Origin of the sequence: Mycolicibacterium parafortuitum (assembly GCF_010725485.1) — a bacterium.
GTDB lineage: Bacteria > Actinomycetota > Actinomycetes > Mycobacteriales > Mycobacteriaceae > Mycobacterium.
Window position 1 is genome coordinate 1,438,123 of record NZ_AP022598.1, and the last position, 57,671, is coordinate 1,495,793.

The 57,671-nt window shown below is 67.9% G+C and carries 48 protein-coding genes, 3 tRNA genes and 1 pseudogene (2 of these 52 only partly in view); 23 read left to right on the forward strand and 29 right to left on the reverse strand.

The features are described from left to right. The 3 genes from NTM_RS06740 to NTM_RS06750 all read right to left on the reverse strand — a co-directional run. Positions 1–824, reverse strand: the 5' portion of a protein-coding gene (locus NTM_RS06740; RefSeq protein WP_163765851.1) for an FGGY-family carbohydrate kinase. It extends 676 nt beyond the left edge of the window; only the first 824 of its 1,500 coding nucleotides appear in the window; the start codon lies at positions 822–824; the stop codon falls past the left edge of the window. Positions 825–905: 81 nt separating this feature from the next. Next, positions 906–2,198: an HNH endonuclease signature motif containing protein gene (locus tag NTM_RS06745; RefSeq protein ID WP_163765852.1), complete on the reverse strand. Its 1,293-nt coding sequence runs from the start codon at positions 2,196–2,198 to the stop codon at positions 906–908. Between the two features lie 223 nt (positions 2,199–2,421). Further along, positions 2,422–2,504: transfer RNA gene (locus tag NTM_RS06750), tRNA-Leu, on the reverse strand. Between the two features lie 256 nt (positions 2,505–2,760). Between NTM_RS06750 and NTM_RS06755 the strand changes: the two genes are divergently transcribed. The 7 genes and pseudogenes from NTM_RS06755 (at position 2,761) to pknB (ending at position 12,397) form a co-directional block, all read left to right on the forward strand. Beyond that, entirely contained in the window at positions 2,761–4,194 is a 1,434-nt protein-coding gene (locus NTM_RS06755) for an FhaA domain-containing protein (protein WP_163769402.1), read from the forward strand. A gap of 95 nt (positions 4,195–4,289) precedes the next feature. Beyond that, positions 4,290–4,757: an FHA domain-containing protein FhaB/FipA gene (locus tag NTM_RS06760; RefSeq protein WP_083142692.1), complete on the forward strand. Its 468-nt coding sequence runs from the start codon at positions 4,290–4,292 to the stop codon at positions 4,755–4,757. Continuing rightward, positions 4,754–6,319 (forward strand): PP2C family protein-serine/threonine phosphatase, encoded by a 1,566-nt coding sequence (locus NTM_RS06765; RefSeq protein WP_163765853.1) that lies wholly within the window; start codon positions 4,754–4,756, stop codon positions 6,317–6,319. The genes NTM_RS06760 and NTM_RS06765 overlap by 4 nt, the downstream gene beginning before the upstream one ends. Beyond that, a complete protein-coding gene (locus tag NTM_RS06770) occupies positions 6,316–7,728 on the forward strand; it encodes a peptidoglycan glycosyltransferase RodA (protein ID WP_104864420.1) in 1,413 nt (470 codons plus the stop codon). The genes NTM_RS06765 and NTM_RS06770 overlap by 4 nt, the downstream gene beginning before the upstream one ends. Next, complete coding sequence (gene pbpA / locus NTM_RS06775) at positions 7,725–9,200, forward strand: D,D-transpeptidase PbpA (protein WP_163765854.1); 1,476 nt, start codon at positions 7,725–7,727, stop codon at positions 9,198–9,200. The genes NTM_RS06770 and pbpA overlap by 4 nt, the downstream gene beginning before the upstream one ends. 31 nt (positions 9,201–9,231) lie before the next feature. After that, positions 9,232–10,526: pseudogene (locus tag NTM_RS06780) on the forward strand (protein kinase domain-containing protein). Then, a complete protein-coding gene (gene pknB / locus NTM_RS06785) occupies positions 10,523–12,397 on the forward strand; it encodes a Stk1 family PASTA domain-containing Ser/Thr kinase (RefSeq protein ID WP_163765855.1) in 1,875 nt (624 codons plus the stop codon). The pseudogene NTM_RS06780 and the gene pknB overlap by 4 nt, the downstream one beginning before the upstream one ends. Here the strand turns inward: pknB and NTM_RS06790 are convergent. Further along, complete coding sequence (locus NTM_RS06790; RefSeq protein ID WP_163765856.1) at positions 12,375–13,049, reverse strand: aminodeoxychorismate/anthranilate synthase component II; 675 nt, start codon at positions 13,047–13,049, stop codon at positions 12,375–12,377. The genes pknB and NTM_RS06790 overlap by 23 nt on opposite strands. A gap of 30 nt (positions 13,050–13,079) precedes the next feature. Continuing rightward, positions 13,080–13,841 (reverse strand): DUF881 domain-containing protein, encoded by a 762-nt coding sequence (locus tag NTM_RS06795; RefSeq protein ID WP_104864424.1) that lies wholly within the window; start codon positions 13,839–13,841, stop codon positions 13,080–13,082. A 143-nt stretch (positions 13,842–13,984) separates the two neighbouring features. Between NTM_RS06795 and crgA the strand changes: the two genes are divergently transcribed. Then, positions 13,985–14,266: a cell division protein CrgA gene (gene crgA, locus NTM_RS06800; protein WP_104864425.1), complete on the forward strand. Its 282-nt coding sequence runs from the start codon at positions 13,985–13,987 to the stop codon at positions 14,264–14,266. A 156-nt stretch (positions 14,267–14,422) separates the two neighbouring features. Further along, the gene (locus NTM_RS06805) at positions 14,423–14,860 is read left to right on the forward strand and encodes a PH domain-containing protein (RefSeq protein ID WP_163765857.1); all 438 of its coding nucleotides are present in this window, start codon (positions 14,423–14,425) and stop codon (positions 14,858–14,860) included. Between the two features lie 6 nt (positions 14,861–14,866). Here NTM_RS06805 and NTM_RS06810 read toward each other — a convergent pair whose 3' ends face one another. Next, the gene (locus tag NTM_RS06810; RefSeq protein ID WP_179963900.1) at positions 14,867–15,412 is read right to left on the reverse strand and encodes a peptidylprolyl isomerase; all 546 of its coding nucleotides are present in this window, start codon (positions 15,410–15,412) and stop codon (positions 14,867–14,869) included. Positions 15,413–15,500: 88 nt separating this feature from the next. Here NTM_RS06810 and cwsA point away from each other — a divergent pair, with 88 nt between their 5' ends. Together cwsA and NTM_RS06820 are read left to right on the forward strand one after the other, a co-directional pair. Further along, entirely contained in the window at positions 15,501–15,935 is a 435-nt protein-coding gene (gene cwsA / locus NTM_RS06815) for a cell wall synthesis protein CwsA (RefSeq protein ID WP_104864428.1), read from the forward strand. A 17-nt stretch (positions 15,936–15,952) separates the two neighbouring features. Further along, on the forward strand, positions 15,953–17,311 hold the full coding sequence (locus NTM_RS06820; protein WP_163765858.1) for an L-serine ammonia-lyase: 1,359 nt from the start codon (positions 15,953–15,955) through the stop codon (positions 17,309–17,311). 740 nt (positions 17,312–18,051) lie between these two features. Here NTM_RS06820 and glnII read toward each other — a convergent pair. The 3 genes from glnII to NTM_RS06835 form a co-directional block, all read right to left on the reverse strand. Continuing rightward, entirely contained in the window at positions 18,052–19,071 is a 1,020-nt protein-coding gene (glnII, locus tag NTM_RS06825; RefSeq protein ID WP_163765859.1) for a glutamine synthetase, read from the reverse strand. Beyond that, a complete protein-coding gene (glsA, locus tag NTM_RS06830) occupies positions 19,055–20,761 on the reverse strand; it encodes a glutaminase A (protein WP_163765860.1) in 1,707 nt (568 codons plus the stop codon). The genes glnII and glsA overlap by 17 nt, the downstream gene beginning before the upstream one ends. Before the next feature lie 199 nt (positions 20,762–20,960). Then, the gene (locus NTM_RS06835) at positions 20,961–21,812 is read right to left on the reverse strand and encodes a helix-turn-helix domain-containing protein (RefSeq protein WP_163765861.1); all 852 of its coding nucleotides are present in this window, start codon (positions 21,810–21,812) and stop codon (positions 20,961–20,963) included. 258 nt (positions 21,813–22,070) lie between these two features. Between NTM_RS06835 and NTM_RS06840 the strand changes: the two genes are divergently transcribed. Then, positions 22,071–23,750, forward strand: a complete 1,680-nt coding sequence (locus NTM_RS06840; RefSeq protein ID WP_163765862.1) for an AMP-dependent synthetase/ligase — start codon at positions 22,071–22,073, stop codon at positions 23,748–23,750. Positions 23,751–23,859: 109 nt separating this feature from the next. Here the strand turns inward: NTM_RS06840 and NTM_RS06845 are convergent. The 10 genes from NTM_RS06845 to dnaA form a co-directional block, all read right to left on the reverse strand. Continuing rightward, positions 23,860–23,932: transfer RNA gene (locus NTM_RS06845), tRNA-Ala, on the reverse strand. Positions 23,933–24,067: 135 nt separating this feature from the next. Beyond that, positions 24,068–24,141 (reverse strand) — tRNA-Ile (locus NTM_RS06850). Between the two features lie 69 nt (positions 24,142–24,210). Beyond that, positions 24,211–25,164 (reverse strand): DUF3566 domain-containing protein, encoded by a 954-nt coding sequence (locus NTM_RS06855; protein ID WP_163765863.1) that lies wholly within the window; start codon positions 25,162–25,164, stop codon positions 24,211–24,213. After that, positions 25,165–27,687 (reverse strand): DNA gyrase subunit A, encoded by a 2,523-nt coding sequence (gene gyrA, locus NTM_RS06860; RefSeq protein WP_163765864.1) that lies wholly within the window; start codon positions 27,685–27,687, stop codon positions 25,165–25,167. A 30-nt stretch (positions 27,688–27,717) separates the two neighbouring features. Continuing rightward, positions 27,718–29,745, reverse strand: coding sequence for a DNA topoisomerase (ATP-hydrolyzing) subunit B (gene gyrB, locus NTM_RS06865; protein WP_104864435.1), 2,028 nt, complete (start codon positions 29,743–29,745; stop codon positions 27,718–27,720). Between the two features lie 233 nt (positions 29,746–29,978). Further along, positions 29,979–30,563 carry a DUF721 family protein gene (locus NTM_RS06870; RefSeq protein ID WP_163769403.1) on the reverse strand — a complete coding sequence of 195 codons (585 nt, stop codon included), beginning with the start codon at positions 30,561–30,563 and terminating at the stop codon, positions 29,979–29,981. 8 nt (positions 30,564–30,571) lie between these two features. Further along, on the reverse strand, positions 30,572–31,732 hold the full coding sequence (gene recF / locus NTM_RS06875) for a DNA replication/repair protein RecF (protein WP_163765865.1): 1,161 nt from the start codon (positions 31,730–31,732) through the stop codon (positions 30,572–30,574). A gap of 12 nt (positions 31,733–31,744) precedes the next feature. Beyond that, a complete protein-coding gene (gene gnd / locus NTM_RS06880) occupies positions 31,745–32,638 on the reverse strand; it encodes a phosphogluconate dehydrogenase (NAD(+)-dependent, decarboxylating) (protein WP_104864437.1) in 894 nt (297 codons plus the stop codon). Between the two features lie 29 nt (positions 32,639–32,667). Next, positions 32,668–33,864, reverse strand: coding sequence for a DNA polymerase III subunit beta (dnaN, locus tag NTM_RS06885; protein ID WP_083142670.1), 1,197 nt, complete (start codon positions 33,862–33,864; stop codon positions 32,668–32,670). Between the two features lie 601 nt (positions 33,865–34,465). Next, the gene (gene dnaA, locus NTM_RS06890) at positions 34,466–35,947 is read right to left on the reverse strand and encodes a chromosomal replication initiator protein DnaA (RefSeq protein ID WP_104864481.1); all 1,482 of its coding nucleotides are present in this window, start codon (positions 35,945–35,947) and stop codon (positions 34,466–34,468) included. Positions 35,948–36,550: 603 nt separating this feature from the next. On the opposite strand from dnaA, the gene rpmH reads away from it, so the two are divergent. From rpmH to NTM_RS06935, 9 genes are all read left to right on the forward strand, one after another. Beyond that, positions 36,551–36,694, forward strand: coding sequence for a 50S ribosomal protein L34 (rpmH, locus tag NTM_RS06895; protein ID WP_003930923.1), 144 nt, complete (start codon positions 36,551–36,553; stop codon positions 36,692–36,694). A 19-nt stretch (positions 36,695–36,713) separates the two neighbouring features. Then, a complete protein-coding gene (gene rnpA / locus NTM_RS06900; RefSeq protein WP_104864438.1) occupies positions 36,714–37,073 on the forward strand; it encodes a ribonuclease P protein component in 360 nt (119 codons plus the stop codon). Next, positions 37,070–37,396 carry a membrane protein insertion efficiency factor YidD gene (gene yidD, locus NTM_RS06905; protein ID WP_163765866.1) on the forward strand — a complete coding sequence of 109 codons (327 nt, stop codon included), beginning with the start codon at positions 37,070–37,072 and terminating at the stop codon, positions 37,394–37,396. The genes rnpA and yidD overlap by 4 nt, the downstream gene beginning before the upstream one ends. A 43-nt stretch (positions 37,397–37,439) precedes the next feature. Next, positions 37,440–38,492, forward strand: a complete 1,053-nt coding sequence (gene yidC / locus NTM_RS06910; protein WP_232079901.1) for a membrane protein insertase YidC — start codon at positions 37,440–37,442, stop codon at positions 38,490–38,492. Between the two features lie 39 nt (positions 38,493–38,531). Continuing rightward, positions 38,532–39,098, forward strand: coding sequence for a Jag family protein (locus NTM_RS06915; protein ID WP_104864482.1), 567 nt, complete (start codon positions 38,532–38,534; stop codon positions 39,096–39,098). 81 nt (positions 39,099–39,179) lie between these two features. Next, positions 39,180–39,863: a 16S rRNA (guanine(527)-N(7))-methyltransferase RsmG gene (gene rsmG, locus NTM_RS06920; RefSeq protein ID WP_163765868.1), complete on the forward strand. Its 684-nt coding sequence runs from the start codon at positions 39,180–39,182 to the stop codon at positions 39,861–39,863. Next, a complete protein-coding gene (locus NTM_RS06925) occupies positions 39,863–40,840 on the forward strand; it encodes a ParA family protein (RefSeq protein WP_104864441.1) in 978 nt (325 codons plus the stop codon). Before rsmG ends, NTM_RS06925 begins: the two co-directional genes overlap by 1 nt. Beyond that, a complete protein-coding gene (locus NTM_RS06930; RefSeq protein ID WP_163765869.1) occupies positions 40,840–41,844 on the forward strand; it encodes a ParB/RepB/Spo0J family partition protein in 1,005 nt (334 codons plus the stop codon). The genes NTM_RS06925 and NTM_RS06930 overlap by 1 nt, the downstream gene beginning before the upstream one ends. A 217-nt stretch (positions 41,845–42,061) precedes the next feature. Further along, a complete protein-coding gene (locus tag NTM_RS06935; RefSeq protein ID WP_163765870.1) occupies positions 42,062–42,805 on the forward strand; it encodes an acetyltransferase in 744 nt (247 codons plus the stop codon). Between the two features lie 16 nt (positions 42,806–42,821). Here the strand turns inward: NTM_RS06935 and NTM_RS06940 are convergent, their stop codons facing one another. The 8 genes from NTM_RS06940 to NTM_RS06975 all read right to left on the reverse strand — a co-directional run bounded on the left by NTM_RS06940 (position 42,822) and on the right by NTM_RS06975 (position 53,741). After that, a complete protein-coding gene (locus tag NTM_RS06940) occupies positions 42,822–44,009 on the reverse strand; it encodes an N-acetylmuramoyl-L-alanine amidase (RefSeq protein ID WP_104864444.1) in 1,188 nt (395 codons plus the stop codon). Positions 44,010–44,103: 94 nt separating this feature from the next. After that, complete coding sequence (gene trxA / locus NTM_RS06945) at positions 44,104–44,433, reverse strand: thioredoxin (RefSeq protein ID WP_011891742.1); 330 nt, start codon at positions 44,431–44,433, stop codon at positions 44,104–44,106. Next, the gene (gene trxB / locus NTM_RS06950; RefSeq protein ID WP_163765871.1) at positions 44,430–45,425 is read right to left on the reverse strand and encodes a thioredoxin-disulfide reductase; all 996 of its coding nucleotides are present in this window, start codon (positions 45,423–45,425) and stop codon (positions 44,430–44,432) included. Before trxB ends, trxA begins: the two co-directional genes overlap by 4 nt. A gap of 159 nt (positions 45,426–45,584) precedes the next feature. After that, positions 45,585–46,214, reverse strand: coding sequence for an RsmA family anti-sigma factor (locus NTM_RS06955; protein WP_104864446.1), 630 nt, complete (start codon positions 46,212–46,214; stop codon positions 45,585–45,587). Positions 46,215–46,268: 54 nt separating this feature from the next. Then, positions 46,269–46,841, reverse strand: a complete 573-nt coding sequence (gene sigM, locus NTM_RS06960) for an RNA polymerase sigma factor SigM (RefSeq protein WP_104864447.1) — start codon at positions 46,839–46,841, stop codon at positions 46,269–46,271. A 54-nt stretch (positions 46,842–46,895) separates the two neighbouring features. Next, the gene (gene murJ / locus NTM_RS06965) at positions 46,896–50,519 is read right to left on the reverse strand and encodes a murein biosynthesis integral membrane protein MurJ (protein ID WP_163765872.1); all 3,624 of its coding nucleotides are present in this window, start codon (positions 50,517–50,519) and stop codon (positions 46,896–46,898) included. Continuing rightward, positions 50,512–52,923: a DUF6049 family protein gene (locus NTM_RS06970; RefSeq protein WP_163765873.1), complete on the reverse strand. Its 2,412-nt coding sequence runs from the start codon at positions 52,921–52,923 to the stop codon at positions 50,512–50,514. Before NTM_RS06970 ends, murJ begins: the two co-directional genes overlap by 8 nt. Further along, on the reverse strand, positions 52,920–53,741 hold the full coding sequence (locus tag NTM_RS06975) for an NUDIX hydrolase (RefSeq protein ID WP_179963901.1): 822 nt from the start codon (positions 53,739–53,741) through the stop codon (positions 52,920–52,922). The genes NTM_RS06970 and NTM_RS06975 overlap by 4 nt, the downstream gene beginning before the upstream one ends. A gap of 103 nt (positions 53,742–53,844) precedes the next feature. Between NTM_RS06975 and NTM_RS06980 the strand changes: the two genes are divergently transcribed. Beyond that, on the forward strand, positions 53,845–55,302 hold the full coding sequence (locus NTM_RS06980; RefSeq protein ID WP_163765875.1) for a CCA tRNA nucleotidyltransferase: 1,458 nt from the start codon (positions 53,845–53,847) through the stop codon (positions 55,300–55,302). A 6-nt stretch (positions 55,303–55,308) separates the two neighbouring features. Then, a complete protein-coding gene (locus tag NTM_RS06985; protein ID WP_083142654.1) occupies positions 55,309–55,812 on the forward strand; it encodes a pullulanase in 504 nt (167 codons plus the stop codon). 100 nt (positions 55,813–55,912) lie between these two features. Here NTM_RS06985 and NTM_RS06990 read toward each other — a convergent pair whose 3' ends face one another. Together NTM_RS06990 and NTM_RS06995 are read right to left on the reverse strand one after the other, a co-directional pair. Beyond that, positions 55,913–56,686, reverse strand: a complete 774-nt coding sequence (locus tag NTM_RS06990) for a TIGR03084 family metal-binding protein (RefSeq protein ID WP_163765876.1) — start codon at positions 56,684–56,686, stop codon at positions 55,913–55,915. 10 nt (positions 56,687–56,696) lie between these two features. Further along, positions 56,697–57,671 carry the 3' portion of an MFS transporter gene (locus NTM_RS06995; RefSeq protein WP_104864485.1) on the reverse strand. 303 nt of this gene lie beyond the right edge of the window, so only the last 975 of its 1,278 coding nucleotides appear in the window; the start codon falls outside the window, past its right edge; it ends in the stop codon at positions 56,697–56,699.

The window sequence follows — 57,671 nt, forward strand, 5'->3', positions numbered from 1 at the left end:
TAGTACTCGTCGATGACCTGCACGATGAACATGGTCGAGCCGTACATCAGCATCTGATCGCCGGGCGCTCGCACGCCTACCGAGAACGCCTCGGAGTACGCGTCGACCGCGCCCGCCGCGACCGGGGTGCCGACCGGTATCCCGGACGCCTCGGCGGCCTCGGCGGTGACGGTTCCGACCACCTCACTCGGCCACACCAACCGTGGTAACGGGAGATGACCGCTGATGCGCTCGGCCCACTGCCGGTTCCAGTCGAACTCCCGCGTGGCGTACATCGGGTCGCACTGGCTGGCGGTGTGGTGGTCCATCACGTATTCGCCGGTCAGCTTCGCCGCGATGTAGGAGTTGGACCCGTACCAGCCCCTGGCCCGGTCGAACACATCGGGCTCATGCCGGCGCACCCACTCGAGTTTCGGGCCGACCGCCTGGCTCGACAGCAGCGTGCCGGCCTGATCCAGGATGTTCTGCTCGCCGAATTCGGCTGTCAGATCCTCGATTTCGGCGGTCGCGCGGGTGTCGATGCCGTACAGGATCGCGGGGCGCAGCGGCCGCAGATCGGAATCGCACAACACCAGGCACGGACCCACACCGCTGACACACATCGCCCCGAGCCGACTCCCGCTGGGCATCCTGGCTGTCAGCGCGCGGGCGATGGTGCAGACTTCGCGCCACCACACCGCTTCGGCGTCGACTTCGGCCCACCCGGGTCGCGGCAGATCCATCGAGTGCGCGATCGTCTCCGTGGCGATCACCGACCCCGAGGTATCCACGAGGACGCCCTTGGTGCTTCCCGTCCCCATGTCGATTCCGAGCAGCAACTCCACCCGTCGACCCTACGTCGCCGCGATGGGACTCCGATCCGATTCGGGTTCCAAACCGGGATGAGGACGGCCGAGCGGGGCGCCTCAGTTCCGCATCGGCGGCAGGGGTTCGTAGGGGTGGTACCACTTCCATTGGACGCGTTCACCGCACGGCCCGCGGTAGGGCGGGACGCCTGGTGGCGGTGCGGTCGGCGGGTGTGCCAGCGACCCGGGCGTCAGTGGTTTCCCGAGGTGATCGGCGACGAGGAGTCGGTGGGCGGGCCCGGTGATGATGATCACCCCGCGGTGGTGCGCGCGATGGTGATACGGACACACCAGCACCAGATTCTCCAGCTCGGTTTCCCCGCCGTCTTCCCAGTGCACGATGTGGTGAGCGTGCAGCCCCTGGGTGGATCCGCAGCCGGGGACGACGCAGGTGCGGTCGCGGTGTTCCAGTGCGCGCCGGAGCCGCCGGTTGACGGTGCGGGTGGTCCGCCCGGCACCGATGGGCCGGCCGTGGCGTTCGAACCACACCTCGCACGTGGCGTCACAGGACAGGTAGCGGCGCTCCTCGTTGGTCAGCATCGGCCCCCGATGCAGTGCCGCGACTTTGGTGTCGGCGTCGACGTGCACCACCACCGTGGTGTGCTGGCCGTGTGGGCGGCGGAACGCTTCGGCGTCCCAGGCGGAGCGCACCAGCGCTTTGAACGCCGCGACCTTGCCGGGCAGCGGCGGACGCTGCGGCTGCGAGCCGCTGTCAGTCTCGTGGTCGCGTTTCCATTCGGCGATCAGCCCGTCTTTGTGCGATTGCAGTGCCGAGGCGAAGATCGCGGAATTGTCGTGGGTGAGTTTGATGTGCCAATAGGTGTAGTCGGCGTCGCAGGTGGTGGTGATCGCCTCGTCGGGCATCGGCGGCGGGAGCGGATCGTCACCCTCTTCGGTGTGCGGATCGACCTCCGGTTCGGGGTCGGGGCGGGGTTCGAGTTTGACCGCGGTGCGCAGCTGGCTGACCGAGGCGTTCTCGGCCAGCTGGGCGTAGTGGTCGTCGGAACCCTCCCCGGCGCGCTCGGCGATCACCCCGACCTGATCCAGGGAGAAGCGGCCCTCCTTGAGCCCTCCGACACAGACGGGAAATTCACCGAGCCGATCGGCCACAGCGACAATCGTCTCGGCATTGCGCGGTGACGTACCCAGCTTCCAGGCCACCAACGCCGCCAGCGAGCGGGCCCCGGTGGCACCCCAGAGTTGGTCGCCGTCGATCTCGGCGACGATCTCCACGATGCGCCCGTCGATGGCGTTGCGCTGACCAGCCAACTCGGAGAGCTCGTCGAACAACGCCTCCAGCTGAAGCTCCCGAGGCGGGCTCGGGATGAACGACGGTGCGCTGCCGGGACGCATGGACCCATACAACCATCCGGGCCCGACAACTGACGCGCGCGAAAACGACTGCGGCTCAACCGATCACGAGATCTACACCAGGGTCGTGAAATCTGTCAGATCACGACCCTGAGCGCAGTCTCGCGGCGGCGTGGGGCCAGCGTCACCCGCGCCACCGGCGGAAGACGCACCCCGACAACGACGAAGGTCGCGGACTCCGAAGAGTCCGCGACCTTGTCTCGTGTGGGCGAAGGGGGACTTGAACCCCCACGTCCCGAAGGACACTGGCACCTGAAGCCAGCGCGTCTGCCATTCCGCCACTCGCCCGAATGACCGAGGGAGCCTATCACGCACCGCTCCCGGCATCCCAACCGTACTTCGGCACCCCCTTGTTCTCCAAAACGGGTACACACAGATCCGTGACCAGCACCGATGGGTTTCTCAGAGAACTGTTGGTCCCGCGTGCGCACACATGGCCGATAGCATGCATGCAAGCATCGCTGCCGGTCGACGCGCCGGTGGCGGCGTGGTGCGAGCAGAAAACACCCAGTCGATGACGGAGATGACGGAGGCGAACAGGACCATGGGACTCGTCGGCCGCTTCGAGCGCAAGCTCGAGGATTCGGTCGGTGATGCCTTCGCCCGGGTGTTCGGCGGCTCCATCGTCCCCGCGGAAGTCGAGTCGCTTCTGCAGCGGGAAGCCGATGCGGGCGCTCGTAAAGTCCACGGTGGACGCATTTTGGCCCCGAACGACTACGTCATTACCCTCAGTGTGCCTGACTTTCGGAAGGTGAATGCCGATCCGGACATCACCGCGACCACGTTCGCCAAGCACTTGGAGGGATACATCCATGAGCAGGGATGGCAAACGTATGGTGATGTGGTCGTCAGATTCGAGCAGTCACCCACCCTGCACACCGGACAGTTTCGCGCGCGTGGCGTGGTCAATCCCGACGCGGCCACAGATGAACCCGCTCCACCTTCACGAGACGTCACGTCCCAGGCAGAACCAGGAGTACCAGCGATGACCGACAATCCGAGCTACCGCGGCGGCCCAGGACAGGGTCGGCCAGACGAGTACTACAACCGTCCCGAAAACCGTCCCGAGGGCCGCCCCGAAGAAGAGGGCTACCCCCGCCAGGACCCCCGCCCCGAAGACCAGCGCGGCGGCTACCCGCCTGCGGATCAGGGCGGCTACCCGCCTGCGGATCAGGGCTACCCGCCCCGCGGCGGCTACCCGGAGCAGGGCGGTTACCCAGACCAGGGCGGCTACCCACAGGGTGGCTATCCCCCGCCGTCCTACGAGCAGCGCCCCCCGGCCGGCTACGGCCCGCCGTCGGGCGGTTACCCGCCGCATAACTACGAGCAGCGCCCCCCTGCCGGCTACGGCCCGCCCCCCGGCGGACCCGGCTACGGCGCTCCGTCCAACGACTACGACTACGGCCGCCGTCCCGACGAGGGTGGCTACGGTCAGGGCCGTCCGGCCTACCCGGACCAGGGTGGCTACCCCGAGCAGGGCGGCTACCCGGACCAGGGCGGATACGGCCAACAGCCCTACGGACGCCAGGACTACGGCCAGCCCGATTACGGCCGCTACGGCGAGGCCCCGGCCGGCTACGGCGACCAGGGTTACGGCGATCAGGGCTATGGCGACCAGGGCTACGGCGCGCCTGCCGGACAGCAGGGCGGGTACGGCGGCTACGGCGCCGGACAGGGCGATTACCCGGCCGGTGCGACGGTCACGCTGCAGCTCGACGACGGCAGCGGACGCACCTACCAGCTGCGTGAAGGCGCCAATGTGATCGGCCGCGGACAGGACGCGCAGTTCCGTCTCCCCGACACGGGTGTGTCACGACGGCACCTGGAAATCCGTTGGGACGGTCATGTCGCGCTATTGTCAGACCTCAACTCCACCAACGGCACCACGGTGAACAACGCTCCGGTTCAGGAGTGGCAGCTGGCCGACGGCGACGTCATCCGGCTCGGACACTCCGAGATCATCGTCCGCGTTCACTGACGGCGCGCCGCTGAGGGAAGCGGTCGCGTGCACGCCACGTCGATCGACGCCCCACAAGGTGGCGTGCCGACGGGACGGGACGGAGAGGACGTCAGATGCAGGGGCTTGTTCTGCAGCTGACCCGTGTCGGCTTCCTGTTACTGCTGTGGCTGTTCATCTGGTCTGTGCTGCGCATCCTGCGTACCGACATCTACGCGCCGACCGGTGCGGTGATGGTGCGTCGCGGGTTGGCGCTGCGCGGGACGATCCTGCCCAGCAGGGGCCGGCGGACGGTTCCGCGGCAGCTCGTCGTCACCGAGGGCGCCCTGGCCGGCACCCGCATCACGCTGGGCACCCAGCCGGTGCTGATCGGCCGGGCCGATGACTCGACGCTCGTGCTGACCGACGATTACGCCTCTACCCGCCACGCCCGGCTCTCCCCGCGAGGTCCGGAATGGTACGTAGAGGACCTAGGATCAACCAACGGTACATACCTCGACAGGGCGAAGGTGACGACAGCGGTACGAGTTCCGATGGGCACACCGGTGCGGATCGGCAAGACGGTGATCGAGTTGCGCCCGTGACACTGGTTCTTCGATATGCAGCCCGTAGCGACCGGGGGTTGGTGCGCGCCAACAACGAGGATTCCGTCTACGCGGGGGCTCGGCTGCTGGCACTGGCCGACGGCATGGGCGGCCACGCCGCCGGTGAGGTCGCCTCGCAGCTGGTGATCGCCGCACTGGCCCACCTCGACGACGACGAGCCCGGCGGCGACCTGCTCAGCAAGCTCGACGCCGCGGTGCGCGACGGCAACGCCGCGATCGCCGCGCACGTCGAGGAGGACCCCGAGCTCGAGGGCATGGGCACCACGCTGACGGCGATCCTGTTCGCCGGCAATCGGCTCGGGCTGGTGCACATCGGCGACTCCCGCGGCTACCTGCTGCGCGACGGCGAACTCACCCAGATCACCAAAGACGACACGTTCGTCCAGACACTGGTCGACGAGGGCCGGATCACCGCCGAGGAGGCCCACAGCCACCCGCAGCGGTCGCTGATCATGCGCGCGCTGACCGGCCACGAGGTCGAGCCGACGCTGATCATGCGCGAAGCCCGCGCCGGCGACCGCTACCTGTTGTGCTCGGACGGGCTGTCGGACCCGGTCAGCCAGGACACCATCGCCGAGGCGCTGCAGATCCCCGATGTCGCCGAGAGCGCCGACCGCCTCATCGAGCTGGCCCTGCGCGGCGGCGGTCCCGACAACGTCACCGTGGTGGTGGCCGATGTCGTCGACTACGACTACGGGCAGACCCAGCCGATCCTGGCGGGGGCGGTGTCCGGCGACGACGACCAGACCGCCCCGCCGAACACCGCGGCAGGCCGCGCGTCGGCGTTCAATCCGAAACGCAACGCAGCCAAACGTGTTGTGCCGCAACCCGAGGAACCCCCGCCGCGCCCTGCGTCGCGTCGGCGCATGATCATCGCCGCGACCGTGCTGGTCCTTGTGGTGCTGGCGGGCCTGGCAGTCGGACGCGAGATCGTGCGGAACAACTACTACGTCAGCGAGCACGATGGCACCGTCTCCATCATGCGGGGTGTTCAGGGCTCCTTTCTCGGAGTGTCCTTGCAGGAGCCATATCTCCTCGGATGTCTGAACAACCGCAACGAACTCTCCCTCATCAGCGCCGACCAGTCCGGTGACCCCCGGGACTGCACGCTCCTCGCCGTCGGTGATATCCGTCCCTCCGAGCGCGCCCAGGTGATCGCCGGGCTGCCGTCCGGCTCGTTGGACGAGGCCATCGGCCAGATCGAGGAACTGTCCCGCAGCTCCGTGTTGCCGGTGTGCGCGACCCCGACGCCCACCTCGACACCCAAGCCGTCCCCCACCCCGGCTCCGTCTCCCGCGCCGGCGTCCGCGTCACCGCGGCCCGCCCCGACGTCGACCTCCGGCGCGCCGGAATCGCCTGCGCCGTCGGCGAATCCGCGTCCGAGCAGCCCCGCGCCCACGACACCTCGCGCGTCGGCCCCGCCGTCCCCGTCGGGATCGGCGACCCCCGCTCCCCCGCCCACCCCGTCCCCCTCCCCGACGGTCACCGCGCTGCCGCCACCGCCGCCTGAACCGGGAACGAACTGCCGGGAAGTCGCATGACGACCCAGCCGCAGCCCGTCGTCTCGGTCGCGCCGCCGCTACCGAACCGCCGCAACGCCGAGCTCGCGTTGCTCGCATTCGCGGCGGCGATCACGACCCTCGCGCTGCTGCTGGTCGAGGCCAACCAGGAACAGGGCCTGCGCTGGGACCTCGCCCAGTACACCGTCGCGTATCTGGCGCTGTTCACCGGCGCGCATCTGGCCGTGCGCCGCTTCGCCCCGTACGCCGATCCGCTGCTGCTGCCGGTGGTGGCGCTGCTCAACGGTCTCGGCCTGGTGATGATCCACCGCCTGGACCTGCCCGAGGGCCAGGCCACCGCACAGGGTCTCGGCGGTACCGCGAACCAGCAGATGCTGTGGACGCTGGCCGGGGTGCTCGGATTCTCCGCGCTGGTGATCTTCCTGCGCGACCACCGCATGCTGTCGCGCTACGGCTACGTGTGCGGACTGGCCGGCCTGATCCTGCTCGCGATCCCGGCGGTGCTGCCCCGGTCGATGTCGGAGCAGAACGGCGCCAAGATCTGGATCCAGTTCGAGGGCTTCTCGATTCAGCCGGCCGAGTTCTCCAAGATCCTGCTGCTGATCTTCTTCGCATCGGTGCTGGTGTCCAAGCGCAGCCTGTTCACCAGCGCCGGCAAGCACGTCCTGGGCATGGATCTGCCGCGCCCGCGTGACCTCGCGCCGCTGCTGGCGGCATGGATCGCGTCGATCGGCGTGATGATCTTCGAGAAGGACCTCGGAACATCGCTGCTGCTGTACGCGTCGTTTTTGGTCATGGTCTACATCGCGACCGAGCGGTTCAGCTGGGTGGTGCTGGGCCTGGGGCTGTTCGCCGCGGGCAGCGTGGTCGCCTACTACATGTTCGACCACGTGCGGGTGCGGGTGCAGACGTGGCGCGACCCGTTCGCCGATCCCGACGGGGCCGGCTACCAGATGGTGCAGTCGCTGTTCAGCTTCGCCACCGGTGGCATCTTCGGCACCGGTCTCGGCAACGGACAGCCCGGCACCGTACCGGCGGCGTCCACCGACTTCATCATCGCCGCGATCGGGGAAGAGCTTGGGCTGGTTGGCCTTTCGGCTGTGCTGATGCTCTACACCATCGTCATCATCCGCGGTCTGCGGACGGCGATCGCGGTGCGCGACAGCTTCGGCAAGCTACTGGCCGCCGGCCTGTCCGCGACGCTGGCGATCCAGTTGTTCATCGTCGTCGGCGGTGTCACGAAGCTGATCCCGCTGACCGGCCTGACCACGCCGTGGATGTCCTACGGCGGCTCGTCTCTGGTCGCGAACTATCTGCTGCTGGCCATCCTGGTGCGCATCTCCCACAACGCCCGTAAGCCGATCTCGACCAAGGCCCTGCCCCCGGGCAACATCGCGGGCGCCAGCACCGAGGTGATCCAGAAAGTATGAACACCTCGCTTCGCCGTATCTCGGTCATGATCATGGCGCTGATCGTGCTGCTCCTGGCCAACGCGACCCTGACGCAGGTCTTCACCGCCGACGGGCTCCGCGCCGACCCGCGCAACCAGCGGGTGCTGCTCGACGAGTACTCCCGCCAGCGCGGCCAGATCTCCGCGGGCGGCCAGCTGCTCGCCTATTCGGTGAAGACCGAAGGCCGCTTCCGCTTCCTGCGCGTCTACCCGGATCCGCAGGCCTACGCGCCGGTCACCGGCTTCTACTCGCTGAGCTACTCGAGCTCCGGTCTGGAGCGCGCCGAGGACACCGTCCTCAACGGCTCCGACGAGCGGCTGTTCGGGCGTCGGCTCGCCGATTTCTTCACCGGCCGCGATCCGCGCGGCGGCAACGTGTCGACCACCATCAACCCCGAGGTCCAACAGGCCGCGTGGGACGCGATGGAGGACGGCTGCAACGGCCCGTGCAAGGGTTCCGTGGTCGCTCTGGAGCCGTCGACCGGGAAGATCCTGGCGCTGGTGTCGGCACCGTCTTACGACCCGAATCTGCTAGCCACCCACGACATCACCGAGCAGGCCGCCGCATGGGAGGCGCTGCGCGACGACCCCGACTCGCCGCTGCTGAACCGCGCGATCTCCGAGACCTACCCGCCCGGATCGACGTTCAAGGTCGTCACCACCGCCGCCGCGCTGCAGTCCGGCGCCACCGCGCAGACGCAGCTGACCGCGGCGCCGCAGATACCGTTGCCGAACAGCACCGCGACGCTGGAGAACTTCGGCGGCATGTCCTGCGGTGGCGGGCCGACCGCCACGCTGGAGTACGCCTTCGCCCATTCCTGCAACACCGCGTTCGTCCAGCTCGGTGTCGATACCGGCGCCGACGCGCTGCGCTCGACCGCAGCCGATTTCGGGGTGGACACCCCGGCCCCGGCGATCCCGCTTCAGGTCGCCGAATCCACAGTCGGCCCGATCGCCGACGACGCGGCGCTCGGCATGTCCAGCATCGGACAGAAGGACGTCGCAGTGACGCCACTGCAGAACGCGATGATCGCCGCGACCGTCGCCAACAAGGGTGTGACCATGACGCCGTACCTGGTGGACAGCCTCAAGGGCCCCGACCTGGCGACGATCGCCACCACGGCGCCCACCGAACAGCGGCGAGCGGTACCCGAGCAGGTCGCAGATACACTTACGGACCTGATGGTCGCCGCCGAGCAGGTGACGCAGCAGAAGGGAGCCATCGCCGGCGTGCAGATCGCATCCAAGACCGGCACTGCGGAGCACGGCACGGACCCGCGCAACACGCCGCCGCATGCCTGGTACATCGCCTTCGCGCCCGCTCAGGCACCCAAAGTCGCGGTCGCGGTACTCGTCGAGAACGGCGGCGACCGCCTCGGGGCCACCGGCGGTGCGCTGGCCGCACCGATCGGGCGCGCGACGATCGCGGCGGCGCTGAGGGAGGCGTCATGAGGCACCCGAGCCGAGCGAAGCGAGGCGAGAAATGAGCCCCCGCGTGGGAGTCACGCTGTCCGGCCGATACCGCCTCCAGCGGCTGATCGCGACCGGCGGCATGGGCCAGGTCTGGGAAGGCGTCGACTCGCGGCTGGGACGCCGCGTCGCGATCAAGGTCCTCAAGGCCGAGTACTCGACCGACCCGGAGTTCGTCGAACGCTTCCGTGCCGAGGCGCGCACGGTCGCGATGCTCAACCACCCCGGCATCGCCGGCGTGTACGACTATGGCGAGACCGACATCGACGGCGAGGGCCGCACCGCGTACCTGGTGATGGAACTCGTCAACGGTGAGCCGCTGAACTCGGTCATCAAGCGGACCGGTCGGCTGTCGCTGCGGCACGCCCTGGACATGCTCGAGCAGACCGGCCGCGCGCTGCAGGTCGCGCACAGCGCCGGCCTGGTGCACCGCGACGTCAAGCCCGGAAACATCCTGATCACGCCGACCGGCCAGGTGAAGCTCACCGACTTCGGCATCGCCAAGGCCGTCGACGCCGCCCCGGTCACGCAAACCGGCATGGTGATGGGCACCGCCCAGTACATCGCTCCCGAGCAGGCGCTCGGGCACGACGCGACCGCGGCCAGCGACGTGTACTCGCTTGGTGTCGTCGGCTACGAGGCCGTCTCCGGCAAGCGCCCGTTCACCGGCGACGGTGCGCTGACGGTCGCGATGAAACACATCAAGGAGACACCCCGCCGCTGCCCGCCGATCTGCCGCCGAACGTCCGCGAGCTGATCGAGATCACGCTGGTGAAGAACCCCAGCCAGCGCTACAAGTCGGGTGGACCGTTCGCCGATGCGGTGGCCGCCGTACGCGCCGGCCGCAGGCCGCCACGGCCCAACGCGGCGCCGTCGATCGGCCGTGCCGCCCCGGCCGCGGTGCCGCCGGCGATCCAGAACCGTCCGGATCCGACCGGGCGCGCCCCGGCCGCGACCGCACGTACCCGCACGACCGGCAGCCATCACCGCTCGGCGCCCCCGGCGCGGCGCACGTTCTCGTCGGGTCAGCGCGCCCTGCTGTGGGCCGCCGGCGTGCTCGGTGCGCTGGCGATCGTGATCGCGATCCTGATCGTGCTGAACCACCAGGACAAACAGAACAGTCCGACCCGCAGCACGGTCACCGAGACGCCGAGCAGTGAGACGACCCCTGAGTCGCCGGTGGAGGAGACTCCGGGAGCCGCGCCGCCGATCGAAGGCCATGGCCCGGGGGAAAACTGGGTATCCCCACCCGTTAATAACGCGTCACCGCCGGTGACGCTGTACGCCCTGGAACAGATACCGCGATGACGACCCCACAGCACCTTTCCGACCGGTACGAAGTCGGCGAGATCCTGGGCTTCGGAGGCATGTCCGAGGTCCACCTGGCCCGCGACCTTCGCCTGCACCGCGACGTCGCGATCAAGGTGCTGCGCGCCGACCTGGCCCGCGATCCGAGCTTCTACCTGCGCTTCCGCCGGGAGGCGCAGAACGCCGCAGCGCTGAACCATCCCGCGATCGTCGCCGTGTACGACACCGGCGAGGCCGAGACACCGACCGGCCCGCTGCCCTACATCGTGATGGAGTACGTCGACGGCGTGACGCTGCGCGACATCGTGCACAACGAGGGCCCGATGCCGCCCAAGCGCGCGATCGAGGTCATCGCCGATGCGTGCCAGGCCCTGAACTTCAGCCACCAGCACGGCATCATCCACCGCGACGTCAAGCCCGCCAACATCATGATCAGCAAGAGCGGTGCGGTGAAGGTGATGGACTTCGGCATCGCCCGCGCGCTCGCCGATGCCGGCAACCCGGTCACCCAAACCGCCGCGGTGATCGGCACCGCGCAGTACCTGTCCCCCGAGCAGGCGCGCGGCGTCAAGGTCGACGCCCGGTCGGATGTGTACTCGCTCGGGTGCGTCCTCTACGAGCTGCTGACCGGCGAGCCGCCGTTCGTCGGCGACTCCCCCGTCGCGGTCGCCTATCAGCACGTGCGCGAGGATCCGGTGCCGCCGTCGGCGCGGCACGAGGGCATCTCCCCCGAACTCGACGCGGTGGTGCTCAAGGCGCTGGCGAAGAATCCGGACAACCGCTACCAGACGGCCGCCGAGATGCGCACCGACCTGGTCAAGGTGCACAGCGGCGAGACTCCGGACGCGCCGAAGGTGCTCACCGACGCCGAGCGCACCTCGCTGCTGTCGGCGACCCCGTCGCACCGCAACGAGCCTGTCGAACCCGCAGGTCCGCACCAGCCCCGCTACGACGACCGCAGCAGCGGCGGATCGCTGGGCCGATGGCTGATCGCCGTCGCGGTGCTGGCGGTGCTCACAGTGCTGGTCACGATCGGCATCAACGCGTTCGGCGGCGACACGCGCGATGTGCAGGTGCCCGATGTGCACGGGCTGACGTCGGCCGACGCGATCGCGACCCTGCAGAACCGGGGATTCTCGATCCGCACGCAGCAGAAGCCGGATTCCGAGGTACCGCCGGATCACGTCATCGACACCGACCCGGACGCGAACGCGTCGGTCGCGGCCGGCGACGAGATCACCCTGAACGTGTCGACCGGCCCCGAGCAGCGTGAGGTGCCCGACGTGTCGGGTCTGAGCTACTCCGATGCGGTGCGCAGGCTGACCGCGGCCGGGTTCGAGAAGTTCCGTCAGACCGCTTCGACCTCACTGCCCGAGCAGAAGGACCGCGTGCTGTCCACGGTGCCGCCGGCCAACCAGACGTCGGCGATCACCAACGAGATCACCGTCGTGGTCGGAAAGGGCCCGGCGACGGCGCCCGTCCCCGAATGCGTCGCCCAGAGTGTGGACGTCTGCCAGCAGATCCTGGCGGCATCGGGCTTCACGAAGGCCGTTCCGGTCGAAGTGGACAGCACCGTGGCGGCCGGTCAGGTCGTCGGGCTGGAACCGGCTGCCGGACAGACCGTGCCGCAGGACACCGTCATCCAGATCCAGGTGTCGCGCGGCAACCAGTTCGTGATGCCGGACCTGACCGGGCAGTTCTGGACCGACGCGGAGCCGCGGCTGCGCGCGCTGGGTTGGACGGGTGTGCTCGACAAGGGCGGCGACGTGCAGAACAGCGGTCAGCGCACCAACGCGGTGGTCCGGCAGAGCCCGCCGGCGGGCAGCGGCGTGAACTACGGCGCGACGATCACGCTGAACTTCGCGTCGTAGCGGCCGCGACGGCGCCGGCGACCTCGTCCTCGAGCTGACGGACCAGGGTCTCGGCCGGGGCCGCGCCGCAGTACCCGAGCCAGTTGGCCAGCATCCGGTGCCCGCCCTGGGTCAGGATCGACTCGGGATGGAACTGCACGCCGTGTACGGGCAGTTCGCGGTGCTGGACGCCCATGATGACGCCCCCCTCGGTGCGGGCGATCACCTCGAGCTCGTCGGGCACCGTCTCCGGCAGGATCGTCAGCGAGTGGTACCGCGTCGCGGTGAACGGGTCGGGCAGTCCTCTGAGCACGCCGGCATCGGCGTGGTAGACGGTGCTGGTCTTGCCGTGCAGCAGCTCAGGGGCCCGATCGACGGTGCCGCCGAAGGCCACCCCGATCGCCTGATGCCCCAGGCACACGCCGAGCAGCGGAGTGCGTGCCGCCGCGCACGCGTGCACCATCGGGATCGTCGCGCCGGCCCGCTCCGGGGTGCCCGGCCCGGGGCTCAGCAGCACGCCGTCGAACTCGGCGGCCGCGCGGGCGATGCCGGCATCGGAGGACAGCCGGTCGTCGTCGTTGCGCCACACCTGAGCCTCGACGCCGAGCTGGCCGAGGTACTGGACCAGGTTGAACACGAAGCTGTCGTAGTTGTCGACGACCAAGACCTGCATCAGCTCAGGTTACCGGCGCGGCGGCGCGGTTCAGTAGCCGAGCGGGCCGATCGGCTGGGCGTACTTCATGCGGACCGCCTCGGTGTGCCCGACCAGTTCCACGTCGCGGACCTCCTCGGTATAGCCGAGCCCGAACCGGACCGCGTAGCGCTTGTACAGCGTCACGAGCGGCGACGCGGCCAGCGCTTCCTGCATCGCCGCGGAATCGCCGACGGCGGAGATGACGTACGGCGGGCTGTAGGTGCGGCCGTTGAGCAGCAGTGTGTTGCCGACGCACCGCGGGGCCGACGTCGCGATGATGCGCTGGTCCTGCACCTGGATGCCCTCGGCGCCCGCGCTCCACATCGCGTTGATGACGCCCTGGATGTCCTGCTGGTGCACGACGAGGTCGTCGGGGGACGCGTCACGGGGGAACCGGCCGTGCGCGTCGCGTTGCGCGTCGTTCAGCGTGACGACCAGGCCGGGCCCGCGCAGGGGTGTCAGGCCCGCAGCCCCGGCGAGCGCGTCACCGCGGTTGGTGATGGCCGTCAGCGCGGCCTCGGCGCCGGGGGAGCCTCCGTGATGGTTGTCGATGCTCGACGCCAGCGCACTCTGCTCGGCACTGAGCCGGTCCACCGACTGCTGGGATTCGCGGACCAGGTCGACCAGGCGGGGGGCGTCGCTGCTGCGGATCTCGTCGCCGCCGGACACTCCGTGGGTCGCGCCGAGGAGCAGACCCGCGGCCACGCACACCACCGGGACCCCGATGCGCCACGCGGAGCGCTTGCGCGCGGGGGTGTCCTTGTCGGTCATCGTCGTCCTGGCTTCTGTGGATGGTGCGGTGAGGTCCGGAAGTGCGCGGATCGCCTGCGTTAGGCTCTCCCTAAACATCGTCGCACTGACCGGCCACATGTGGCACCGGAGACAGACGCGGCGCCGATCGTTCGAAGGTACGCATGCCCAAGTCCAAGGTCCGTAAGAAGAACGACTTCACCATCAACCCGGTGAGCCGGACTCCGGTCAAGGTCAAGGCCGGGCCGTCGAGTACGTGGTTCGTGGTGCTGTTCGTGAGCCTGATGCTGATCGGTCTGGTGTGGCTGATCGTCTTCCAGCTCGCCGGCAGCGGCCCCGACGTTCCGAGCTTCCTGCAGTGGATGGCCGATCTGAATGTGTGGAACTACGCCATCGCGTTCGCTTTCATGATCACAGGTTTGCTGCTGACGATGCGCTGGCGATGACGGGCGCGGGCGGCCAGATGAACTCATCTCGGTCGCCTGTTGTTCGTCCGCCGGCAACCCGGACGTCACCGGATCACACGGATGTGATTCATCCCCATTGGGGATAGCACTTGTGGATAACCGCCATTCCTCGCGGTAGAAGGGTGTGAAGTACCGGTGCAGCAAACACAGTGGCAACCGCAGAGCGCGGCCATCGTGGTGCAGGGAATCCTGGGCATCCTGCTCGCAGTTTTCGCTGTGACCCTGGTCACAGACGCGCCAGGGCGCGTGCTGATCGGCCTGGCGGCGGTCGGCCTGATCGTGTTTGCGCTCATGTCGTGGCGCGCCCGGCCCAAGCTAGCAATCACCGAGGACGGCCTGGTCCACCGCGGCTGGTTCACGACGCGCCAACTGACGCGCGCGGACATCAAACGGATCCGGATCACCGAGTTCCGCCGGATAGGCCGAAAAGTCCGGCTTCTGGAGATCGACACCGTGGACGACCGACTGCTGGTGATGAGTCGGTGGGATCTGGGCACCGACCCGCTGACGGTGCTCGACGCACTCACCGACGCCGGGTACGCACCCGGCGCCGGTGCGGGGGAGACCCCGTAGCAGCGTCTAGGAGATGGTGATCGACTCGATCACGACCGGATCGATGGGACGGTCGCTGCGGTCGGTCGGCGTCGTGGCGATCGCATCGACGACCTTCTTCGACTCCTCGTCGACGACTTCACCGAAGATGGTGTGGCGGCGGTTCAGGTGCGGGGTCTCGGTCACGGTGATGAAGAACTGCGAGCCGTTGGTCCCCGGCCCGGCATTGGCCATCGCCAGCAGGTAGGGCTTGTCGAACTGCAGCTCCGGGTGGAACTCGTCGGCGAATTTGTAACCCGCGTCGCCGCGGCCGGTGCCGGTCGGGTCGCCGCCCTGGATCATGAAGCCGTCGATGACGCGGTGGAAGATCACGCCGTCATAGAACGGCCCCGACGAGCCGCCCGACGCGTTCTCCGTGCTGTATTCCTTGGTTCCCTGGGCCAGTCCGACGAAATTGGACACGGTCTTGGGGGCGTGGTTTCCGAAGAGTGCGATCTTGATGTCGCCGCGGTTGGTGTGCAGGGTCGCGGTCGCGGTCTGAATGGGACTCGTCACGGGAATCCAGTCTGCCACGCGCCCTCGCGGGCCAACCGGGCACCGTGCGCTCGGCGGGATGGCAGGCTGAAGGTGCGACATCCGTCCATCGAGAAAGGGGTGGGAAATGAGCTCCACGACCCGCGAACACCTGACACACGGCCAGCGCCTCGGGCGCGGCCTGAAGTACTCGACCGTCGGCCCGGTCGATGTGACCAGGGGAGCGGTGGGGCTCAGCGTCGACTCGGTGCGCTCATCGGCCGCGTGGGTCGGTGACCGCTACCGCCGCAGCAAGGTCGCCCGCCAGCTGCGCGAGGAGCTGGCGTCCGCACAGCAGGTGATCGCGGCCGAGGTCGCCGCCGCCCAGGAGGTCGTGGCGAACCTGCCCGAGGTACTGCAGAAAGCCCGCAAGCCACGGCGACGGGTGCGCCCGTGGCTGCTCGCCGGGGTCGGCGTCGCATTGCTGGCCGGGGGAGCGGTGACGTTCTCCATCCTGCGCCGGTCGGCACAACCGGATCCGTCGCCGCTGCCGCCGAGCGTCGATGTGACGCCCAAGCCCTAGCGAAAGCTGCTCGCGCCGTGGCTGTCTCGGTATTCGATCTGTTCTCGATCGGTATCGGCCCGTCGAGCTCACACACCGTGGGCCCGATGCGGGCGGCCCGGCGCTTCGTCGAGCGCCTCGCCGGCGCCGGAGGTCTGTCCGGCGTCGCCGGGGTGCGCGTCGAACTGTACGGTTCGCTCGGCGCGACCGGGGCGGGGCACGGGACACCGGGCGCGGTGGTGCTCGGTCTGGAGGGCGCCGACCCCGAGACCGTCGACCCCGACGCGGCCCGTGCCCGGGTTGCGGAGGTGGGGGAGCAGCGCAGGCTCCGGCTCCCCGGCGAACACGAAATCGGGTTCGACATCGCCTCCGACATCGTCCTGTCGTTGCGGGCCATGGACTTTCACAGCAACGGCATGGTGTTCATCGCCCGCGACGCCGACGGGGGTGAGCTCGATCGGCACGTCTACTACTCGGTCGGCGGAGGGTTCGTCGTCGACGAGGACGAGGCCACCGGCGGTGCGCGAAACGAGATCGCGGTGCCGTACCCGTTCCACACCGGAGCGGACATGATGGCGCTCGCGGTCGAAAACGACTGCCGAATATCGGATCTCGTCGCCGCCAACGAAGAGGCGCTCGGAAACGGCGCGCGGCTGAGGGACGGTCTGCTGCGGATCTGGGCAGCGATGCGGGAGTGCGTCGACCGCGGGCTGGCCGCCGACGGCACGCTACCGGGCAGTCTGCAGGTGCAGCGTCGAGCCCGGGTGCTCGCCGCGGCGCTGGAGGCCAACCGCGCGGAGCCGCTGTACGCGATGGACTGGGTCGGGGTGTTCGCGCTGGCGGTCAACGAGGAGAACGCGGCGGGCGGACGGGTCGTCACCGCCCCGACCAACGGCGCGGCCGGGATCATCCCCGCGGTGCTGCACTACTACTGGCGGTTCGTGCCGGGCGCCGACGAGGACGGTGTGGTCGAGTTCCTGCTGACCGCCGGCGCGATCGGTCAGCTGTTCAAGACGAACGCGTCGATCTCCGGCGCGGAGGTCGGCTGCCAGGGCGAGGTGGGCTCGGCCTGCTCGATGGCGGCCGGGGCGCTGGCGGCGGTGATGGGCGGGACGCCGGCGCAGGTGGAGAACGCCGCGGAGATCGGGATCGAGCACAACCTCGGGCTGACCTGTGACCCCGTCGGGGGACTGGTGCAGATCCCGTGTATCGAACGCAATGCGATCGCGGCGGTGAAGGCGATCGCGGCGGCACGAATGGCGATGTTCGGCGACGGCACACACCGGGTGAGCTTGGACACCGCGATCAAGACGATGCGCGACACCGGAGCCGATATGGCGGACAAGTACAAGGAGACCTCCCGCGGGGGACTGGCCCTCAACGTGGTCGAGTGCTGAGATCCTTGTGGAGCCTGGACGACGCGGCATCTGAGCGATACCTGGTCCTGATACAGCCTGGATAGCAGGTGATCTCGCCGCAAAGCTGGCCGGGTGCAACACCCGGATCCATATTCTCCCGGCGATTCACTGAGACGCACGGTGTTCGCCGTTGTCGCGACCTTCGTCCTGATCGGGATTCTTGCGGGCGTGATGGTTGGTCTACTGTGACACCGCCATCTCCCGGCAGACCACGCGGCAGCGCCAACTGAGCCGAAAGGCTCTGGCCGGTAGTCGAATACGTCATCCTATGAAGGATTCACCTAGTAGGAGTACAGCCTCGACAGCCTCGCGTCATCAGCTGAGCATTGGTGTGGTGATGCCCTACATGAGAATGCGACCTTCTACGGCGGCTGCGCTGTCTGATGGTGCCAAATCTCTTACCCCAGTGAATAACTCGCCGTCGTTGATCGGTTCCTCGTCACCGCGGGCACGAAGCAGATGGATTGTGCGACTCTGGCAGCTCGTCAGGACGCCCGCCAGAACCGCAGGCGGCGAGGTGAGGACCAGGCGTTCGAAGGTGCGCCGCCCCGACTACATGGAAGAGGCCGCGATGCGGCGCGAGATGTTCCGGCTTTGAGGCTGCCGGAATATCGGCGGCACCATGATGCGCTGTACCGCAACATGTTCGGCGCGATCCCCACAGTGAAGTCCGGCCCATCCCGCAGTTGCGGGATGGGCCGGATGCGTGGGGGAGTACGTCAGGCCAGGCCGGCCTTCTCCAACGCTGTCGCGCAGGTGTCCACGATGAGCCGCGTCACCACGTAGGGGTCGACGTTCGCATTCGGGCGGCGATCCTCGATGTAACCCTTCTGCTCGACCTCCACCTGCCAGGGGATGCGCACGGACGCACCCCTGTCGGCGACGCCGTAGCTGTAACGGTCCCACGGGGCGGTTTCGTGGGCCCCGGTCAGGCGGGATTCAATGCCGACGCCGTAGTGCTCGATGTGCTCGGCCGGCTTGTCGTCACGGCCCAGAGCTTCTGCCGCTTCGATGACCGCCTCGTAGCTTTCCCGCATCCTCCTGGTGGAGAAGTTGGTGTGCGCACCCGCTCCGTTCCAGTCACCTTTGGCAGGCTTCGGGTCCAGTGTCGCCGAGATTCCCGCGTCCTCGGCGGTGCGGTAGAGGAGCCAACGCGCCACCCACAACTGGTCGGCGACATCCAGTGGGCCGAGCGGACCTACCTGGAACTCCCACTGCCCTGGCATGACCTCGGCGTTGATACCGGAGATGGCGAGGCCGGCGGACAGACAGTTCTCCAGATGCTTCTCGACGATCGCACGACCACTGATCTCGTCCGCGCCGACGCCGCAGTAATAACCGCCCTGCGGAGCGGGGAATCCGCCGTCGGGGAAGCCCATCGGCCGCGAGCCACGGAAGAAGGTGTATTCCTGCTCGATGCCGAACAGCGGCTCTTGCGCTTCGTGGCGTGCCGCGACCTCCCGCAAGGCAGCCCGCGTATTGGACGCATGCGGGGTGCGATCGGTGTTGAGCACCTCACAGAGCACCAGCAGGTCGTCACCACCGCGGATCGGATCCGGGAACGTCGCGACCGGTTCGAGCACCCGATCCGAGGCGTGTCCCTCCGCCTGATTCGTGCTGGAGCCGTCGAAACCCCAGATCGGCGGCTCTTCGCCTGCGGCAAGGATCTTCGTCTTCGATCTCAGCTTCGCGGTTGGCCGCGTCCCGTCAATCCAGATGTACTCAGCTTTGTAAGGCATAGCCCTTCCTCTCCTTTGTTCGTTTCGTGGGGCTTTTCGCAGGTTGTCCATTGGCGTCCCCGGTGTCTGCGGAGGGATCTGCAACGCCGTTGCGCCGCAACAGATCGGCCGCTTCGGTGTGCTTGCCGCGCAGCGCGTCGGTCAGCGGCGTACCTCCCCAGCGGTCGGTGACGTCCGGGCGGGAACCCGACGCGAGGAGATAACGCACCGCGGCGACGTGACCTTCGGACGCCGCGAGGTGCAGCGCGGTACGACCGTCGTAGTCCGCGGCGTTGGGGTCGGCCTCCGCGGCGAGAACTGCCCGCAGCTCATCGAGGTCGCCCTGGCTAGCCGCGTAGAGGAGGCGCATCGTCACGCTGATCTCGGCTTCGTTCTTCTTCCGGCGAGGATCGCGCTTGTCGGTGTCCTCACCCATGGTTAGGGAATCGAAGGCATGAAAGTTGTAGCGGTTGATGAGTTCCCTGCAGAACGCGACTCCGCGTACCGAGTTGCCGTGCGAGTCCAGGCGCGGCGACCATACACACACCCCCATCACTCCCGGGACGACAAGCATCAGTCCACCGGACACACCGCTCTTGGCCGGCAGTCCGATCGTGAACGCGAACTCACCGGAGTAGTCGTACATCCCGCATGAAGACATCAACGACAGGCAGTGACGAACCGTGTTCGGGTGAAATACCCGGTCATTGGTCAGCGGGTTGATACCGGCGTTGGCGAGGGTCGCGGCGACAACGGCCAACGCTGCGGTGTCCAGCTCGATCGAGCAACACTGAAAGTAGAACTCCAGCGTTTCGACGAGGTCTGTGCCCTCGGGAAACGCCCCGCGTTCACGCATGAAGTAGCCGAGGGAGAAGTTGCGGTCCGCCGTTCGTCGCTCAGACAGGTAGACAGAGTTGTTGAAACCGACCCTGTCGGACCCGCAGAGCCGGCGCCAGGTCTCCGCGACATAGTCGAAGCGGTCGGCAAGCTCGTCGTGCGCCCGTAGCATCGAGCAGGCCATGATGGCACCGGAGTTGATCATCGGGTTGTGGGGCAGGCCGTCAGCGGTCAGCGAAAGCTCGTTGAATCCCCGGCCGCTGGGTTCGCGCCCGATATGACGGTGCACGACCTCCACACCGTGTTCCTCCAGCGCCAGGCTGTAGTTCACCGGCTTGCACAGGGATTGCACGCAGAAGAGGTCGTTCGTGTCACCGACGCTGAAGCGTTGGCCGTCGATCGTGCAGACGGCGATGCCGAACTTCTCTGGATCGACGCGCTTGAGCTGCGGGATGTAGTCGGCCGTCGCCCCCCTGGTGTCCCCTCGGACGCGGTCGTAGGTCTCCCGGAGCTCGTTTTCGAGGCGTGCGAAGTCGGGGATGACAAGGTCACCACGCAACGCCCGGGCAACCAGACCGCCGCTTGCCTCGCAGATGGAGCCGAACTGCTCCAACGTCAGGCCGGCGCCGTCATCACCGTCGGCCGCCAGTAGCTGTGAGATGCCCTGCCGTACCCGGAGGTCATCTGGCGCGATGCCGGCGACCTGGATTCTTGTCCGCAATTCCATCAGTGAGATTCGTTGCTGTGGCGACAGTTTGAACGTCCTCGCCAGTGCGCTGATCCCATACGAGTCCCGCCCGTCGGACGACCCGGGGACTACGGCACCATCCGCCAGCGCACTCGGCGGCACTGCAGAACCTTCGGCCACGAACATTTCTTTCGGTACTCCTACTGCGTCGGCTCGCGGAGATTCGCGATCGTTGACCGACAGATCTCGGCCTTCTGCCGAACTCGTCGGCGCGCCGCAGAACCTGTGCGTCTCAGCAAGGATCACCCGGGGGGTACCGCGACAGCCAGACCCCGCTGCTACTAGGAGAAGTTCTCATATCCCCGAGGTGCAGGCGGAAGCCTTCTTACGTCCCCCCGAACAGCGCCTGGTGTGAAACCCGCTGCGCGGTAGTGATTTCCACGAGCTTCTGCAACCCGCGCGCCGACGGCGACCCCGGCTCCGCCCAATAGGTGACCATGATGTGCTCGCCCGTGCGCACGTTCAGATGCTGGAAATGCAGGTCCAACGGCCCGACTACCGGATGGTCGATGAGAAGCAGACCCCTGCTGTGGCCTTTGACATCGTAGGAAGCCCACAGACTGCGGAACCGAGCACTTTCGCTGAGCAGCTCGTCGATCACGACCTGCAACCCGGGATCAGGGTGGCGGCCGACGTAGGCACGAAGCCATCGCACCGCCCATGCCGTCAGCCCTTCCCAGTTCCGGTAGAACCGGTCCATCCCCTCGTCCAAGAACAGGCTTCGCATCGGGTTTTCGCCCTGCGCGAAGGTCGGCGTCAGCGTTGCCGCCAGGGGATTGGCCATCACGATCGTCGCTGTGACGTCGTGGATATGCGCCGGCGTTGCGGGCCAGCTGTCGATCAGGTGCTGCAGTGCCGGGTTCAGGGGCTGGGTGAATTCGCGCTCCCGAGGCCAACGCTTGGGCGCATGCACGAGGTCGCGCATGTGCGCCGCGGCGTCTGGACTGAGACGGAAGGCGTCCGCCAGGGCGTTGAGGACTTGTTCGGAAGGCTTTTCGCGTCCCTGTTCGATGCGGTGATAATAGTCGGTGCTGATGCCGGCCAGGATCGCCACTTCTTCGCGCCGTAGGCCCACAACTCGACGACGATTGCCGGTCGGCAATCCGACGTCGCTGGGCTGGATCTTTGCTCGTTGCGTGCGCAAGAATTCGGCAAGTGGATCATTCTTCCGGACCACGGCTGCATCCTAGGGTCGCCTTCGGCCGTGAGCCAGGACGAGAAGCGTTCAGAGGAGTCCTCCGACCTGGGACCCTGACAGATTCGGGCAGGTGAGGGGTCAGATCCGCCGAAGGTGGGCGTGATCTTCCTAGGAAACTCTCTGCCTTTCGCCCGTGTCCTCTCCCATGTTGACTCTGAGGCAAATGCGGTTGTCGGAATGCCTTGGCGTATCGAGAGATTCGGCGCTACCCGAGGCTCCCGCTGGAGAGGATTGCACATGTTGACGTCCAATGCCGCCCCTAATCCGAATGGGCGTCCGTTTGCATATCGCGGTCCGCATCTGGCGGCCAGACATCTGACTGTCGCAGAGGCATTTCTCTCCCAAGTCGCGCGCGGCGGCACATATCCCGCAATTCTGGACGAGCAACTCGGCGTTGCGTTGACGTGGCGCGGATACGGTAAAGCCGCGCAAAATGTTTCGGCAGGGTTGCGGGCGGCCGGCCTGGGCCGTGGCGATACGGTGGGGCTGCTTCTCAGCAATCGACCCGAGTTCCACATCGCTGACATCGCGGTTCTTTTGGCCGGGAGCACGCCGATTTCCCTCTATCCAACCGCGGCTGCCGAGCAGCTGGCCGAGATCCTGGACAATGCGGGATGCCGCTTCATCATCACCGAACCCGCGTACGAGGACAAGCTGGAAGCAGCGCTGGGATTGATGGATTGTGGGGCGCCGCAGATCGTCGTCGTCGGACGCGACTCGTGGATGATGCTGTTGACCAACCGATCCGCCCAGCCCACCCTCGCGGCAATCTCGATGCCGGAGCAGTCCGATACCGCCACGGTGATCTACACCTCCGGCACCACCGGCGCGCCGAAGGGGGTGGAACTCACCCATCGAAACATCATGACGACGATCACCGAGATCACCCGGCGGATCCCGCTTCGGCGCGATATGCGATCCATTTCCTTCCTGCCGATGGCTCATATCGCAGAGCGGATATCGACGCACTACATCCCGCTGATCACCGGCGCGACCATCGTGTGTTGCGGCGATATGGCCCATCTCGTGCCACTACTTCAGCAGGTGCAACCGGAGATCCTGTTCTCGCCGCCTCGGCTCTGGGAGAAGTTGATGGCAGCCACCGCTCCGGCCTATCAGAGAGGCGCCGACCCGGACACATTGCGACGAAACATCGGCTGCAGCCGGGTGGAGATCGCGCTCACCGGCGCTGCACCCTGCCCGCCCCGCGTCCTCGACTACTTCCGCACACTGGGCGTGCCGCTGCGCGAAACCTACGGAATGTCAGAGAATGCGGGCGCCGTATCGATCGCCGATCTCGACGGCGCCGGGTGTGTCGGTAAACCTCTTCCGCACAATGAAGTTCGGGTGGACGAGGACGGCGAGCTGCTCGTACGCGGTCCGTCGGTGATGGCCAGGTACCGCCGCCGACCGGACGCGACGTCCGCGGTGATCGATGACCAGGGCTGGCTACGGACGGGCGATATCGCGCGGATCGACAACACCGGAAGGATCTGGATCGTCGACCGCAAGAAGGACCTCATCATCAACAGCAGCGGGAAGAATATGTCGCCGGCGAACATCGAGGCGCGTCTGCGGGAAGCGGGTCCACTGATCGAGCATGCGTGCGTCATCGGCGACGGCCGTCCCTACAACGTCGCTCTGATCGCCGTCGACGACAGTGTGCGACAGGCCCTCGGCCACGACACTGCGGACAGTCTCCACGCGGCGGTGCAGGAACATGTCGATCAGGCCAACTCGCGGCTGTCGCGGGTGGAGACCATTCGACGCTTCGCGGTGGTGCCGTGTTCCTGGACGCCGGATTCCGACGAACTCACCCCGACGTTCAAACTCAAGCGCAGATCCATCCAGAAGAAGTACGCGGACGTGATCGAGGCGCTCTATTCCGCCGGTCCTGCTGATTCGATGCCTCGCTGAGCGGACGAGGCTGACCGCGCGTGGCCGTCGGGGACCGCGCAGGCACGACGTGTGCCCGAACGCAGAACAGGTCAGACCATATGCGGTCTGGACCTGTCTTCGTGAAGTGTGGAGCCTAGGAGATTCGAACTCCTGACATCTGCCTTGCAAAGGCAGCGCTCTACCAACTGAGCTAAGGCCCCTCGCCGTCAGGAAGGTGTCTCGCTGAGACTGTGCCAGACCTCCGGCCCGTGCTGGGTTCGCCACACGATGACCGAGGCGACGGCCGCAGCAGCGGCTGCGAGGAGAAGCACCAGCTTCATCGACGTACCTTTCCGTGGGGCTAGGAGGACTCGAACCTCCGACCTCTTCGTTATCAGCGAAGCGCTCTAACCGCCTGAGCTATAGCCCCGTCAACCACACGGGCCGAGCGACGAGATTACCGTACGAGTATCCCGACTCCCAAACCGGAAGGTCGCGGTCAGTCCCGGTCTGCCAGGGTGACCTCCACACCGCCAACGAGGTCGGTGGTCAGGTTGTAGATGAACGCCCCGATCGTGGCCCCCGCGGTCAGCAGAACGATGTTCACCAGGCCGATGAGCGTCGCGCCGCCGAAGATGGTGCCGCTGGACACCAGTTCGCCGCCGGAGCTACCGCTGGCACTGGTCAGCAGGTCGCCGACGTTGCTGTTCAGCTTGCTCCAGACGCCCATCCCACCGAGCACCAGATACAGGATCGCCACCGCGATCATCCACACGAAGAACAGCACCACCGACAGCAGCAGCGACACCTTCAGCGTGCTCCACGGGTCGACCCGGCGGATCTGCATGCTGGCGCGTACGGGGCCCTTGTGCTGGCGCGCACCCACCTGCAGACGGCCTGCGGGCGCCGCGGTGCCCTTGGCCGCCGCGGGCTTGTCCGCCGGACGATCGGCCGGGAGGCGCTGCGGCGGCCGCGGCGGCCGCGGCCCGGACAGGTCCGGCAGCTCGCTGGCGTACGCGGCACCGGGCTCCGGTCGCCCCTCGGGACGGCCGCCCTCGGGACGGGGTCCTTCCGGGCGTACGACGTCGGTGCGGTCCCCGCGGGGCCCGGGCTCGGGCCGCGGCTCCTTCCGTGGGATCTGCTCTGTCTCGGGCCGTCCTGCCGGGGCGGACCCGCCGGCCATGAACCGGTTCAGCCGCGCGTCGAGCCCACCGGGCTGACCCGGCTGCCCGGTGCGGGGCGCGTCCTGGCGCGGTGCGTCCTGGCCCTGGGGCTCCTGCCGGGCCCGCGCGGCCGGCCCCCGCTGCCACGGCGGCAGCTCGGTGGTGTCGGCCGTGTGCGCCGGTCGTGAGCCACTGTCCTGGCCTGGAGCCGGTGCGCCGGCGCCCGACCCGTTGGCCGGGCCGGAACCCTCACCCGTCGGCGCGGATCCCGGCTCTTTCGGTGAGCTCACCTACGACTCCTCATCCGTCGCGTCGGGGTCCGTGTTGACCTCGTCCGTGCTGTCGCCGGCCTCAGCGTTCCGCGCGATCGCGATAAGTGTGTCGCCCTCGCCCAGGTTCATCAAGCGAACGCCCTTGGTCTGACGTCCCGCCTTGCGGACCTGCCGGGCCGCCGTGCGGATGACGCCACCACCGGAGGTGATCGCGTACAGCTCGGTGTCGTCGTCGACGATCAGCGCGCCGACGAGGGTGCCGCGACGACGGTCGTACTGGATCGTCAGGATGCCCTTGCCGCCGCGGCCCTGCGGTGAGTACTCCTCGATCGCGGTGCGCTTCGCGTAACCACCCGAGGTCGCCACCAGAAGGTAGGTGTCGGCCCGAACCACGTTGAGCGACAGCAGCTGATCCTCTTCGTTGAACCGCATACCCTGCACGCCCGAGGTCGCGCGGCCCATCGGCCGCAGCACCTCGTCGTTGGCCGAGAACCGGATCGACTGGCCCTTCGCGGACACCAGCAGCAGATCGTCGTCCGACGAACACAGCACGGCCCCGACCAGCTCGTCACCGTCGCGCAGGTTGATCGCGACGATGCCGCCGGAACGGTTCGAATCGAAGTCGACCAGGCGGGACTTCTTCACCAGACCGTTGCGGGTCGCGAGCACCAGGTACGGCGCGTCCTCGTAGGTCTTGAGCTGGATGACCTGAGCGATGCGCTCCTCCGGCTGGAACGCCAGCAGGTTCGCCACATGCTGGCCGCGCGCTGTGCGCGACGCCTCGGGCAGCTCGTAGGCCTTCGCCCGGTACACCCGGCCCTGGGTGGTGAAGAACAGGATCCAGTCGTGGGTCGAGCAGACGAAGAAGTGGTTGACGATGTCGTCCTGCTTGAGCCCGGCACCCTGGACACCCTTGCCGCCACGCTTCTGACTGCGGTACAGGTCGGTCTTGGTGCGCTTGGCGTAGCCGGTCTCGGTGATCGTGACGACCACGTCCTCGCGGGCGATCAGATCCTCGTCGGCGACGTCGCCGTCGGCCGGGACGATCCTGGTGCGGCGATCATCGCCGTACTTGTCGACGATCTCCTTGAGCTCGTCGTGCACGATGGCACGCTGGCGTTCCGGCTTGGCGAGGATGTCCTCGAGGTCGGCGATCTCGGCCTCGATCTTGGCCAGATCGTCGACGATGCGCTGACGCTCGAGGGCGGCCAGCCGGCGCAGCTGCATGTCGAGGATCGCCTGGGCCTGGATCTCGTCGATGTCGAGCAACTCGATCAGGCCGGTGCGGGCGATCTCGACCGTCTGCGACGCTCGGATCAACGCGATCACTTCGTCGAGCGCGTCGAGCGCCTTGACCAGACCGCGCAGGATGTGGGCGCGTTCGTTCGCCTTGCGCAGCCGGTAGCGGGTGCGCCGGACGATGACGTCCAACTGGTGGTTGACGTAATGGCGGATCAGCTGGTCCAGGCGCAGCGTGCGCGGCACCCCGTCGACGATCGACAGCATGTTGGCGCCGAAGCTGGTCTGCAGCTGGGTGTGCTTGTAGAGGTTGTTCAGCACCACCTTGGCCACGGCGTCGCGCTTGATCTCGACGACGATCCGTAGACCCACCCGGTCGCTGGACTGGTCCTCGATGTTGGAGATGCCCGAGAGCTTCCCGTCGCGGACCTGCTCGGCGATCGAGGTGATGAAGTTGTCGTGGTTGACCTGGTACGGCAACTCGGTGATCACCAGGGAGGTACGCCCGCGGGAGTCCTCTTCGATCTCCACGACACCGCGCATCCGGATCGATCCGCGACCCGTCTTGTAGGTGTCCTCGATGCCCTGGGTGCCGACGATCAGACCGTAGGTCGGGAAGTCGGGCCCCTTGACCCGCTCCATCACGGCCTCGCAGGTGGCTTCCTCGTCGGCCTCGTGGTTCTCCAAACACCAGTACACGGCCTCGGCCAGCTCCCGCAGATTGTGCGGAGGCATGTTGGTGGCCATACCGACGGCGATACCGCCGGAGCCGTTGGCGAGCAGGTTCGGGAACCGGCTCGGCAGAACCGTCGGCTCCTGCACCCGGCCGTCGTAGTTCGGAATGAAATCGACTGTCTCCTCGTCGATTTCACGCAGCATCTCCATCGCCAGCGGAGTCAGCCGGGCCTCGGTGTAGCGCATCGCCGCTGGCGGATCGTTACCGGGCGAACCGAAGTTGCCCTGACCGTCGACCAGCGGGTAGCGCAGCGACCACGGCTGGGCCATGCGGACCAGGGTGTCGTAGATCGACGAGTCGCCGTGCGGATGGTAGTTACCCATCGTCTCGGCAACGGAGCGTGCGGATTTCGCGTGACCGCGGTCCGGGCGGAAGCCGGAGTCGAACATCGCGTACAGCACGCGGCGGTGCACCGGCTTGAGACCGTCGCGCACCTCGGGCAGCGCACGCCCGACGATGACGCTCATCGCGTAGTCGATGTAGCTGCGCTGCATCTCCTGCTGGATGTCGACCGGCTCGATCCGGTCGCCGGCGTCCCCGGTCGGGGGCAGGGTGGTGTCAGTCATGAAGTTGTCCTATGCATTTGGCTGACGTCATCAAACATCAAGGAATCGAACGTCTTTGGCGTTTCGGGTGATGAAGCTGCGCCGTGCCTCCACGTCTTCGCCCATCAGGATCGAGAACAGTTCGTCGGCGGCCGCGGCGTCGTCGAGGGTGACCTGCCGCAGCACGCGCACCGACGGATCCATGGTGGTCTCCCACAGTTCCTTGGCGTCCATCTCGCCAAGACCCTTGTAGCGCTGGATGCCGTCCTCGACGTTGATCTTCTTGCCGGCGGCGCGGCCGGCCTCGAGCAGCCCGTCGCGCTCACGGTCGGAGTAGGCGAACTCCGGCTCGGTGCGCTGCCACTTGAGCTTGTACAGGGGCGGCTGCGCCAGGAAGATATGGCCGTTCTCCACAAGCGGTTTCATGAACCGGAACAACAGCGTCAGCAGCAGCGTCGAGATGTGCTGGCCGTCGACGTCGGCGTCGGCCATCAGCACGATCTTGTGATAGCGCAGCTTGCTGATGTCGAACTCGTCGTGGATACCGGTGCCCAGCGCAGTGATGATCGCCTGGACTTCGGTGTTCTTGAGCACCCGGTCGATGCGGGCCTTCTCGACGTTGATGATCTTGCCGCGCAACGGCAGGATCGCCTGGAACATCGAATCGCGACCGCTCTTGGCCGAGCCACCGGCCGAATCACCCTCCACCACATACAGTTCCGACTTGGTCGGGTCCGTGGAACGGCAGTCGGCCAGCTTGCCGGGCAGTCCGCCGATGTCGGTGGCGCTCTTGCGCCGTACCAGCTCGCGCGCCTTGCGGGCCGCGATCCGGGCCTGCGCCGACGACACCGCCTTGTTGATCACGGTTTTCGCCTCGGCCGGATTCGACTCGAACCAGTGGGTGAGCTGCTCGTTGCAGATCTTCTGCACGAACGACTTCACCTCGGTGTTGCCGAGCTTGGTCTTGGTCTGGCCCTCGAACTGCGGTTGGGAGACCTTCACCGAGATGACCGCCGCGAGACCCTCGCGGATGTCGTCGCCGGTCAGGTTCGGGTCCTTGTCCTTGAGGAGCTTCTTGTCCTTGGCGTACTTGTTGACCACCGTCGTCAGCGCCGCGCGGAACCCCTCTTCGTGGGTGCCGCCCTCGTGGGTGTTGATGGTGTTGGCGAACGTGTGCACCGACTCCGAGTAGCCGGCGTTCCACTGCATCGCGATCTCGACCTCGTGGCCCTCGCCCTTGCCGTCGAAGTCGATGACGCTGGGCTGGATCGGGGTCTTGGTCCGGTTGATGTGCTTGACGAAATCGACCAGGCCGCCGGGGTAGTGGAAAACTCGGTGCTTGACCTTGTGTGGGGCGCTGGCCTCCGCGGCCTTCTCCTCCGCGGACTTCGGCGCCTCGGCCTGATCGCTGACCACATCGTCGACGACGTCCTCGGAGCTGACCCGTTCGTCGGTCAACTCGATGGTCAGGCCTTTGTTCAGGAAGGCCATCTCCTGCAGGCGGCGCGCGATGGTCTCGAAGTCGTAGGTGGTGGTCTCGAAGATGTCCGGGTCGGCCCAGAACCGGATCGTGGTCCCGGTCTTGTCGGTGGGCTCACCCTTGCGCAGCTGTCCCGGTACCGACTTGTCGTAGGTCTGGAACCACTGGTGACCATCCTTGTAGATGTCGGCTTCAAGGCGTGTCGAGAGCGCGTTGACCACGGACACACCGACACCGTGCAGACCGCCGGACACCTGGTAGGCGCCTTCTTCGAACTTGCCGCCGGCGTGCAGCACGGTCATCACGACGTCGACGGTCGGGATGCCGGTGGCGTGCATCGCGACCGGGATGCCGCGGCCGTCGTCGGTGACCTGGACACCGCCGTCGGCGAGAAGACGCACGTCGACCTTGGTGGCGAAACCCGCCATCGCCTCGTCGACGGCGTTGTCCACTACCTCCCAGATAAGGTGGTGTAGGCCGCGTTCGCCGGTGGAGCCGATGTACATGCCCGGGCGTTTGCGTACCGCTTCGAGACCTTCGAGAACTTTGATGGAATCGGCGCCGTACTCACTCGGAGCATTCTTTTTCTGGGCAGCCACGTTGGACGCGTCTCCTTGGTTCTTTGGCAGGGATCGCCTGCTGAGCGGAGGACCACCGCTCGCGGATCACCGAACCAGTCTACCTTTAACTACCGTCAGGACCGATCCTGCGGGGGCGTTTCTGCACACCTGATCAAGCCGTGCGCTGAATTTTTCGGCCGAAGTTAGGTCTTGACGCCGTGGAAACTGTGATGTTGTGTTCTGGCGGCTCTGAGACGATCGCCGGCGGACGACTAACCGTACGTGTCGCGGGGCCCGCGACCGGGCACGTTGTAGCGGCCCTTTCGCCAGGACGGACCGACCGGGCCAACGATCTTCAGCGAGGTCACCACCCCGTCGCCGACCGCCGCGGCGATCTTGGCCAGGATCTGGGACTGCACCATCCGCAACTGGGTGGCCCATGCCGTCGATTCGGCCGAGACGGTCAGCACACCGTCCTGCAGATTGGTGGGGGAGGCGTGCTCGGCGATCTGCTCACCGACGACGGCGCGCCATCTGCCGAACACCGCACCCTCGGCGACGCGGGACGACCAGCCGCGGCTGCGCGCGACGTCTTTGGTGACCGAGCCGAACAACTGCGGATCACGGCTGTCCGGGCCCGGACCCGACCAGCGCCGGCGTGCGTTGCCCGCGGTCCGGCGCGGAGCCGGATTCGTCCTGCCGTTCCCGACGTTCTTGCCTTGCCGACGCGCGGCGCCACGGGCCTCCTCCAGTGCGCGGCGCACCAGATCCATGCCCTTGAGTCCCTCGAGGTGCGCGGGGGGCCCGAGTTCCTTGTCCTCGCCGTCGTCGTTGTTGTCGTCGTTGTTGTTGTCGATGTTGTCGGTCACGGCCGCACCACCGAGATCCGGCCCGAGTCGCTGTCGGTCATGGTGATCTCGACAAGCCGGGCGTCCCAGTCCGTCGGGATGTCCTCGTATACCGCCGCGGTCACCAACACCTGTTCGGCCGACGCGGCGACCTGCGCCAGCGCCTGGCGGCGGGCGGTGTCCAGCTCGGCGAACACATCGTCGAGAAGCAACACCGGATCACTGCCCTCGCCGCGCAACAGCTCATACGCGGCCAATCGCAGAGCCAACGCCATCGACCACGATTCTCCGTGGCTGGCAAAGCCTTTCGCGGGCTGATCCCCGAGGCGGAGTTCCAGGTCGTCTCGATGCGGGCCGACCAGGCAGACCCCGCGCTCGAGCTCGGCGTCGCGGCGGCGGCTCAGCGCGTCGAGCAATGCGGCCTCGAACACCTCCACATCGCTGTTACCCGCCGCGGCCTCGGCCTCCACCACCTCGACGCCGGAGCGGTACCGCACCGCCGCGGGCCGCGACGCCGGAGCCAGCAGCTGGTAGGCCTTCTCCACCTCCGGTGCCAGTTCGTGGACGAGCGCCACCCGCGCGGCGATCAACTGGGCGCCGTGATGCGCGAGATGCCCGTCCCACACGTCGAGCGTCTCGAGCGCGCCGCGGTCGCCTCGGAATCGCGCCCCGGATGCGGTCTTGAGCAGCGCGGTGCGCTGGCGCACCACCTTGTCGTAGTCCACGCGCACCGCGGCGATGCGCGGACGCCGCGTGGTGGCGAGTTCGTCGAGATAACGGCGACGCTCACCCGGGTCGCCGCGGACCAGCGCGAGGTCTTCGGGGGCGAACAGCACGGCGCGCAGCACTCCGAGGATCTCGCGCGCCGAGCGCACCGGGGAACGGTTCAGCCGGGCCTTGTTGGCACGCCCGGACGTGATGTCCAGATCCACCGCGAGCTCGCGACCGTCGTTGACCACGATCGTCGACACCACGGCCCGCTCGGCGCCTGCGCGGATCAACGGTGCGTCCGAAGCCACCCGGTGCGATCCCAGCGTCGCCGAATACCACAGAGCTTCAACAAGATTCGTCTTCCCGAAGCCATTGGAGCCGACGAACACCGTGCGACCGGGTTCCAGCTCGAGCTCGACTCGAGCCCAGGACCGGAAGTCGGTCAGCGCGAGGTGACGGACGTACACAGGTTCACCTTGTCAGCCCGATTCGCTGACCCGTTTGACGGCATGACCGCCGAACTGGTTGCGCAGCGCCGCGACGGCACGCATGGTCGGGGATTCGTCCTGGCGTGACAGGAACCGCGCGAACAGCGATGCCGCGATACTCGGAACCGGCACCCGCAACCGGATGGCCTCTTCGACGGTCCATCGGCCCTCACCGGAATCTTCTGTGTAACCGCTGATCTCGGACAGATTGGGATCTTCCTTGAGCGCCTTGGCCAGCAGCTGCTGCAACCAGGACCGCACCACGGTGCCGTTGGTCCACGCCTGGTAGACCGCCTGCGGATTCTGCACGAGGTCCTCGGCGGCGAGCATCTCGTAGCCTTCGGCGTAGGCCGTCATCAACGCGTACTCGACGCCGTTGTGCACCATCTTGGCGAAATGACCCGCACCGACCGGTCCGACGTGGACGAAGCCGTCCTCCTTCGGTCCCGGCGGGCGCAAGGTGTCGAAGATCGGCATCGCGCGCTCGACATCGGCCTCACTGCCGCCGACCATCAGCCCGTAACCCTCGGTCAGACCCCAGATGCCGCCGGAGACACCGGCGTCGACAAACGCAATGCCCTTGGCGCCCAACAGCTTTGCGTGCGGGCCGTCCTCGGTGTAGCGCGAGTTTCCGCCGTCGATCACCAGATCGCCTTCCGACAGCACATCGGCCAGCGCCGTGATGGTGCTGTCGGTGACCGTGCCGGACGGGACCATCACCCACACCACCCGTGGCGACTCCAGGCGCTCGGCGAGTTCCTCGAGCGAGGCGACGTCGGAGACCTCGGGCCGCGGGTCGTAACCGATGACCTCGTGGCCACCGTCGCGCAACCGCGCGCGCATGTTGAAACCCATCTTGCCGAGGCCGATCAGACCCAGTTGCATGGTGAGCGCCCCCTCTCGTGGCAGACAGGTCAGCCGGGCAGGCGCACCGGCATCAGCAGATACACGTAGTCGGTCTGCGCGGCGGGGAACGGACCGTTGCCCTCGGCGGCGGCGTCGTCCTCACCGGCGGGCCGCAGCACCGCCGGACGGCTGGGGGTGGTGAATCCGAAGGTGACGCGGTCGGAGTGCAGTGAGCCGAGCCCGTCGGTCAGGTAGTTCGGGTTGAACGCGATGGTCAGCGGGTCGCCGGCGAACTGCACCGCCAGGTCCTCCTCGGCGCGGCCCACATCGTCGGCGCCGGCGGACAGCCGCAGCACGTCGTCGGCGAACTCCATCCGGACCTGTGCGCCGCGGTCGGCGACCAGGGCCACACGCTTGATGGCCTCGGTCAGCTCGGCGACACCGATCGTCGCGATCGCGGTGTGTTCGGTCGGCAGCAACTGACGGAACTTCGGGAACTCGGCGTCGAGCAGGCGGGTGGTGCTGCGCTTACCCTTGCTGCGGATACCGAGCAGGCCTTCCTTGCCGACAGTCGGCCCCTGGCCGAGCGACAGGTGAACCTCGGTGCCGTCGGTCCCGGCCTTGGCCGCCTCGGCGAGCGTCTTCGCCGGCACCAGAACCGCGGCCTCGACACCGGCGGCGCCCGCCGACCAGGTCAATTCACGAACCGCGAGACGGAATCGATCGGTCGCGGCCAAAACCACCTTCTCGCCGGAGATCTCGACCCGGATGCCGGTCAGCATCGGCAGGGTGTCGTCACGGCCGGCGGCGACGGCGACCTGGCCGATCGCCTCGGAGAACAGTTCGGAGGAGACCACGCCGGTCTCGTCGGGCAGCGTCGGCAGCGTCGGGTAGTCCTCGACGGCCATGGTGGGCAGCGAGAACCGGGACGAACCGCAGGTCAGCGATACCCGGGTGCCCTCCACGCTGACGTCCACCGGCTTGGCCGGCAACGCGCGCACGATGTCGGACAGCAGCCGTCCCGAGACCAGAACGCTTCCCGGAGAAGCGATTTCGGCCGGAATCTGAACCTCGGCGGAGACCTCGTAGTCGAAACCCGAAACCGTGAGGCCTTCGTCGGAGCCCGTGAGCAGCACGCCGGCCAGCACCGGCACCGTGGGCCTCGACGGCAGGTTGCGAGCTACCCACGCAACCGCGTCGGCGAAGTCCTCGCGGGTCAGCCGGAATTTCAGGTCCGACAGACCAGCCGTTGTCGCCACGTTCATAGCGTCCCTTCGATGCACACCCAGTCAAGCTTCACCAGCGGTTTCGGCGAATGACGCGACGCTCCGGGAGGGCTGCGCCGCGACGACCGGAACGGCTGTCGCTGAACCACCGTAGAGCTTTCGGCTCCAACTTGAAAGCTAAACGATCGCGCTGACATGCGCCGAAGGAGCCACCACGGCGGAGCCGGTGAATGACAGGTTTCCCCAGCCGCCTTCTTCTAGAAGATATTGAGAGATAGATACAAGTATCAGTAATAGGCCCTGTGCAGATTGGGGATTACCGGGCTTTCGCGCAGGCCAGCCGGTGCCTCGAGCTGTGAGCAGACTGGGGATGGCCGTGGCACGGTTGCGGACGGTTTGGGGATGGTTCGTGGTTTGGGGATCGCGGGGGATGCTGTCGGCAGGTTGACCTCAGGTTGTACACACCGTTGTGCACAGCTCTTGACGTGGCTGCTGTGGCAGCAGTGACAGAAGATTTTGTGATTTGGCCGGCCGGAAACGGTGCGACACGCGGCACGACACGCGCAGCGTTCATTCGCCCGGCGGCAGGTCGGTCGAGGCAGCACTTCGGGTGGGGAGAGGTGAATGCGGTGCGGTCGGCTCAGCGCTTCGCGCGCTGGCGGATCCTGGTGGTGAGTTCCTTGACGTGGTCGAAAACCTCACGGCGCTCGGCCATCTCGGCGCGGATCTTCTTCTCCGCATACATCACCGTGGTGTGATCGCGACCGAACGCCTGACCGATCTTGGGCAGTGACAGATCGGTGAGTTCGCGGCACAGATACATCGCGATCTGCCGCGACTGCGCCAGCGCCCTGGTCTTACCCGGCCCCCGCAGCTCGTCGACGCTGGTCTCGAAGTATTCGGCAGTGGCAGCCATGATGGCCGCGGTGCTGATCTGCATGGTGCCGGGATCGGAGATCAGATCCCGCAGCACGATCTCGGCCAGCGACTTGTCGATCGAGGTCTTGTTCAGCGACGCGAACGCCGTGACCCGGATCAGCGCGCCCTCGAGCTCGCGGATGTTGCGCTCGATCCGGCTGGCGATCAGCTCGAGCACGTCGTCGGGCACGTCCAGACGATCCATCTGGGCCTTCTTGCGCAGGATCGCGATCCGGGTTTCGAGTTCCGGGGGCTGGACGTCGGTGATCAGACCCCACTCGAACCGGGTGCGCAGCCGGTCCTCGAGGGTGGCCAGCTGTTTGGGCGGGCGGTCCGACGAGATGACGATCTGCTTGTTCGCGTTGTGCAGCGTGTTGAAGGTGTGGAAGAACTCTTCCTGGATGCCGTCCTTGCCCTCGATGAACTGGATGTCGTCGACCAGCAGCACGTCGATGTCGCGGTACGTGCGCTTGAAGGATGCTCGGCGGTCGTCGCGCAGGGAGTTGATGAAGTCGTTGGTGAATTCCTCGGTGGAGACGTACTTGACCCGCATGCCGGGGAACAGGCGCTGGGCGTAGTTTCCGGCGGCGTGCAACAGATGGGTCTTGCCCAGCCCGGACTCACCCCAGATGAACAGCGGGTTGTATGCCCGCGCCGGGGCCTCGGCGATCGCCAGGGACGCCGCGTGGGCGAACCGGTTCGACGCACCGATCACGAACGTCTCGAAGGTGTAGCGCCGGTTCAGGTTGATCGAGACGGAGTCGTCCTCGGTCAGGTTCCTGGCACGGTTGTAGTACGTCGGCCAGCTCTCCTCGGCGCTGGCCCGCGCGGCGAGGTCGTCGTCGACGTCGTCGTCGTCGGATTCCACCGGCGCAACAGGGGTCGGGTCCGGACTCGGCTCACCGATGTCCTCGGTCGCCGGATCGGCGATCCGCACGCCGAGCTCGACACGCTGACCGAGCTGGCGGCTGAGCGCGGACACGATCGGCTCACGGAGATGACGTTCGATCTCGTTCTGGACGAACGGGGTCGGCACCGACAGCAGCGCGAAACCCTCGGTGATGACGAGCGGCCGGACGAGTTTGAGCCAGGCGCGCTGCTGCGGGGTCAGTGACGACCCGTTCCCGGTGCCGCCGGCGCCGTTGAGTTCGGTGACGACGTTGTTCCAGATGGATACGAAGGGAGGATCGGGGTCAGCGGTCAACGACACTTACCCCCTCGCGGTCCCGTCCGAGACGGCCAAAAAATACGGTGACGAACTGTCCACAAGGTTATCCACAAGCTGTGGAAAAAGGACACTCGCCGCCGTGCGGTTGTCTACCGGCGTGAACACCTCGGTGCCGGAGCTCATCACGATGGGATCAGTGGGCTCGCGACGGAGTCTGGGCGCCCCCGCTTCGTTGTCTTGCGCCGATCCGGCGTGGAATCGGCATTGCCAGAAGCTAACAGTTTTCTCTCCGAGTGCCAACAGTTCTGCAACATTCCCGGGATGCGAAATCCGGGGCGGCCCAATAGAACCAGACGGACGTGACGGTTGAGACTTTTGTGATGTTCCTGACGTGCGGCGCAGTGGTGTGAGCCGGGGTTTTTGCGCCGGTGGGAGCAGGTTTGACCCAGGGAATTCTCGTCAGTACCCTCGAACAGTCGCCCGCACGTGGCGATACGGCTGCGACCGGCCCCGGCCGGGGACCGCGCCGGCTAGGAATGCAAGACCGATCGAGCTTAACAACGGCCGACAGCTTTGCGCCTGCATGAGAAGTCATGAGGGTGTCGAGTCGGGGGCCAGATTCAACAAGGAGTGACTGCCGTGGCCAAGGGCAAGCGGACCTTTCAGCCGAACAACCGTCGCCGCGCCAAGGTGCACGGCTTCCGGCTGCGGATGCGCACCCGCGCGGGGCGTGCGATCGTCACGGCTCGGCGCGCTAAGGGCCGTCGTTCACTGACTGCGTGACGCGGTCAGGTCTGACGCGGTGCTTCCGGCCCAGTACCGGATGACGCGGTCGGCCGAGTTCGGTGCCACAGTCAGCCGAGGGACCAAGGCTTCACAGCCTGACCTTGTTCTGTATGCACTTCATTCCGATGAGACGGGTGACCCCGGACCGAGAATCGGCCTGATCGTCTCGAAGGCCGTCGGCAATGCTGTCGTACGGCATCGGGTGTCCCGTCGGCTGCGGCATGCCGCTCGGACGATTCTTCCGGATCTCGATCCCGCCGAGCGTGTGGTGATCCGCGCGTTGCCGCGTAGCCGCGACGCGATCTCGGCTCGCCTCGAGCAGGAACTCCACGCTGCGCTGCACCGGATTCGGGTCCGCAGTGGAGCACCCTCATGACCGGGCGCTCGGCCGTCGTGCGGGCCGCGGTGTTCCTCATTCAGCTCTACCGCCACACCATCTCGCCGCTGCGGCTGCCGACGTGCCGGTTCACTCCGACCTGCAGCCAGTACGCCGTCGATGCGCTCACCGAGTACGGCTTCGTCAAAGGCAGCTGGCTGGCCGCGGTGCGGCTGCTCAAATGCGGTCCGTGGCACCCGGGCGGATGGGACCCGATCCCGGACCGCGATGGTCACGTCGATGTCCCCGTGGATTTCTGTGACAGAGCCGAACACCGGGATGCCCCGGTAAACCAAGGGAAGAGTCAAACGAGTGTCGTTTAACTGGTTCAGCCTCGACATCATCTATTACCCGGTGTCGGCCATCATGTGGATCTGGTACAAGGCATTCGCCTTCCTGCTGGGTCCGTCGAACTTCTTCGCCTGGGCCCTGTCGGTGATGTTCCTGGTGTTCACGCTGCGAGTCATCCTCTACAAGCCGTTCGTCAAGCAGATCCGGACCACCCGGCAGATGCAGGAGCTGCAGCCCCAGATCAAGGCGCTGCAGAAGAAGTACGGCAAGGACCGCCAGCGGATGGCGCTGGAGATGCAGAAGCTGCAACGAGAGCACGGTTTCAATCCGATACTGGGCTGCCTGCCGATGCTCGCGCAGATCCCGGTCTTCCTCGGCCTGTTCCACGTGTTGCGCTCGTTCAACCGGACCCAGGGTGGCTTCGGTCAGGTGCATCTGACCGTCGAGCAGAACCGGGCGACCGGTAACTACGTCTTCAGCCCGGCAGACGTCGCGCACTTCCTGGACGCCAACCTGTTCGGTGCGCCGCTGGGCGCGACCATGATCCAGACGACCGGTCTGGACGCGTTCACCGAATTCAACCGGATGGCGGTGATCGGTGTCGGTGTCCCGATCATGATCCTGGCCGGCATCGCGACCTACTTCAACAGCCGCGCCTCGATCTCCCGGCAGAGCCCCGATGCGGCGGCGAACCCGCAGACCGCGATGATGAACAAGCTGGCGCTGTACGTGTTCCCGCTCGGCGTCGTCGTCGGTGGCCCGTTCCTGCCGCTGGCGATCATCATGTACTGGCTTGCGAACAACATCTGGACCTTCGGTCAGCAGCACTACGTGTTCGGCAAGATCGAGAAGGAAGAGGAGCAGAAGCGGCTGGAGGCGCTCGAGCGGCGCTCGGCCAATGCTCCGGCTCCCGGCGCAAAGCCGACCCGCAAGAAGAAGTCGGCGGTTGACCGCGATGCATCCGGATCCGACGACGGCCAGTCGGTGGCCAAGGATGCCGACGGGCAGGGCGACGACAGCGCCACCGTAAAACCGACAACCCAGAGCACCAACCAATCCGCTGCGCAGAACGGGGCGCCCAGTCGTACCCCGAAACCTGGCGCGCGGCCCAAGAAGAAGAAACGTTGACGCGCGGGCGACCGCGAACAAGGAGAGGTGGTTCATCCCATGACTGACATCGAGAACGGCGCCGACGGCGCGGGCGTGACCGACGTGCTGCCGACAGCAGACGACGCGGATACGACGATCCCTGCCGACGAGCCGGACGACCTGGAGGACAAGCTGGTCGCCGAGGGCGAGATCGCCGGCGATTATCTCGAGGAACTGCTCGACCTGCTCGACTTTGATGGCGACATCGATCTGGACGTCGAGGGCGATCGCGCGGTCGTGAGCATCGACGGCGGAACGGATCTGAACAAGTTGGTGGGCCGTAAGGGCGAGGTGCTCGACGCGCTGCAGGAGCTGACCCGGTTGGCGGTGCATCAGAAGACCGGCGAGCGCAGCCGGCTGATGCTCGACATCGCGCAGTGGCGGCAGCGTCGTCGGGACGAGCTGGCCGCGCTGGGGGAGAAGGTGGCTCGCCGCGTGCTGGAGACCGGCGAGCGCGAAGAGCTGTCGCCGATGACTCCGTTCGAGCGCAAGATCGTCCATGACGCGGTCGCCGGGATCGACGGGGTGCACAGCGAGAGCGAGGGCGTCGAGCCGTCGCGGCGAGTAGTCATCCTCGCCGACTAAGAGTTACATCGATGTAGTTCTACGTCGATCAGAGGGGTGTCGGTAGGTGGTAGGGCCGCGCAAGGTCGGAGGATGTTTCACGTGAAACACGCGGAGGTGCCACCGCCGCCCCCCTCGGTACACGAAGTGTTCGGGGATGCCGCAGAGGCGGCGCAGCGGTACGCGGCAATCTTGGCTGGAGCCGGCGTCGAGCGGGGACTGCTCGGCCCCCGGGAAGTCGACCGTCTGTGGGATCGACACATACTCAACTGCGCGGTCGTCGGCGAACTGTTGAACCCCGACGAGACCGTCGCAGACATCGGTAGTGGTGCCGGACTACCCGGGATACCGTTGGCATTGGCCCGGCCGGACGTGAAGGTGGTCCTGATCGAACCCCTGCTCCGTCGCAGCGATTTCCTTCGCGAGACGATCGAGCAGCTCGGTATCACGTGTGCGGTTGTCCGAGGGCGAGCGGAAGATCGACAGGTGCGCGAGGAAGTGGGGGAGACGGACGTCGTGGTCTCGCGGGCCGTCGCTTCCCTCGACAAACTGACCAAGTGGAGCAGCCCGCTGCTGCGACCCGGCGGCCGGATGTTGGCGATCAAGGGCGAGCGTGCGGAAGACGAAGTCGAGCAGCACCGCCGCGCGATGTCCGCGTTGGGAGTGACCGAGGTGAAGGTGGAAAGATGTGGCGGCCAATACGTGGCTCCGCCCGCGACAGTCGTCGTAGGGTTTCGGGCAACGGCGCCGGGGAAGCAGCCACGGTCCGGAAGGAGACATCGCTGATGACGGGCGCCGACAGTTCTGGAGCCGCGAAGGAATCCATCCCGAACGGGGATGTTCCCGGTGATGTTTCACGTGAAACGTGGACGACCCCGGATGTCGACACGCCGATCGGTGCCGAGGCCGCTCGTGCCGTCCGCCTGATGCAGGCCGCCGTCCAGGGGCAGCTGCCCCGGCCCAGTCGCCAGCGGGTGTTCACCATCGCAAACCAGAAGGGCGGCGTCGGCAAGACGACGACCGCCGTCAACCTCGCCGCAGCGCTGGCGCTGCAGGGGTTGAAGGTGCTCGTCATCGACCTCGATCCGCAGGGCAATGCGAGCACCGCGCTCGGCATCGAGCACCGTCCCGGTACCCCGTCCTCCTATGAGGTACTCATCGGTGAGATCCGTGTCGAGGACGCCCTGCAGCGCAGCCCCCACAACGAGCGGCTGTACTGCATTCCGGCCACCATCGATCTGGCCGGTGCCGAGATCGAGTTGGTCAGCATGGTCGCGCGGGAAGGCCGGCTCCGGACCGCGCTGGCTGAGCTCAAGGACTACGACTTCGATTACGTATTCATCGACTGCCCGCCGTCCCTCGGCCTGCTGACCATCAACGCACTCGTCGCCGCCCCCGAGGTGCTGATCCCGATCCAGTGCGAGTACTACGCCCTCGAAGGGGTGGGGCAGCTGCTGCGCAACATCGAAATGGTGAAGGCACATCTGAACCCGGAGCTCGATGTCAGCACGGTGGTCCTGACGATGCACGACGGCCGCACCAAGCTGGCCGACCAGGTCGCGATGGACGTCCGGGAGCACTTCGGTGACAAGGTATTGCGGACGGTGATCCCCCGCAGCGTCAAGGTGTCCGAGGCGCCGGGCTACGGGATGACGATCATCAACTACGACCCGGGTTCACGTGGAGCGATGAGCTATCTCGACGCCAGCCGCGAGTTGGCGCTTCGTGGGGGGACCAGGCAGGACGAAGGAGGACAGGGTTGATGAGCAAGCAGGCCGGCAAGCGCAGCGGGCTGGGTCGAGGACTCGCCTCCCTGATCCCGACGGGACCCGTGGAAGGGTCGGAGCCGGCGACGCTCGGCCCGAAGATGGGTGGTGCCGCGGCCGACGTCCTGCTCGGTGGAGCACCGGCACCCGCAGCGACGGGCACGGCGGAGACCAACCCGGTCGGTGCGGTGTACCGCGAGATCGCACCGTCGCAGATCGATCCGAACCCCAAGCAGCCGCGCCAGGTGTTCGACGAGGAAGCCCTCAACGAACTGGTGCATTCGATCCGCGAGTTCGGCCTGATGCAGCCGATCGTGGTGCGCGCGACCCCGGTGGAGCCGGGTACGGCGCCTCGCTACCAGCTGGTCATGGGGGAGCGTCGGTGGCGGGCCGCTCAACAGGCCGGCGTCGCGACCATCCCGGCGATCGTCCGCGAGACCACCGACGACAACCTGCTGCGGGACGCTCTGCTGGAGAACATCCACCGCGTGCAGCTGAATCCGTTGGAAGAGGCCGCGGCGTACCAGCAGCTGCTCGAGGAGTTCGGGGTCACCCACGAGGAACTGGCGTCGCGGATCGGTCGGTCCAGGCCGTTGATCACCAACATGATCCGGCTGCTGCGCCTGCCGATCGCGGTCCAGCGGCGAGTCGCGGCCGGCGTGCTCTCGGCCGGACACGCCCGTGCGCTGCTCTCGCTCGAGGGCGGCCCCGAGGTCCAGGAGGAGCTCGCAGCGCGCATCGTCGCCGAGGGTCTGTCGGTGCGCGCGACCGAAGAGGCGGTGACACTGGCCAACCGCAACGGCCCGACACCGCCGGCGGCACCGCGCCGCAAGCCGATTCAGATGCCCGGTCTGCAGGATGTGGCCGAGCAGCTGTCGACGGCGTTCGACACCCGTGTCACGGTCAGCCTCGGGAAGCGGAAGGGCAAGATCGTCGTCGAATTCGGTTCGGTGGACGATTTGCAGCGCATTGTGGAGTTGATGAACGCGTCACAGCAATGACCCATCGCACCGGCGAATTACGTCACTGTGACACACCCTCGGACCGCTTCGGTGGGGGCGGGGAACGGTGTTGGAAACGTGATGTGGCGCAGGTGAATTGGATTCGCTGCACCGGCAATGCCGGTTTTGGTGCCCACGCTGGCCCGGTTCGGCGCCGGGCTTCTATCCTGGATGGGCAGTCGTACGTTTCGGCGCGACGAAGAGACCGGGATTTTCAGTGGCTACACGGATAACGCCCCTGCGGCTCGAGGCTTTCGAGCAGCTACCCAAGCATGCGCGGCGATGCGTGTACTGGGAGGTCGACCCGGACATCGTCGGCGGCGGTGACAGCCTCTCCGATCCCGAATTCGAGAAGGAAGCCTGGCTGTCCATGGTCATGCTCGAGTGGGGATCGTGCGGGCAGCTCGTCGTCGAATGCCGCGACACCTCCGATGACGAACCCCCGGCTCTCTCGGATGACGACCCCTGCCTCGGATACGTGTTCTACGCACCCCCGCGGTCGGTACCCCGCGCGATCCGGTTCCCGACGGGACCGGTCAGCGCGGACGCGGTACTGCTGACCACCCTCGGGATCGAGGCTGGGCAGAACAGCGACGAGCTGTCCCACGCGTTGATCGGCGCCGTGGTCGCGGATCTGGTCCGCCGCGGTGTGCGGGCGCTGGAGGCCTACGGCCGCACCGACCGCGTCGGCGAATTGGCGCAACGCGATACCGTTCCGCCGGACTGCCGGCCGGTGACCGACGCGCTCGGGGACTGTTCGGTGGAACAGTGTGTACTCGACGCGGACCTGCTGCTCGATGCCGGGTTCGTCGTGGTATCGCATCACACGTATTTCCCACGGCTACGGCTCGAGCTCGAGCAGGGACTCGGCTGGAAGGCCGGGGTCGAAGCCGCCCTGGAGCGTCTGCTGGAAAGTGCGCAGTTGCAGCAACCCGTGGGTGCGGGCGCGAGCTGCGTCTGAGCTGAAGGGCCGCGACTCAGCCGCGGCGGGCCTGCTCCACGGCGAGTTCGTGGGCGAGCAGTTCGGCGAAGGTGAACGTGCCGGTCGGACGGTCGTTCTTGCCGAGCAGGTACAGCCGCTTCACGGCGGCGAGGATCCCCTCGGCGATCGCATCGCGGGCAGTGGGGGACACCAGCGTCGCGCGGTCGTTCGGGTTGGTGATGTAGCCGACGTCCACCTGCACGGTCGGCATCCGGGTCAGGCGCAGCAGGTCCCAGGTGCGTCCGTGTACGCGGCAGTCCCGTAATCCGGTTCGCGCCACCACTTCTCGCTGGATGAAGTCGGCGAGATTGCGTCCGATGGTGGACACCGAACCATGCGAGTTACCGAAGTGGAACGACGCGACGCCATTCGGCGCCGACGAGGCCTGGGTGGCGCACCGGAGACTGATCATCATGTCCGCGCCGACGGTATTCGCCGTCGCCGCGCGCTCGGCGTCGGTGGGGGAGTTGGTCGCCGACCGCGACAGGAACGTCTCGATGCCGATCGCGGTCATCCGGCCCTCGAGGCGACTGGCCAAGTCCCACAGGATGTCTGCTTCGCTGATCGGTCCCGACGGACCGTTGACGATCACACCGTGGTCGGTGCCGCCGCGGCCCGGGTCGAGGATGATCCGCTTGCCGGACAGCCGCGGGCCGGAGCTGCGGACCAGTTCCTCCTCGCGGATCGCGTGCGGTGAGCCGCCGGTGACGCGGGCGCCGAGAAAATACAACGAGCGCAACGTTTCCGGACCACAGATGCCGTCGGGGTAGAGGCCGTACTCGCGCTGGTACGACGACAACGCGTTGTGGGTCTGCAATCCGAAGTGACCGTCGACCAGACCGGTGTAGAAACCGAGATCCTGCAGGCGCGCCTGCAGTGTCGCGACGTCGTCGCCGTACATCGGTGCACCGAATTGGTGGTTCAGGGTGCGGGCGCCGAGCCGGTAGGAGGCTTCTTTGAGCGCCCGGTAGGTGGCCTCGCCGACGACGCCGTCGACGAGCAGCCCGCGGTGCTGCTGGAAGGCGCGCACAGCGCGGTCGAGTTCCTCGTCGAACAGATCCAGGGCGACGTGCTTGCCGGTGGTCAGGTCGTCGTCGGGGTTCTCGAGCATGCCGAGCGCCGCGAGAGCGGCTCTGATCTCGGTGACCGCACCCCCGCGGTCACCGCGACGCAGACTCGACATAGGCCGATTCTCTCAGACGGATTCCCGATTCGAGAAAACCCCAGGAGCGAACCGCACCCGCGATTCGCACATCTTCGGGGTGATCAGACAGGGATCAGACGACGTCGGCGATCTCGCGCAGCAGCGCTGCCTTGCCCTTCGCACCGACGATGCGCTTGACCGGCTGCCCGTCCTTGAACAGGATCATCGTCGGGATCGAGACCACCTGGAAGTCGCGGGCGGTGGCCGGGTTCTCGTCGACGTCGAGCTTTGCGACGGTCAGGGAGCCGGCCTTCTCGGACGCGATCTCCTCGAGAACCGGGGCGACCATCTTGCACGGTCCGCACCAGGTGGCCCAGAAGTCCACCAGGACGGGGGTTCCGCTTGACAGGACGTCGTCGGAGAACGAGTCGTCGGTCACGGTGACCGTGCTGGAATCGCTCATTGTTGTGCTCCTATCAGGTCGGTGTCGTCCGTTGTGGTGGAGGTACGTTCGCCGGGCTCGGCGTGCTCGGCCAGCCACCGCTCGGCGTCAATGGCTGCGGCACAACCACTTCCGGCCGCGGTGATGGCCTGGCGGTAGGTGTGGTCGACCAGATCGCCCGCGGCGAAGACACCGTCGAGCGAGGTGTAGGTGGTGCGGCCCTTGACCTGCACGTAACCCTCGTCGTCGACGTCGACCTGGTCGCGCACCAGTGCCGAGCGGGGGTCGTGACCGATCGCGACGAACACACCGGTGACGGCGAGCTCGGAGTCCTCACCGGTTACGGTGTTGCGCAACTTGATTCCCGTCACCTTCGGGTCGCCGACGATTCCGGTGACCTGGGTGTTGGTCAGGAATGTGATCTTCTCGTTCTGCTCGGCGCGCTCCAGCATGATCTTGGAGGCGCGGAACTCTTCGCGACGATGGATCAGGGTGACGCTGCGGGCGAAGCGGGTCAGGAACGTCGCCTCCTCCATCGCGGAGTCGCCGCCGCCGACCACAACGATGTCCTGGTCGCGGAAGAAGAAGCCGTCACAGGTCGCACACGTGCTGACGCCCATCCCGGTCAGTTCCTTCTCGCCGGGGACGCCGAGCTGACGGGCCGCGGCGCCCATCGCCAGGATCACCGCGCGGGCGCGGTGGGTCTCGTCACCGACGGTGACGGTCTTGACCGCGCCGGCCAGATCCACCGAGTCGACGTCCTCCATGCGCAGGTCCGCGCCGAAGCGCAGCGCCTGCTCCCGCATCTCGTCCATCAATTCCGGACCCTGGATCCCGTTGCGGAAGCCGGGGTAGTTCTCGACCTCGGTGGTGGTCATCAGCGCACCGCCGAACTGGCTGCCCTCGAACACCAGCGGCTTGAGCTGGGCGCGGGCAGCGTAGACCGCGGCGGTATAGCCGGCGGGTCCCGATCCGACGATGATGACGTCGTGAATGGTCTCTGAGGAGGTCATGCGAACCTTTCTGCCTGAGGCAAGAGTTCTCCAGATCGCTGAGGGGTAAACAGCCGCAGGCTGTCTGCTCACCCCAGTCGCTCTGAACACCGCGTTCTATAAACAACAGGGTATGCCGGGGTGTTCCCGCGTTCGCAGCGGGCGCGGCCGGTGGCGGGTTCACCGCCCGAAGGTGGTCTGCGCGAGCATTCCGCTGTCCACCGCGGAGCATCCCCGTTCCACCGCCACCGCGGTCACCTCACCCGGCCTGGCACCCGCGATCAGGATCACCACCGCCGGCCGGCCCAGGACTTCCAGCTGGGTGCCGCCCAGCACGTCGGTGCCGGCGGGGTAGCCGAGAGCCCCGAGGCACGCGGTGCGTCGGCGTGCGTCGGCCAGCGGGCCGAGATCGGCGGGTACCTCCAGCCTGGTGCGCAGCTCGGCCTCGGACAGCGGGAACGTCGGCCGGTGTCCGGTGCCGACGGTGATCTGCGATGCGGTCGGTCCCGGCGGGAACACCGGGGCGGGGTCGTGGGTGAGCATCCGCGCACCGATCACGGTGGCCACGGCGGCGGCGATGATCCCCAGCGCCAGCGCGATGCGCTGGGTCCGGGTCAGCGCCGGCCGGGTCACGGTGTGTGTACCACCGGCGGCGCGCAGCGCCGCACCGATGCGGGCGGACACCTCGGGGGGAATGTCGGGTCCCGCGCCGGGATCGCCGGTGTCGTTCCCCAACTCGGCGAGCTCGCGCCGCACACGGGCGTCGGTGGCGGAGTCGAACTCCGGCGCCTCACCGGTGCCGCTGCTCATGTGGTGCCCCCGCCGGTCGAACCCCTGACAGATCGCTCGAGGCTAACCGACGGGTCAGTCGACGACGGAGGCGAAGCAGCCCAGTGCTTCGGCGAGTTTGGCGCGGGCGCGGGAGCACCGTGATTTCACCGTGCCTTCGGCGACCCCGAGGATGTGGGCGGTCTCGGCCACCGAGAAGCCCTGCATGTCTACGGCCACCACGGCGGCGCGTTGGTCGACGGGCAGGCGCATCAGCGCCCGTTCGATCACGATCGCGGTGTCGACCCTGCCGGTCGGATCGAACGCGCCACCGGTGTCGTCATCGAGCACGTCGCAGGCCCGGTTCTTGTTGCGCCGCAATCGATCAAGGCAGGCATTGACGACGATCCGGTACAGCCAGCTGCTCACCGCGCTGTCATGCCGGAACCGCGGTGCGGTGCGGTGGGCGGCCAGCATCGCATCCTGGAGGGCGTCGGCGGCATCGTCGGGATCACGACTGGTCAGGTACGCCAGCCGGTAGAGCCTGCGCTGGTGGCGGTAGAACAGCTCCTCGAACGCGTATCGGTCGCCGGCGACGTGGGCGGCCAGCAGCTCGGCATCCGTGCGCACCCGCCGCGGTGGCTGTGGACCGTCTGCGAATATCCCCACAGCCGAACACTAATCGGCGTCCGGGGAGGGGTCGGGCACCAGTTTTTCGGAGCCTCAGGAGGCGGCGTTGAGCGTGATCTCGGCGATGTCCGAACGACTCTGGCCGTTCACCTGGCCGAGGGTGGACACCCACACGAGCACATTGGAGGTGGGTTCGGCGTCCTCGACCTCGATGGTGTTGGAGCCGGGCTTGACCGGGGTCGGCTCCGTCAGCGCGGTGGTCGCGTCCAGCGAGGACGGGCTCGGCGACGACGAGGACCGGATCTGCACCTCGGTGCCGGTGCTGTTCAGGTTGATGGTGACCGAGCCGATCTTCGTCGGCTCCGACAGCTGGAGCATCAACCCGACACCGTTCTTGAAGTTCGGGAACGGCACCGGGTCGCTGTAGGTGTCGATCGGCCACACCGTCGAGGAGTCACCGTCGATGGCCAGCCCGGCGGACTCCGGGGCGTCGGCCTCGCCTTCGGGCGAGAACACCGTTGCGCGAACGGGTTTGATCTCGGTGCCGGGCACGGACGGGCTGGACGAGGACCGCGATGAGCTCGGACCGCTGAGACCGAGTTCGTCGCCGCCGAGGCCGCTGCCGACGTCGCCGAAGATCCGGCTGAGAACGGTCGCCAGCAGCACGATCGCGATGACCGCGATGGCGCCGGCCACCGACAGACCGACGATCAGGCCTTTGCGGCGCCGGGCGGCGGCCTCGGGGTCGGGCTCGTCGTTCCAAGGTGCTGCGGCGGGGGCGGGGGAGGGGTCGTCGACCGGCGCGATGTGATCGGTGCGGTCGGCGACCGCGGTCGCCTGCTGCAGCAGGTTCAGCAGCGTCGGGGCGCTGCGGATGCCGCCGCCCTCCTGCACCGCACGTGCCGCGGCTGCCGAGATCTGGAACGGGATGTCGCGATCGAGGGTGCGCGGCTCGGTCGGCTGGCCGGCGGCGTCGAGCTCGGCCGGAGCCAACCCGCTGGGCTCACCGGTCTCCGGCAGTGGCCACTTGTCGACCAGCAGCGCATACAGCGCCGCGCCGATCCCGCGGATGTCGTCGTCGGGGGTCGCGTCGGGCAGGGTGGCCGGGAACGCCAGCGCGACGTCGCCGTCGATGCTGACCCGGATTCTGCTGGGATGGTCGATCGACAGGGCGACCCCGTTGCGGTGGGCCACCTCGGCGGCCGCGGCCAGCGACTGGATCGCGCGGGCGCCGCCGATCGGGGACGGGTGGGTGTCGGCGACCTCGGCCAGCGACCCGCCCCGGATCCACTCGGAGACCACGAGGCCGCCGGTGCCGGTCCTGAGCACGTCGAGCACGCGTGCGACGCCGGGCATGTCGATCTGGCTGAGCCGCTGCGTGCGATCCAGGATGGCCTGCACCTGATGCTCGGGCATCGACCCGTCGGGGTCGACGAACGTCAGTGCCACCTGCCGGTCCAGTGCGGTGTCGGTGGCCTGCCAGAACTTCAGGTGGGTGGGCCCGCCGTGCGAGACGAGCAGCCGGTAGCGGCCACCCGCGATGGTCGCGCCGGGGATCAGATGGGTGTCCTCGGCGGCGGTGGCGGTCTCGATCGCCGGTTCGCGGGGCGGGTCGAATGCGAGCGCCTCGCGGGTGGGGTCGTTGGAGTAATCGGCACGAGGGCGCGATACGACCTCGGTGGGCTGGGACGGTGAGGCGGGCAACACCGTCGTCGCCGAGTCGAGCCCGGAATCGGGCTCCCGGTCCGCGGGTTCCTCGCCGACGCCCTCAGCGACGTCGGGGGTCTCGGGGACGTCGGGCTGGAAGTCGTCGGGGGACGGGCCGGACGGCCGAGCGGTCGAGTCTTGGGCCGACTCGGACGGCACCGAGAACCGGGTCGTCGGCGCAGCGTCGACGTCGGGTGAAGAATCGCTGGTGGGTTTGTCGCTCACCGCTGATCCCTTCCGCCTCCCGTCGTCGGCAACCCGGGCCGAGGACTGATTTCTGGCATCAGCGTACGTCAGCGCGCGAGGGGCCAGCGGTGGGACCGCAGCCCCACCGCGGCGCCCCGGCAGGCGGCGGCGAACCGCGGCCAGCGCGGCCAGTGCGTCGGGGACCTTGGCGCCGATCAGCACCGCCCCGATGATCGGGACCATCACCAGCCCGATGACCGTCAGCCGGATCAGCGAGCCGCCGCCGCCCCAGTGCTCGGTCAGCTGCTCCAGCCCCAGCAACTGGTCGACGACGTGGGCCGTCAGCCCCGCGGCCAACGATGCGGTGATGGTCACCAGGATCGTGCGCAGCACGTCACGGCTGAGCAGATGGCCGCCCGGCGGATCCAGGCGGTTGCGTAGCAGCAGGTGGCCGAGGGTGGCCCCGGCCAGGAAGCCGAGACCGTTGGCCAGGCCCAGATACCCGGCGACGAGGTGCGGGTCGTCGGTGACGTGCGGCGCGGCCAGCGATGCGGCGACCTTGACGATCGTGATGACGACGATCAGCGCGATCGGCGTCCACGGTTCCTCCCGCGCGTAGAACACCCGCAGCTGCAGCAGCACCATCGTGTACGGGATCAGCGTGAACGCCGACAGGGTGATCGCCATGCCCAGGTAGCCGGCGTCCACGGAACCGAAGTTGCCGTAGGAGAACAGCGCGCTGCCGATCGCCGGACCGCCGACGGTCATCAGCGCCACCACCGGAATCAGCACCAGCATCGTCAGCCGGGTCGCCAGCGACAGGTCCGCCAGCACGGCGGGGCCGTCGTTCGCGGCAGCATTGCGGGACAGCCGCGGCATCACCACGGTCAGCACGGTGACCCCGACGATGCCGAACGGCAGCTGCAGGATCAGCCAGGTGTAGTTGTAGATCGCCGGCCCGGACGCGGCAGCGCCGCTGGCGACCTGGTTGCCGACGATGAAACCGACCTGGCTGATGAGCACGTACAGCACCATCGCCAGCGCCATCATCCCGAACTTCTTCAGCCGGGCGTCGATACCCCACAGCGGGCGCAGGCTGACCCGTTCGCGGCGGATCGCGACGAACAGCACCGCCGCTTGGGCCACCACGCCCAGCGTGGTACCGACTCCGAGCACCAGCAGCTTGGTGTCGCCCATCCGGACCGGATCGAGCGAGAGTTCGCCCGGCACAAGGACATAGACCACCAGCGTGGCGATGGCGACCACGTTGTTGACCACCGGGGCCCAGGCGGGTGGCCCGAAGATGTTGCGGGTGTTCAGGATTGCCATGAACACCGAGGACAGACCGTAGAAGATGATCTGCGGTAACAGCAGGTATGCGAACGCGGTGGTCAGCGAGCGGTCCACCATCGGGTCGGAGCCGAGCATCAGGTCGACCAGCAGCGGAGCGCCGACCGTCGAGACGATGGTGACCGCCAGCAGCAGCGCGGTGGCGAGCGTCAAAAGCCTTCGGATGAACGCGGATCCGCCGTCGGGGTCGTCGCGTTCGGCGCGTGCCAGCACGGGCACGAAGATCGCGGTGAAGGTCGCCTCGAGGACCAGCGCCGCGATCATGTTCGGCAGCTGGTTGGCCACGGTGAACGCACTCGACAGCGCGGCGCCGAGGATCGCGGCGAGCAGCACGATGCGGGCGAATCCGGTCAGCCGGCTGACCAGCGTGGCTACCGCCATCCCCCAGGATCGCGACACCACGGCCCGGTCGGACATCTCCGGACGCGGCTGCGGAGGTTGGGCGGGAGCCGTGTCGCGCTGGGTCTCAGCCATCGTCGCCGCCCGGTGCGGTGGGTGCGCGGCGCTTGGCGGACCGGTGGGCGCCGGTCTCGTCGTCGTAGGCCAGCGCGACGTCGACCGGGTCCGGCCGGGTCGGGTCGGCCTCGAGATCGGCACGGTCGGGCTGGCCGCGGAACCGGTGCCACAGCCGCCGCCCGACCAGCAGCGCCAGCACCACTGCGCCGGTCAGCGTGATGATGAACAGCACCTTGCCGTACGCGTTGGAGTGCACCGACAACCGCACCGGCTCGCCGAGCGGCAGGCCGTCGGCGGTGCGCAGCGCCACGTCGACGGCGACGCGTTGGGTGAAGTGCACCTCGATGGGCACCTTCAGCGGCAGGAAGCCGGGGGGCAGCACGATCTCACCCATGTCGGTGACGGTCATCCCGGGCGGCGCGTCGATGTCCAGCCGCACCCGGATCGGCACCGGCAGGTCGTTGCGCAGCGCCAGCGGCAGCGGGCTGCGCTCGGTGGCCAGCGTGTACGAGCCGCCGGGGTTCACGATCGTCACCGCGTCGAACAGATCCTCGACGGTTCTGCGCACCGTGGTCAGCCGCTGCTGGGCCAGTCCGTTGCGGGCGTCGGGCGGAACCGACAGACTCAGCGCGCGCAGCAGGTCCTCGCGCAGCGGGGCGGTGTACTGGTTGCCGGTCAGCCCGGTGCGCTCGTCGGTGGTCAGGGCGGCGGTGAGCCCCCACAGCCGGTTCGTCGCCGCGGCGATCCCGGTGACCACACCGTCGTCGAACCTTCCTCTCGGGCTGCCCAGCGGCCCGTTCGGCGGTGCCGACTCGCGCGCGGTGGTCTGGGTTTCGGCGATCACGACCGGCAGCGGCCGGGGTACGGCGAGGCGGGCCCGGATCGCGGTCGCGACAGCCGACAGGATCGCCTGCGCGTCCGGCGGGGTCAGGTTCCACATCAGCGGAGGCATCAGGATCTGGGTGCGCGGCGCGACGTCGGGTCGCAGGCCGTGCCACAGCAGCGAGCCGAGCGCCGACTGCAGGCGCGCCGCGGGTGAGTCCTGTTTGACGGCGATGTCGAGCGACGGGTCCACGTAGGACGGCGTCTCCGGGGTCGGACCCACCCCGGCCAGCGCCGCACCGACAGCCGGGTCGAACGGCGCGGCCACCACGTTCGCGGTGTAGCGCACCGGCGCGGTGTCGGCGGTCTCGGCGACGGTGTACTCGCCGTCCTGCGGACCGACCAGGTTGGCGGCCCCGACCGCGACCGTCGGCGCCTGACCGGACAGCAATTGCACGGCCGGCGCGGTCAGGGGTCCGTCACCGACCAGGGTGAGCCCGCGGGTCGAGGCGATCCCGAGGATCTGGTCGACGATGCCCGCGGCCCCACCGGTGGCGATCGCGGACAGCCCCGGGTCGGCGACCCGGTTGAGCGCGTCGAGGTCGGCTTGGGCGTAGGTGGTCGGCGCGACGCACAGTCGCCGCGACAGCGTCCTGAGCCGGTTCAGCCAGTCGACGGCGGCCTGCTGACCCGCCCCCGGATGGATCGGGGTGCCGGGGCCCGCGTCGGCGGCGTCGTTGACGACGTAGCCGTTGGTCATCGCGTTGACGGTGACGAGCAGGTCGGGGTCGACGGCCAGACACAGTGCCTGCCCGACCGTGCCGTCGGGATCCACGTCCGGGCTCGTCGCGAAGTCCACCGCGCTGAGCATGGTGTCCAGCCGGCCACCCGGGGCCAGCGACGTCGCGAGGTCGTCGTCGATCAACCGCACCGGGGTGGTGCCGCCGGGAGCGCCCGCGGCCAGCCGCGGCTTGTCGGCAAGCGGCCAGAACATGGTCAGCCCGACGGGGCGGGTGGTGTCCGGCGCGACCGTGGAGTCCAGGGCGTCACCGGCGGAGTCCGATCCCTGTTGCGGGGGCACGCCGAGCACCGGCAGCAGGAACCGGGAATCGTCGAGCCGGGCCGCTGACCCGTAGTCGGGGGTGCCGTTGACGTTGACCATCAGGGGGTACACACCGGGTTCGTCGATCCGCATCGACGAACCCTCGTCGGCGCGCAGCGGATAGGCGAGCCGGAACGGGACCTTCTGCCCGCGGGCGAGTTCCGGTGCGGCGGTGATGAAGTCGGCGACGGGGGAGTACTGGTCGACGTTGCCCGCGAGGTCGGTGCGCAACTGGCTGGACGACGTCACGGCGCCGGCGCGCTCGAGTCGCACCACGATGTCGCGCACCGGTCGATCGCCGACGTTGCTGATGGTTCCGGTGACGATCACCGTCGGGTTGCTGGTCGTGGTGACGATGTCCGGGGTGACGTTGTCGATCTGCACCTTCAGGAACGGCATCGATCCCGGCTGGGCGTACGCGGTCGGAGGTGCGACAGCGGGGGCGACGGCGAACAGCAGCGCGACGACCGCGGCGAGCAGCCGCGCAGCGCGGCTCACGGCCCTTGACCGCAGCCGTTCGTCCTCCGGCCGGGCTGTTGTTGGGTGGTCGGATCCGGTCTGTTCCTGCGTGTGTGGGAGTGGGTCTGGCCGCGCCGGCGCGGCGTCGAGTGGGGCAGCGGAGGAAGGGCGCCGGGGCCGTCGGTGTGCAGTTTGTCGATGAGTTCGTCGGCGACCTCGGCGAGCTTGCGTTCGTCGGCGTAGGCCAGCCGCGACGGCAGCTCCTTGAGCGGCACCCACGCGACCTCGCTGACTTCGACGTCCTCGTCGGAGAGCTCGCCGCCACGGAATCGCATCAGGTAATGGTGCACGGTCTTGTGCACGCGCCTGCCCTCGGTCACGAACCAGTAGTCGATGCTGCCGAGCGCGGCCAGCACGGTGCCCTCGATCCCGGTCTCCTCGGCGACCTCGCGGATCGCGGTCTGCTCGGCCGTCTCACCCATCTCGATGTGACCCTTCGGCAGCGACCACAGCATCCGGCCGCGCCGGTCGATGCGCCCGATCAGCGCCGCGACCTGGTTGTCCTTCGGCCCGTCGAGCCCGTCGATGACCAGGCCGCCCGCGGACGTCTCGTGCACGGTGCGCAGGCGTTCCTGCGGGCGCCGGGCCCTGCTCTTCTGGGGCTTGGGGGTCTGGGCCGACTTGTCGGCTGCCGCCGGTTTGTTGGCTGCCGCCGGTTTGTGGGAGGACGAGCTACCCGAGTTCTGCTGCTTACGGTTGGCGGCCTGCTCGGCCCCGGCCTCGGGCGGACCTGCAGCGCGTCGGCCGCGGCGGCGCCCTCGACGCCGTCGTGGTTTGGCCTGCTCGCCGTCCGACACCCAAGCGATAGTAGCTGGCACCGGTACCACCAATTGCCGCACTCGCCGGTCAGTGACATGGCTGTGACCAGTGGGCTCGCTCGGACCAGTAGGCTCACCGGACGTGCCCGACCCCATCTCCGACGCCGAACGCCTGGCGACAGCGCAAGTCGCGCTGAACCGCCGCGGCGAAGTGCTGCGTGATCTCGGCCGGGTGTTCGCCGACCACGGCCACGAGCTGTACCTGGTGGGCGGTCCGGTCCGCGACGCGCTGCTGGGCCGCTTCAATCCGGACGCCAACGACCTGGACTTCACCACCGACGCCCGCCCCGACCAGATGCAGCGATTCCTGCGCGGCTGGGGTGACGGGCTGTGGGACACCGGCATCGAGTTCGGCACGCTCGGCGTGGCCAAGGGCGACGACCGGCTGGAGATCACCACTTTCCGGGCCGACTCCTACGACCAGGTGTCACGCAATCCGGAGGTCCGGTTCGGCGACAATCTGGCCGACGATCTGGTGCGCCGCGACTTCACCGTGAACGCGATGGCCGTGCGGGTCACCGCCGACGGGCCGACCGAATTCCTGGACCCGCTCGACGGGCTGTCCGCGCTGCGCGACCGGGTGCTCGACACCCCCGCCGCGCCGGAGGTGTCGTTCGGTGACGACCCGCTGCGGATGCTGCGCGCGGCGCGGTTCGTCTCGCAGCTCGGGTTCACCGTCGCGCCGCGGGTGCGTACCGCGTTGCAGGAGATGGCCCCGCAGCTGGCGCGCATCACCGCCGAACGGGTCGCCGCGGAGCTGGACAAACTGCTGCTCGGGCAAGACCCGGTGGCGGGGCTGGATCTGATGGTCGAGACCGGCCTCGGGGACGTGGTGCTGCCCGAGATCGGTGCGATGCGGATGGCGATCGACGAGCACCACCAGCACAAGGACGTCTATCAGCACTCGCTGACGGTGCTGCGGCAGGCGATCGACCTCGAAGAGGACGGCCCCGACCTGGTGTTGCGCTGGGCGGCACTGCTGCACGACATCGGCAAGCCCGCGACCCGCAGGCACGAACCGGACGGCGGGGTGAGCTTCCATCACCACGAGGTGGTCGGGGCGAAGATGGCGCGCAAGCGGATGCGTGAGCTGAAGTACTCGAAGCAGATGATCACCGACGTCTCTCAGCTGGTGTATCTGCACCTGAGGTTCCACGGCTACGGCGACGGCCGGTGGACGGACTCGGCGGTGCGGCGCTACGTCACCGACGCGGGGCCACTGCTGAGCCGGCTGCACAAGCTGGTGCGCGCGGACTGCACGACCCGCAACAAGCGCCGCGCGGCGCGACTGCAGGCCAACTACGACGATCTCGAGCGGCGCATCGCGGAGTTGGCCGAGAAGGAAGACCTCGCGCGGGTGCGCCCCGACATCGACGGCAACGAGATCATGTCGATCCTCGGGATCCCGCCGGGACCGCAGGTCGGCAAGGCGTGGAGCTATCTCAAGGAGCTGCGGATGGAGCGCGGACCGCTCGATCACGACGAGGCGGTGCAGGAACTGTTGACGTGGTGGAACCAGCAGGGCGAGCCGCGCGTCTGAACAGGTGTGGAGTATTGCCTGGGTGATCCGGACGGTTCGGCCACGATGTGGAGCGCCGGCCTCGACACCGATCTGGACGGGGACGGGGTGTTCGACGCGCTCGGCATCGACCTCGACGACGACGGGTTGGCCGACGACGCGCTGACCGATCTGGACGGCGACGGGACGGCCGATCATGCGGCGCTGGACCTTGACGGCGACGGGGCGCGGGAGGCCTATTTCACCGACGACGGCACCGGCACCTGGTCGGTCGGGGCGGATCGGATCGGCGGCGCGCTGCGCTGGTTCGGTCTCGACGGTGTCGAGCAGCCCGCGTCGGCGCAACCCGTGGACATCGACGGCGACGGCGCCCCGGAGCGGTTGGCCGACGCCGACGGTGACGGTCTGGCCGACCGGGCTTTCGGCACCGGCCAGGCCTGGGCGGACACCGACGGCGACGGCAGCTGGGACGTCCGGCTCGTCGACTCCGACGGTGACGGCGCCGCCGACAGCGCCGAAACCCTGCGGTGACCGGCGGTCCCGTCGCCCCGCGAGCGCGCATGTCTGCACGCCGACGCGCCGCCGATTCCGGACGACAGCGCGCATTCGTCAGCGGCGAGCGCGCGTGAACCTAATCGCGGCCGGCGCCCGGCGGTCCGGCGAACGCCTGCGCGATCGTCAGCCACCGCTCGGCATCGGCTCCGGTCGCGACGACGTCCAGCGCGCCACGTGGCCGCCGCTGGGTGACGAGCATGCAGAAGTGCTCGGCCGATCCGGTCACCCGCTGCGCCGCATCCGGCGGACCCCACTCCCAGGTGGCGCCGTCCGGTGCACTCAGTTTCACGTGGAACGGTTCCGCGGGCGGGGTCAGCCCGTGCACCGAGAATGCGAATTCACGGGTGCGGACCCCGATGTGCGCGACCGAGCGCAGCCGTGACGTCGGCGCCCGGGTCACCCCGAGGGCGTCGGCGACGTCGAGCCCGTGCGCCCAGGTCTCCATCAGCCGCGCGGTCGCCATCGACGCGGCGCTCATCGGCGGACCGAACCAGGGCAGTTTGCGGCCGTCGGCGACGGCGACGAGTTCGTCGTGCAGCGCGGTACGTGCTTCGCGCCAGTCGGCCAGCAACACCGCAGGCGGTGTGGCTGCCAGTTGCGCGGCGCCGTCGTCGACGAAGTGCGGGTTGTGCGCCGAGTCCGCGACGACGGCGGCGAAGGCCGCCTCATCGGTCACGGCCAGCAGCGCGACGCGATCGGTCCACAGCAGGTGGGCGATCTGATGGGCGATGCTCCAGCCCGCCGCCGGGGTGTCGGCCGCCCACCGGCCGGGTTCCAGGCCCGCGACCAGCGTGTCGAGCTCGTCGCTTTCGGCCCGCAGTTCGGCGACCAATGAGGCGGCTGTGGCCATGCGGCTCACCCTAGCCGCGTCGCGCGCGCCGTCCTACCGTCGCGTGGATCGCCAGGCCCACCAGATAAAGCACCGAGCCGGCCACCGCCAGGCCGGGGGAACGGCCGTCGGCGGGGATCACCGCGGCTGCGCAGGAGATCGCAGCGATGAACGCCATCCAGAACAGCGCGTCCTGCACCGCGAACAGGTGGCCGCGCAGCGCGTCGGCGACATCGATCTGCATCGCCGAGTCGACGCACAGCTTGACCACCTGACCGGCCGCGCCGAGCACCAGGCCGCAGACGATCATCACCGGCAGTTGCAGTGTGGCGCCGCACAATTGCACGCAGGCCGCCAGCAGCAGCGCGCCGTTCGGCGTCGCGTATCGGCCCCACTTCCTGATCAGCGCGGGCGTGGCGATGGTCGCGAGGAACTGTCCGGTGCCGCCGGCCATCACGAACAGCACCGTGATGCCGAACCCGGCGACCGTGGCATCCTCGACGTGGCGGACCATCACCAGCATCAGCAGTGTGTTGATCCCGAACACCATCCGGTGCGATGCGAGCCCGGCCAGTGTCGAGGCCACCGTCGGGACGGCGATCACGGTGCGCGCTCCGTGCAGCCATCCTGTCGCGACGGCGTAGACGACCGACCCGTGCACCGCGGCCGCGGAGGGGTCGGGGCCGAGGAGCCGGGGCGGGAACCGCATCGACAGCCACAGTGCGCCCGCGACCGGAACCGCGACCATCAGAATCGTGATCGATGATCCCGAATCGCCTGCGCCGAACAGCCAGCGCGGCAGCAGCATGAAGATCGCGCCCGTGAACGCGCCGATCGAGCTGGTCAGCGTTGCCACCGAGTTCATCGCGATCACCTGATCGCGCGGCACGACGTGCGGCAGCGCCGCCGACAGGCCGGCGGACACGAACCGGGTGAAACCGTTGGCGACCAACGCGCTCAACAGGATCGGGATGTCGCCGGCCCCGGCTGCCAGCAGCGCCCCGAC

Bases quoted from the DNA above. Each gene is read 5' to 3' on its own strand.
- NTM_RS06745 (WP_163765852.1), bottom strand. From the start codon at position 2,198: ATGCGTCCCGGCAGCGCACCGTCGTTCATCCCGAGCCCGCCTCGGGAG.
- NTM_RS06755 (WP_163769402.1), top strand. From the start codon at position 2,761: ATGGGACTCGTCGGCCGCTTCGAGCGCAAGCTCGAGGATTCGGTCGGT.
- NTM_RS06760 (WP_083142692.1), top strand. From the start codon at position 4,290: ATGCAGGGGCTTGTTCTGCAGCTGACCCGTGTCGGCTTCCTGTTACTG.
- NTM_RS06770 (WP_104864420.1), top strand. From the start codon at position 6,316: ATGACGACCCAGCCGCAGCCCGTCGTCTCGGTCGCGCCGCCGCTACCG.
- pbpA (WP_163765854.1), top strand. From the start codon at position 7,725: ATGAACACCTCGCTTCGCCGTATCTCGGTCATGATCATGGCGCTGATC.
- pknB (WP_163765855.1), top strand. From the start codon at position 10,523: ATGACGACCCCACAGCACCTTTCCGACCGGTACGAAGTCGGCGAGATC.
- NTM_RS06790 (WP_163765856.1), bottom strand. From the start codon at position 13,049: ATGCAGGTCTTGGTCGTCGACAACTACGACAGCTTCGTGTTCAACCTG.
- NTM_RS06795 (WP_104864424.1), bottom strand. From the start codon at position 13,841: ATGACCGACAAGGACACCCCCGCGCGCAAGCGCTCCGCGTGGCGCATC.
- crgA (WP_104864425.1), top strand. From the start codon at position 13,985: ATGCCCAAGTCCAAGGTCCGTAAGAAGAACGACTTCACCATCAACCCG.
- cwsA (WP_104864428.1), top strand. From the start codon at position 15,501: ATGAGCTCCACGACCCGCGAACACCTGACACACGGCCAGCGCCTCGGG.
- glnII (WP_163765859.1), bottom strand. From the start codon at position 19,071: ATGCCTTACAAAGCTGAGTACATCTGGATTGACGGGACGCGGCCAACC.
- glsA (WP_163765860.1), bottom strand. From the start codon at position 20,761: ATGTTCGTGGCCGAAGGTTCTGCAGTGCCGCCGAGTGCGCTGGCGGAT.
- NTM_RS06840 (WP_163765862.1), top strand. From the start codon at position 22,071: ATGTTGACGTCCAATGCCGCCCCTAATCCGAATGGGCGTCCGTTTGCA.
- gyrA (WP_163765864.1), bottom strand. From the start codon at position 27,687: ATGACTGACACCACCCTGCCCCCGACCGGGGACGCCGGCGACCGGATC.
- gnd (WP_104864437.1), bottom strand. From the start codon at position 32,638: ATGCAACTGGGTCTGATCGGCCTCGGCAAGATGGGTTTCAACATGCGC.
- dnaN (WP_083142670.1), bottom strand. From the start codon at position 33,864: ATGAACGTGGCGACAACGGCTGGTCTGTCGGACCTGAAATTCCGGCTG.
- yidD (WP_163765866.1), top strand. From the start codon at position 37,070: ATGACCGGGCGCTCGGCCGTCGTGCGGGCCGCGGTGTTCCTCATTCAG.
- yidC (WP_232079901.1), top strand. From the start codon at position 37,440: ATGTGGATCTGGTACAAGGCATTCGCCTTCCTGCTGGGTCCGTCGAAC.
- NTM_RS06915 (WP_104864482.1), top strand. From the start codon at position 38,532: ATGACTGACATCGAGAACGGCGCCGACGGCGCGGGCGTGACCGACGTG.
- NTM_RS06925 (WP_104864441.1), top strand. From the start codon at position 39,863: ATGACGGGCGCCGACAGTTCTGGAGCCGCGAAGGAATCCATCCCGAAC.
- NTM_RS06930 (WP_163765869.1), top strand. From the start codon at position 40,840: ATGAGCAAGCAGGCCGGCAAGCGCAGCGGGCTGGGTCGAGGACTCGCC.
- NTM_RS06940 (WP_104864444.1), bottom strand. From the start codon at position 44,009: ATGTCGAGTCTGCGTCGCGGTGACCGCGGGGGTGCGGTCACCGAGATC.
- trxA (WP_011891742.1), bottom strand. From the start codon at position 44,433: ATGAGCGATTCCAGCACGGTCACCGTGACCGACGACTCGTTCTCCGAC.
- trxB (WP_163765871.1), bottom strand. From the start codon at position 45,425: ATGACCTCCTCAGAGACCATTCACGACGTCATCATCGTCGGATCGGGA.
- NTM_RS06955 (WP_104864446.1), bottom strand. From the start codon at position 46,214: ATGAGCAGCGGCACCGGTGAGGCGCCGGAGTTCGACTCCGCCACCGAC.
- murJ (WP_163765872.1), bottom strand. From the start codon at position 50,519: ATGGCTGAGACCCAGCGCGACACGGCTCCCGCCCAACCTCCGCAGCCG.
- NTM_RS06990 (WP_163765876.1), bottom strand. From the start codon at position 56,686: ATGGCCACAGCCGCCTCATTGGTCGCCGAACTGCGGGCCGAAAGCGAC.